This window comes from Flavobacterium sp. UBA5153 (genome assembly GCA_002413745.1).
Classification (GTDB): Bacteria; Bacteroidota; Bacteroidia; order Flavobacteriales; family Flavobacteriaceae; genus Flavobacterium.
On record DHXP01000002.1, the window covers coordinates 2,900 to 49,655 of the forward strand.

Below are 46,756 nucleotides of genomic sequence, written 5' to 3' on the forward strand. Positions count from 1 at the left end.
GAACTAAATGAAATATACAGCGGCATTATACTATAACGATTGGACTAAAATATACTAACCAATGGTATTAAATAGAGCAATTATAGAAAAATAAGTCAATTTGATAAAACAGTAAACCTATTTTTTATAATAACAGTTCAAATTAAAGCCATCCCAATTTTAATCGGGATGGCTTTTTGTTGTAAATTATTCGTTTTTTTAATACTTAAGGAATTCATTACCAAAGCTGGTGTACTTCCGGCTTTATGTATTGCTCATAAATTGCATTCATTGCCACAATTTTTTCGGGGGTCAATTTCGGTAAATCATACACCGATAAATTAGACTGTACGTGACTCACTTTTGATGCGCCCGGAATAATACAACTGATAGCATCAAAACTTAAAATCCATTGTAAAGCAATCGGAGCCAAATTAGTCACGCCAGGGAATAAGGCTTTCAAGGCTTCCACCGCTTTCAAACCTAATTCATAATTAATGCCTGAGAAGGTTTCGCCTTTGTCAAAAGCCGCCCCATTTCGATTGAAATTTCTGTGGTCTTGGGTGTCAAAAGTTGTTTCAGCATTAAATTTTCCTGTTAGAAGTCCACTGGCTAATGGTACTCTTGCTATGATACCAATATCACGCTTTTGTGCTTCCTTGAAAAACAGTTCTGACGGTCGTTGACGGAAAAGGTTAAAGATGATTTGAACCGTTGTTACATTTGGATATTCAATGGCTTTTAATGCTTCCTCCACTTTTTCTACACTGACTCCCAGATTTAAAATCTTTCCTTGTTCCTTTAAACGATCAAACATTTCAAAAATTTCCGGGCGGTAAAATACCTGGTTCGGAGGACAATGCAATTGAATTAGATCCAGTGTTTCCAGTCCGGTTCTTTTCAGGCTATCCTCTACAAATTTTTGTAGCACCTTGGGTTGATAGCCTTCATTAACATGAGGATTTATTTGTCGTCCACATTTTGTAGCCACATAGATTCGTTCTGAACGGGATCGAACTACTCTGCCTACAGCAGTTTCGCTCAATCCATTTTCGTAAACATCGGCTGTGTCAATAAAATTCACACCATTATCAATGGCGGTATTGATCAGTTCGTCTGCGGTTTTGTCATTGAAGGGAGAACCCCATTTTCCTCCCACTTGCCAAGTGCCAAGCGATATTTCGGAGATTTTAAAATCTGTTTTACCTAGTTTTCGATAGTTCATTTTTTTAGTATTTATTCTTAACGGTTATCTAATTATTGTTTTGTACCTCACAAGTATGGCTGTTATTTTGCCTTTTTTGGGGTCTGTTTTTTCAATAAAATTTTAGCTATGGCTTCTTCGGCAAGAGGTTCCATTACTTGGTATCCTGCTTTATTAGGGTGTACGCCATCCTCTGAGTAGGTAGCTTTCAATCCTTTTTGTGCATCCACCATGGCCGAATAATAATCAAGGTACATAATCCCATTGGCATCGGCATACTTCTTTATCATTTCATTCAAAGTTACAATATTTTCAGCGGGATGAAGTCCATGTTTCCAAGGAAAATCAAAAGCGGGAAGCACCGAACATAGAATCACTTTGATGTGGTTCGCCTTTGCCAGTTCGACCATCGAAAAAATATTGCCTGTTATCATCTCTAGCGTAGAAGGACCAGTATTTTCGGCAATGTCATTGACACCGGCTAATAGTAGCACAACAGATGGTTTTAAAGCAATCACGTCGGCTCTGAAACGAATCAGCATTTGTGGAGTGGTTTGTCCGCTAATGCCCCGATTGACATACGGTTTTCCGGAAAAAAATTCAGGGCAAAGGACAGACCAGAATTCAGTTATGGAATCTCCCATAAACACAATCCTGCTTTGTCCAGATGCCGGTAGACCGAGAGCGGCATTTTCATTTTGGTATTTATTTAAATTTGGCCAGTCCTGAGCCTGTAATTGTTCTCCCATAAAGATTGATAAAAAAATGATACAATAAATTAATTTTAGGTTTTTCATTAGTAATTTGATTAGATAGTTATAAAGCAACAATTGAGTTCTATTGAATTAGAATAAAACGATAAGGTACTCCTTATTTCAAAACTAAAAAAGATTTTCTTTATTTAGAGTCAACGTGATATAAAAAAGAAGACTACTCTGATAAAGTTAAGCATTTAATCAAACAAATCCGAAGACAAATAACGATCGCCTCGGTCACAAATAATGGCAACCACAACTCCAGAATCCAATTGATTGGCTACTTTTAGCGCAACGGCAACGGCACCTCCACTACTCATTCCGGCAAAAATTCCTTCTTCGAGTGCCAACCGTTTGGTCATATCTCGCGCTTCCTGTTCGCTTACTTCCATAATGGTATCCACCTTTGAAGCATCAAATATCTTGGGCAAATATTCCTGTGGCCATTTCCTGATTCCTGGTATCTGGGAACCATCACTTGGCTGTGTGCCAATAATTTGGATGGCTGCATTTTTCTCTTTCAAATAGGTGGAAGTTCCTATGATAGTTCCCGTGGTTCCCATCGCTGACACAAAGTGGGTTACGGTTCCTTGGGTGTCATTCCATATTTCCGGACCTGTAGTTTTGTAATGCGCTTTCCAGTTGTCGGCATTGGCAAATTGATTCAACATGATGTAACCTCCTTCGGCAATCTTCTTATCGGCATAATCCCTCGAACCAATAATTCCTTCGTTAGCTGGTGTTAAAATAACTGTCGCGCCGTAAGCACGCATGGTTTGAACCCGTTCTTTGGTGGAGTCTTCCGGAAGCACCAGTTCAATTTTTATGTTGAATAATTGGGCAATCATGGCCAAAGCTATTCCGGTGTTGCCACTGGTGGCTTCGATGAGTTTGTCTCCCTTTTTGATGTCTCCTCTTTCTAATGCGGACACTACCATATTGTAGGCCGGACGGTCTTTTACGCTTCCCCCGGGATTGTTTCCCTCAAGCTTCAATAAAAGTTTCACATTCTTATTTTTAACCAAATTTGTAGTTTCCACCAAAGGGGTATTCCCAATTAGGTCTACTATTTTTTGTGGCTTCATCTATTTTAGCTCTTTTATTTTTACTTCTGTGGCTGTGGTATTGGTTACTATGGATTTTGCAGGAATCGATTTTGTAATCCATGTATTTCCACCAATAATACTGTTTTTTCCAATGATGGTTTCTCCTCCCAAAATGGTTGCATTGGCATAAATACAAACATTTTTCTCTACGGTAGGGTGTCTTTTTTTGTTTTTCATGTATTTACTGACACTCAATGCACCCAAAGTAACTCCTTGGTACAATTTCACGTGTTTTTCAATGACCGTTGTTTCTCCAATTACAATCCCGGTAGCATGGTCAATAAAGAATGGAGAAGCAATGGTTGCGCCTGCGTGAATATCGGTTCCGGTAATTTGATGTGCATATTCACTCATTAATCTAGAAAAAAGTAACATGTCTAAAAGGTACAATTCATGGCTCAATCTATAAATGGCAATGGCATAAAATCCAGGATAAGCCAAATATACTTCTTCTATACTGTTAGAAGCTGGATCGTTTTCCAAGATGTAAGTGGCATCCATATTTAAATTTTCTAGGACTGAAGGCAGTTTTTCAAGAAACTGGTCCCAAACAGAATCGTGGGAGTCTGTCGGTTTTTTGCATGCGATTACAGAAATTTCCTTGAATAGTTTTTCAAGTTCGCCAATGCTTTGGCTTAAAGGCGCATTGGTATCAAATAAAGTGTAAAACAGTTTTTCGGTAAACGCTTCTACTTTTGTCTTGATTCCGTAATTAATGGAAAAATGGCTCTTTAACGCTGCAATATTTTGGAGGATTAGATCTTTTGTCACGATTGTGGAATTGAATTATTAATAGAAAGTGGTAAAAGTAAGGTGTTTTTAGAAATTGCCGTAACAATTAGGTAAATAAATTTGCATAATGATTAGGACGAAAAACCACAAAAGGCGAAGATGAATTGTCATTTATGTAAATGTGATTTTATAAATATGTAAATTAGCCTGTAAATTAATTTATACGAAGATCAATTCAATTTTTATTAGTTATATCACGAAAAAGGAATGTCTTGTTTTTAGCTTTTTAAAGAATCTAATAAAAATATAAAAGATGAACAATAGAGTAAAACTAAAAAATAAACTCTCTCGTTTTTGGAAACTTCTTGGGCCAGGACTTGTAACAGGAGCTAGTGATGATGACCCTTCAGGTATTGCAACCTACTCACAGGCAGGAGCTGTTTATGGGCTTTCAACGCTGTGGACTGCACTAATTGCATTTCCTTTAATGGCTGCAATTCAGCAAATGTGTGCCCGAATTGGTTTGGTTACTTCCCAAGGCTTAACGGGAGCGCTTAGAAATAATTATCCAAAACCTGTTTTGTACTTAATGTTACTGTTTAGTTTTCCTGCTATTGTAATGAATATTGGCGCTGATATTGCAGGAATGGGTGCAGTGGGAAACCTATTGTTTCCAACAATTGATGCTACTTACTTTAGTGTTTTGTTTACAATAATACTCTTGGGGTTAATTATATATTTACCCTATCAAAAAATTGCTTCTACGTTAAAATACCTTTGTATAGTTATGTTGGTTTATTTTATAGTGCCGTTTCTTTATAAACAAGATTTTACACAAATTCTTAAGGCTACCTTTATTCCTAGTATTAAATTCGACAAGGATTTTATGGGTATTCTTGTTGGTATTCTTGGAACCACAATATCACCTTACCTCTTTTTTTGGCAAGCATCTGTAGAAGTGGAGGAAATGAATAAAGGCAAAAAACACTTGATAGTGAATAAAAGGATAATTCATGAAATGAAGGAAGATGTCGATTTTGGAATGTCATTTTCGGGTTTTGTAATGTATTTTATCATTCTTACTACGGGAACAGTACTATTTAATGGAGGTATTCATCAGATTGACACAGTAGAACAAGCCGCTATGGCATTAAAACCATTGGCAGGAAATTTGGCCTATCTTCTTTTTGCTATTGGAATAATTGGTACAGGTCTTATTGCAATTCCTGTTTTAAGTGGTTCACTTTCGTATATTATTACCGAAACTTTTGGTTGGGAGCAAGGGCTTAACAAAAAATTCCATGAAGCAAAAGCATTTTATAGTGTTATTGGTGTTTCATTAATACTGGGCTTGTCATTGAATTATATTGGTATTTCACCAATCAAGGCATTGATTTATACCGCCATTCTTTATGGATTGACCGCGCCGGTTTTAATTGCCATTATTCTTCATATTTCCAACAACAAAAAAGTTATGGGAAAATTCACAAATGGCAGGACATCAAACATTCTGGGCTTTGCAGCATTAATTATTATGACGGTTGCTGCTGTAGCTTTAATTTACCTGCAACTAACAACTGATTAACTTGAAATAGAAATATGTTTAACAAGTAAAAAAGAGGTTTGTTGAAAACCTCTTTTTTACTATTACTTATGTTGAATTTTATTAGAAATTCTAGTATTTTACGATCGTGTGCGTTTCGGTATGATTATCGAACGTTATGGTTATGAACATTGTACTGTATGAAATTAACTTTTATACAATGTATGTCCTTCGGTGCTACCGTCACTAAAATGGATAATTATATAGTATGTACTACCACTGAATAGATTACCAACATAGAAACCCGATGAATAATTATTGAAATATGATGTAGATTGAAGAACACCACTAATACTATATAATTCGGCTGTTGTTGGAGGACTATTTGGTTTAATATTTATATCAGCTAATGATATACCAGTAGCAGTTCCAGCAGGATTTGGATAAACTATAAAATATTCTGCCGGTGGTGTTGGAGGTACAACTGGCGTTGTTGTTCCATCATTCCAAGTATAAGTTCTCCATTGTCCCCAAGCACAAGAATTTCTTACCCTACATCTAAATTGTAGTGGATTGTCAGTAGGATTTGCTCCTGTGATATAAATATTTCCTTGTATTCCTGTATGTGTTGCACTATTATACTGTCCGTTTTCCAAGAAATAAAAATTTCCATAAATTTTCTCCCATTGCCAATCTGAATCTAAAGGAGTATAACTACCTAAAGGAGCAGACAAAGAGAAAGCTAAATAATTGTTGTTTGCAGTAACGTTTAAAGAGCAAGGAGCACTTTCTGTAACACAAGTATAGCCGTCTATTGAAGCCATTGGTGTACCAACAGTTATTGAAAAACTTGTCTTATCAACCCATTGTCCGCAAGGATTTGTTATTCTAGCATTAACATAAAATAGGCCTTGCGACTGTGCAGTAACTGTAACTTGTGAGTTAGTACCGCCGCTTACTGTCGCTATTCCCGAATTTGAACTACTCCAAGTCACTGTGTTTCCTGCTCCAGCATCTATTGTAAATATTGATGTGCTTTGTAGGGTACAAAAGGAACTTGTTCCTCCAGATATTACTGCCGTACTTGTAAAGGGTGTAAAATCTATAGTGCATTTTAGTTGTGTTTGTGCAACACTGTTGTAAATAGGAGTTACATAAACAGATGCTGGTAAAGTATTTCCATTTGCAGATGTTAAAGTTATAGAATTCGTCGAAGTGTTAATTGTTGCGGGAGCAGGACTGCCACCGTAGAGCCAACCATTATTAACACCAAGATTCCAAACATAAGAAACGGAGCAAGCTGTTGAACTCGAAGCATTAACTGTAAATATTTGTGTAGGTGTGGTGCCACAAGCTATTTGCATTGATGCAGGCGAAATACTAAACGTTGGGATTGGTCTTACAATACTGACATATCTAGCTGTTCCCTGAAAAAAAGCATTACTGCAATCGCTTTTTGCTATGTATTGGAGAACTGAACCTCCTCCTGTACTTGCATCGGGAGTTAAGGTAACACTACCACTTGCTGATATCCAATTACTTCCTGTTGATAGTATGCCGTTTAATCTCCAACCAGCAGGAATTATGTAATCGTAGTTGTTAATGGAACCAAAATAGGTAATAGGATTTGTTGAAATATCCCTATACTGATCACCAGTAATACTAAACGGTATTGAAGTTGTTTCACACATTGGGGCAACAATTTGACTCACCGTATTACCTTCTTTATAACCTCCAAATAAGGATTTCACCTTGGTAAATGGAAAAGAGTATGAACCATTTGAATAAGTTACAGTAAAAACTTGTGTGCCACTAGTATCAGAAAATTTTCCTTTAAACGTCACGCTTGTTCCGCTACCAGATGGAAATTGAGTAACAGTAGCACCCGCAGAAGCATTAAGTGTACTATAATTACCAGGTAATGTCAATGTAAAAACATATTCTTGATTTGGGCAAAATTCACCAGTTTGAACAGGTGCAATGGTTTGAGCACTTGCAACTGTTGTTGCAATTAATATATACAGGCATAATAATTTTTTCATAATTTTTATAATTTTAACGTTTTTCTAAATGTATTTGAAATCCGACTGCTACCTGAAATCCTTTTTCTTGATTTGATGGGTAATAAGGATTTTTTATTTTCTCGATAGAAGTTTTATAGCCAAGCAATACCTCTATACCTACTGATGAATTAAAAAATATTTCAGGACCTACTAGAAAAGTGAACTTATTCAAAGAACCTCTTTCTTTAGGAGGTATATTCATACTCGAAACCCCTAATTGATAGTTTACTTCTGTTAGTATATTAAATGGCTTGTCTTTACTTAAAAAATAATATCTAGCAAATGGTCCTAGAGAAAATTTATAAGTATCTTGTGAACCTCCACTCCAGTTTGGGTCATTTGAAATTGTTTTACTTTTAATACGAGTATAAGTAGGCGTAACTCCTAAAACAAGTTTATCGATAACAAAATAACCCACTTTTGCAGATATCTCAATATCTTGGTTAGACCAGTTAACATTTGCTTCGAGTCCTGTAGGTTGATATATAAAAGTTTGCTCCTGTCTATAAGAATCAAACGAACCTGTTCCTCCAACCATCCAGTTGCCTTTAGTGATTTGAGCGTTTGAAGAAAGTGAAAATAACAATGTAGCGATAAAAAGTAATTTAATTGAGTTCATAATATTTAAGGTTTAAATTGTTTTTAAAAAGAGTGGTTTTTTTTCATATTTTTGTGGTGTTAAGTTAAACTTTTGTGAGAGATTGTTTTTCTTTACGATGAGAAGCTGTTCGCCTTGCGAATGGCTTTCTTTTTTTGTGTGGGGTTATTTCATAATTTTTATTTTTTTAGAATTAAATGACAATACTGTTTTCTAATTAAGTTTATTTATCAAAATTATAACTAATGAATCATAGTATATTACGGTTTTTTAGTCTTTTTTTTACGGTTTTTTATTTTTATTGATTTAAACAAACTTCCAACAATTAATAGTTTAAAAGACAAAGCAATAAATATAAAAATAGTCTAATAAAAACATTCAACAATCAAAAGAATCTTACATTTAACAAAATTGGCAGTTTTACTGTAAACTTTGTTAAAATTTAGGTTGTGTTTAAAATGAAAAATTGATATAAAAGGAATTTCATCATAATAATCAAGAATCCTTTTCAATAGTAAATGATGTTGTTTTAAAGTTCATTACTTTTGAAATCTCATACCAAGTGTTGAATATAAATCAAAATAAATTAAGGAAGAAGATGTTAGTTAAAGGAGATAAAGTTTCAGTTCTGGATGAAGCCATAAATGGAGTGGTGTTTGCGGTCAAAGACAAGGAAGTCGCCATTGAAACCGAAGATGGTTTTATGATGACATTTTCTGTCAATGAGTTGCTTAAAGTTAACGATTCCAGCAACTTGATGGATTCTATCAAAAGAATTAATGTAGGAGAGATTGCTAAAGAAAAAGAAATTCCAAAACCAAGAAGTTTCGTCAAAGAACGCAAAGACAAGTATGAGATTTCAGCACCGGAATTTGATTTGCATATCGAAAAACTGGTTCCCAATAAAAGGGGAATGTCTAATTATGACATTCTGACTTTACAATCTGAAACAGCAAAACGACACATAGAATTTGCCATAAGAAATCGAATTCCGAAAATCGTTTTTATTCACGGAGTTGGCGAAGGAATACTAAAATCGGAACTGGATTTTTTATTGGGTCGTTATGATAATATAGCTTTTCAAGACGCCAATTATCAAAAATATGGTCTTGGTGCAACAGAAGTTTTTATTAAACAAAACAGTAAATAAGATAGAATTAGTTGGTCAATAATTCGCCATATATATAATTATCGCCAAGCGAGAAGTCACTATTTCCTTTCTTCAAAGTTGCTTTTTTGATAACGATGGTGTGTTTAAAACCTGTTCCATTTGTTGTCGTGGTCACCTCAACGATACCACTTACGCCTGATATTCCAGCTACGGCATCCCACTCTTCACTTATTGCAGGAGATGTCGGAATTGTTGCATTACAAAAATAATCGGCTGTAAGAAGACCAGCATATAAGCTATAAGTAAGTTTATTTGTAGTGGCACTGATTACCCCTGTTCTTGGTGAATTCAAAGGTGTTGCGGCACTAACAATCAAAGTGGGGTCAATATCCAATGTTAAAGCTTCGCTACTGGTATGATTATAGATTAAATTCGGAGAGTTGACACTGCATCTTTCTACTGTTTTATCAAAACCAAAAGGCAAGGGAGTTGAAGGTGTTACATAATCCCCAAAAGGAAAAGTTTCATAAACTTGGGTTCCGTTATTTTTTGCAAAAGTGATATTCTTGAAACTAATATTATGATTGTAACCAGTAATTTTTGTACTATTATCAGTAGCATTTGTTGTTTTTACAGCGGTGGTAATTATTTGAATTATTCCTGCTGTAGCAGTCCATTGGTCAGTGACGATTGGCGTTGCAGGCGGTATTGTTTCACAAATATTATTGGCAGACACGGTTCCGTTATAAAACCGGTAAACCACACGATTGGTGCTGTTAATATCTATTTCTGTGGGGGCGTCAACTAAAGTCGGTTCGTTTAGAAACGAACTTTTAGGAATTTCAAGGAGTAATGCTTCTTCAGGCTTTAGTTTATAGATGATATTATTTTCACTGCAACTTTGTGTTGCGACATTTTCAAAATTAATAGTTTCCAAAACTAAATTACCGTCATTACAACCGTTTAATAACATCACAAAAAACAATAGACTCGCAACTCTTTTCATCGTATAAAATATTTTGGTCAAAAATAGTGAAAAAATTGGCAATTGATAGTAGAGAAATCACAATTGATATTTCATAACTTTGCGATAATGAAAAAAGTATATCTTGATAACGCCTCAACAACGCAACTCCGTCCTGAAGTCATTCAGGAAATGACCAAAGTTTTATCTGGGGACTATGGAAATCCGTCGTCAACTCACAGTATTGGTCGGAATGCCAAAAGTGTTCTGGAACTTTCCAGAAAGTCAATCGCCAAATATTTGAATAGTTCGGCACAGGAAATTACTTTTACTTCTTGTGGCACCGAAGCTAATAATTGGATACTTCGCTCGTCGGTTAAAGATTTAAAGGTGAAACGAATTATTACCAGTAAAATAGAACACCACGCCGTTTTATATGTGGTTCAAGCCTTGCAAAAAGAGTTTGAAATTCAAGTGGATTATGTGGCTATAAAGCCAAATGGTGAAATTGATATTACTGATTTAGTGGAGTTGCTTTCGCAAGAAACGAAAACCTTGGTAAGTTTGATGCACGTGAACAACGAAATAGGAACTGTTTTGGATGTGGATAAAGTAGGGCGGATTTGTGAGCAACACAACGCACTTTTTCACTCGGATATGGTGCAATCCGTAGGGAAAACTGAAATTGATTTGAAAGCGTTGCCTATTGATTTTATGGTGGCAAGCGCACATAAATTTCACGGACCCAAAGGGGTTGGTTTTGCTTTTGTTCGAAAAAATTCGGGATTACAACCGCTGTTTTATGGAGGTGAACAGGAAAAAGGCTTGCGTCCGGGAACCGAAGCGGTACATCAAATTGCAGGAATGGCAAAGGCATTGGAATTTTCTTATGCTAATTTGGAAACCGAAAGACAGCATATTTCCGAATTGAAAACCTATTTGGTTGAGCAGCTTGAAATTGAATTTCCAGCGTTTGAAATCAACGGTATCCAAGATGGTTTTTACACTATTTTGAATGTATTAATGCCTTTCTCGGAAGATAAAACGGCGATGATTTTATTTCATCTAGATATGAAGGGAATCGCAATTTCACGCGGAAGTGCCTGTCAGTCAGGGAGTATAAGGCCATCACACGTTTTGGCAGAAATGCTTTCGAACGACGATTTAAAAAAGCCCAGTTTGCGTATTTCTTTCAGTCATTATAACACGAAACAAGATATTGATTTGTTGATTGAAGGTTTAAAAAGTATATGAATCCTATTTTAAAATCTACCTTTTTTGGTTGAAATAGTTAACTTTAAGACACCTTGTTTTGCTTATATATCAATCACTTTTGTCTGATTGGCATTTTTTTTAGCATGTTTTCCCATTATTAATTGTGACTTGAAAAAACACAAGGTTGATTCTGCCCCTTGATTAATATTAACGTGTTTATCTTCAAGGCCGTCATAAGAAGCTCCGTTTTCTGGATTATACATAATTTGTTTAAGGTGATTATTTCCTAGAAACCAGATGAAAGCCAGTTCAAGTTGATCTTTATATTTAATATTCCCGGTTACTTCATAAAACAAATCCAAAGTAATAATTGTAGTGGCCACTTCAATAGGTTGTTCTCCATAGAATACTCTTTCATTTTCCTTTTTAAACCATCCTTTATTTGAAATTACTTTTAGCTGCCCTTTCATAAAATAATGTGACAAAAGAAAATCAAAGGTAATTATGGCAATTTTCTTATATTTATGGTTTCCCGTGGCCAAATAACTATACAGCATTGCTTCGGGCAACACATTATTGGCATATGTCATATAGTCTTCATACCAGCACCAATTTTTTTCTGAATTGATGTGATAATGATTCAATAGATTATCGGCAAGTTGCTCTATATATTTCTTTATTGTTTCCTTTGGATTTATCGAATAGTAACCGTAAAGGCCTTTTATGGTATAGGCAATGGCTCGTGGAGAAGTGATTTCGTAAATATTTTCTAGTGCCTTATCCCAGCATTTTTCTGCTCGCCGTACCAAATCTAAAGGAAGTGTATGCTTATGAGCAATCACATAACCCAAAGCCCATAATGCTCTTCCGTTGGCATCATCAAGATTGACTTCTGAATTTTGTGGTGTTAATTGACATTCATAATTTTTGTAATTATCAAAACGGCCATTGTCTCGCTGGATATCTTCTATAAAACTTAAATAGGTATTTGCCAGTTTCAAAGCAGTGTCATCCTGACAATAATTATGATACATTACCATATTTATTAATGCTCTTGCATTGTCATCTAACGTATAGCCTGATACTGGATCAGGCTGGCTAAAGTTTGAAAATTGAAGTATTCCCACTCCCGTGGTAAGTTCCTTAATATGGTTTAATTTGATTGGTGGTAAATTGAAGCTCAAATCTTCTTCCCTGTTAGTTAATTTACCGAAAAGGAGTCCATATTGAATGGCAATATTTTCCCATGTTGTTGCATGGGATAAGGAATAAGCATTTTTTCCCATCGCAATTCGTTCCTCTTTGCTTTCGATAAGTTTTAATATCGCTTTTTGAAACTCTTCGGGTTTATCAAACCCGTTTAACAATATTCCGTTCCCTTCTTTGAGGGCTTCAACAGCGTGGGGTATTGGGGTAGAAATGACGGCACAGCCGCAACTCATGGCGTAAGCAAAGGTGCCGCTTACAGCTTGATTGGGGTCTTTGGAAGTAAACAGATAAATGTCTGATAGGGTTAAATATTTAAGTAACTGCTTTAATTCAAGATATTCATTGATAAAAACAACATTCTTCTCTAAATGAAGTTTCTGTACAATATCCATGAGCATATTGCAGTATTTTTCTCCTTCTCTTTTTATAATTTCGGGATGTGTTTTTCCAATCACCAAGTAAATAACTTCAGGATGTTTAGCAATGATTTCAGGTAAAGAATATAATACTGTTTCAATGTTTTTATTTTCGCTAATTAACCCAAATGTGGACATCACTATTTTATCGGAATAGTGATATTTGGTTTTTAATATTTCCTTTTGCTCCCAAAGCACGATATGAGTGCCGTGTGGTATCACATTTATTTTCGACTTTTGACAATTATATTGGTTTGTTAAAATCTCTTGTGAATTATTTGTGAGGACTACGATTCTATTTGATAAATCAATAATTGCCTGAACCACTTTTTTTCTTTTTTCATCTGGATTTGGTAATACCGTGTGAAAAACCGTTATAATTGGTTTGTTTAGCGCCAATAAGAATGCGAGAAGATAATCACCATACTCTCCACCATAAAGTCCAAATTCATGTTGGATGCAAACCAGTCCAATATCATTTCGTTCATTTATTTTCTCTGCAACCAGGCGATATTCATCTATGGAAGCGGTAGATAAAATATATTTCACTTCATTTCCGTATTCAAAATGGTTCATTTCATTTTGCAAAGCACAGACTTCAATGGGAAGTGTATGCCCAAAAACCTTTTTCACAGAATTTACAATATCGTTAGAAAAAGTTGCTATTCCGCACTCTCGGGGTGGATAAGAACTTACAATTAGCATTTTTATTCCTTTCTCAAATTTCATGTTAACTTTTTTAAGGTTGTTTTCTTAATTCATGAAGCAATTCGTTTATGTCCATTTTTGCAACGGCTATATGTTTATCTGCTGCACCGTAGTATATGTAAAGATCATTTCCGAATAAAGCAGAACCGGTTGGGAAGACAATATTATCGACAGTACCTTCCTTTTCCCAATCTTTAATGGGAGAAAAGAGTGGATAGGGCAATCTGGAAATCTCCATTTCGGGTTTTTCCAAATGCAATAAAGCGGCCTTGGCATGGTACATTCTTCCTGTCGTAGTCTCATGTACGCCATGATAAATTAACAGCCATCCATCAGGCGTTTCAATTGGTGGTACTCCGGCTCCAATATAATTCATTTCATAAGGATCTTTTGGATCCAGAACAATATGATCGGTCAAGTTCATAAGATAATCTTCCCAAAAGGATGGTGTTAAATCTTTCCAATTGTCAAATTTCACAATTTGAATTCCTGGCCAGATTCTGTGCAAAAGGACAAACTGCCCGTTTATTTTCCTTGGGAACAATACCACGTCTTTATCGCGGAGTAAACGGGTCTCATCACCCACCAATCCTATTTGCGAAAAAAGATTATAATATTGATGGTATTTGGGGTTTAGTTTAGCTGCATCACAACAATTCACATGACTTTCATACTCTTGATAGTTTACTTTGGGCGTAATTATTCCGTGTTTTTCAAAATGGATCAAATCTTTTGAAGTGGCGAGTGCTCCCATGGCATTGATGCCGTCATAAGCGGTGTAAGTTATATAATAAAGATCTTCAATTTTTACGATTCTGGCGTCTTCAACTCCCTGTTTTTCGTAATCAAAATCACGCTTCATTATAGGGTAATCAAGTCTTTCTATTATTTTAAGCGGACCATCTGTTTTTGCGTATCCAATAGTAGAGAAATTCCCATCTTCTACAGCCCTATATAAAATATGTACAGTATTCCCTTCCTGGTAAATGCCGGGGTTTAATACCCCATTCTTTTCAAAATCCCTTTCGGTGGGACTTAGAATAATACCAAGTTTTTCTACTGTAATCATAATTTAATGATTTAATACTGTTTTTCAAATAGTCTACTTTTTAATTTCATTCAACTTGGCAGCTTTCGCTTTTGCTTTTTCTTGTTTTTTAAAATAACCCCGAAATAAGAAATTGTGCTTTAATGCTTCCATATTTTCATTCAAACGGAAACTGGCTTCGTTGATATTGGTCATCGTAGAATCTATTTTTTGAACTAATTGTGGGTCGTTGGAAAGGTGGTTTATAACGCCTTTACCGTCCTTGACATTCAGAATGGTGGCATTAAGATTAGTAATGACTTTGTCTATTTCGGTGCTCGATTTGTTTAAATTAGTTACCATTTTTTTTATTTTATTGGCTACAGCCGAGTCTTTTATTACACCAACGACATTGTCTTTATTGTCCAATGAAGTAATGAGTTTATTTAATTTCGTTACCGTTTCCGAAGTTCCTTTGCTGGTTAATTTCAGATAACGCATAGTTTCTTTCATGTCTTTCGACATAATGGTGTCATTTATCAGTGAACCCAAAGTTCCTTTTCCTTGGATAATTGTATCAGTAATTTTGAGTAAATTAGCGGTAAGAGCAGCGGCATTTTTATTGGTTATGCTAAGTGTATTTAAAAGATCGTCGGTGCGAATGCGATTTTGGGAACGAATCTCGTCGCCTGGTTCAACAGAAGGCTCGTTGCCTTTACCCGGAAGAATGCTTATAATCATGTTGCCTACCAATCCGTCAGAACTTATGGTGGCAATTGCATCTTTTTTTATATGGGGAAAAATAGTTTTATCAATAATCATGTCGACACGTATGGTGGTATCGTTGATCATTTCAATTCCTCGAACAGTTCCCACACTTATTCCCGAATAACGCACATTGTTGCCTAGTTGTAAGCCACTTACATTATTGAAAACGGCTTCCAAATGATTTGTTTTTCCAAACATTTTTTGCTTGTCGCCAATGAAATAAACGGCAAGTATAAAAACCAATAATCCGATGATTACAAAAAAGCCTAGGCGAATTTTTTGTGATGCTGTTTTTTCCTTTTTTTTTTATTTTTTTTATTTAAAGAAGGCTTGAACTTTTGAATCTTTAGAGGAAATTAATTCTTCAAAAGTTCCTTCGGCATAATTGATGCCATCGACTAATAAAATCATTCTATTCGAAATTGCTCTTGCACAATCCACATCATGGGTAATAATGATGGAGGAGGTGTTGTATTTTTTTTGGATAGATTGCATTAACAACAAAATTTCTTTTGCAGTTATTGGATCGAGTCCAGTTGTAGGTTCGTCATAAAGAATAATCTTCGGCTGAAGAATCAAGGTTCTGGCAAGAGCAATTCTTCGTTTCATTCCACCCGAAAGTTCTTCGGGCATTAAATTTATGGTATGTGCCAAACCTACATTTTCGAGAGCTTCCATAACTAGTGGCGTAGTATCTTTTATTTTTCCAAACTTTTTTGTGTGGCGTCTTAAAGGAAATTCCAGATTTTCCCGAACGGTCATCGAATCATAGAGTGCGCTTCCTTGAAATAGAAATCCAACTTCGGTTCGGAGTTCGTCTAGTTCCTCGTGTTCGAGTTCGCTAATGTCTTTGCCCATTATTATTATGGTGCCACTGTCATGTTCCTCCAGTCCAATCAAACATTTTATCATAACCGATTTTCCCGAGCCTGATTTTCCCATAATAACCAAGTTTTCGCCTTCATTCAAATACATGTTAAATCCATTTAAAACATGATTATCACCATAACTTTTTCTCAAGTCCTTGATTTCTATGATAGGGCTATTATTGTTTATGGGTGTATTCATAATTTTATAAATCATAAAAAATATCAGTTACAAAAACGGCAAGAAAGTCAATTATAAAAAGCAACATTGAGGTGAAAACTACTGCGGAATTTGCGGCGAGCCCTACACCAGCTGTTCCTTTTTTACAGTTATATCCTTTAAAACAACCCACTAATCCTATGGCAAATCCAAAAAAGAAAGTTTTAATTGTTGCGGGAATTAAATCTCCAAATTCCAAAGCGTCAAAAACCTGATTAAAATAAAATAGAAAAGATGCGTTTCCTTTAATATTTTCAACCAGAAAAGAACCAAAAATGGCGATAGCATCACCAAAAAAAACTAAAATAGGAAGCATAAAAGTTGTGGCCAAAATTCGTGTGACCACCAAATATTTAAAAGGATTTGTCCCTGACACTTCCATGGCATCAATTTGTTCCGTCACTTTCATGGAACCTAATTCGGCACCAATCCCGGAACCGATTCGTCCCGCACAAATTAAAGCGGTAATAATAGGTCCTATTTCTCTAATAATAGAAATACTCACCATAGAAGGTATCCAGGAAACAGCACCAAATTCCTGAAGAGTAGGTCTTGTTTGTAAGGTAAAAACCAAACCGATGATGAATCCTGTAACGGCAACAAGCAACAAGGAACGATTGCCTATATTGAAACATTGTCTCAGAAATTCTTTAAATTCGGATGGACGTTTAAAGACCTCCTTAAAAAAACGACCGGCAAATTGGGAAAGCTCTCCAATTTCAAGTAAGAAGGCCTTAAATAATTCGATTATTTTAAAAATAGTATCCATTGACAAAAATGAATTAGTTTTAGCAGCAAATGGTTGCTCAAATATACGAATAATCTGTTGATTTTTAGAGGTTTTACATATTCTTAATTAAAAGTATATCTGCCCCTAAAATTCGAATAACAATTTAAGACTAATTAAATAGAAATGAAAACACTAAATTAGTAAGATTATGTCAAAACAATAAAAATTTTCGGAAAACACTTCACATAAAAGTAGTTTTGGAAACGAAAAAAAGAAAGATACTAGCGAAAAAAAACAGGTGTTGTTGTTGTTGTCTAAGCAAATTTGATTATGGGATTCTCCATCAAATATTTCGAATTGGATGCTGTTCCTATGGCTTCCAAAAAAATGAATGTTATTTTTTTGTCATTCATGTTTTTTTGTTTTTAGATACATTAAGCAATAACGGTAAAGTTGCATTTATGACTTGATTCTGATTATCTTCAAAATTCATATAAACGCAATCTGTTTTTAACTGAAATTAATTCGTTTTGTAAAATATCTATTTTTTTCAATAAGTTCAAAACAACATCTATTCCCTCCAGATTAATATCCAATTCATGGTGCATTCGAACCATTTTTTCGATTTCACGGATAGCATCAGGACGAATATATGGCATATCTTCAATTATTTTGATTTCTATCAAACCCATTTCGCTTAAATGGCCAAAGAATGACATTTCTACTTTATAATGGGTACATAATGTAGCTATAGGGATGAGGTTTTCTATCTTCATGGTGTTCTTAGCTTGGCAAGTTCCGCAAATAATTCTTTTTCTTTTTCGGTAAGGTTTGTGGGTATTTTGATTTGGTATGTAATGTATAAATCACCAAAATGGTCTTCTTTTTTATAAACAGGAAAGCCTTTTCCTTTCAGTTTCACTTTTGTGCCGTTTTGGGTTCCTGGCATTACTTTTAGTTTTACCTTGCCGTCGAAAGTGTCAACGGTAACATCGCCGCCCAATATGGCACTATATAAATCTAAATCTACAGTTGTATATAGATTATGTTTGTCCAATTTAAATTTGGTGTGGTTTTCAATGGTGAAGGTGAGGTATAAATCCCCTTTTGGACCACCATTTGAACCTTCACCGCCAAGTCCACTAATTTTTATTTGCTGACCATTTTCAACACCAGCTGGAATAGTTAGCCGAATATTTTTTCCGTTAATGGTCAAGGTTCGTTTGTGGGTTGTGTAAACATCTTTTAGGTCAAGATGCAATTCGGCATTAAAATCTTCTCCCTTAAATTGTGTACTACGGCGGCCACCTCCTCTTGCTGAACGGTCGCCAAACATGGATTCAAAAAAATCAGAATAATCACCACCGCCACCGGAAAAACCGCCTTGTTGAGAACCTCTATGGTGTTGTTGTTGCTGTTTTGATTTTTCAAACTCCTCGGCATGTTTCCAGTTTTCACCATACTGATCGTATTTTTTTCGATTCTCGGGATGGCTTAAAACCTCATTGGCTTCATTAATTTCTTTGAATTTTCGTTCGGCTTCCTTGTCGTTGGGATTTAGGTCGGGATGGTGCGTTCTCGCCAGTTTTCGATACGCTTTTTTTATCTCGGCTTCCGTTGCGTTTTTATCGATTCCCAATATTTTGTAATAGTCTATAAATGCCATCTATTTTTTTTATTAATCGGCGGAATAACACTTTACTAAATGTTATTTATAAAGCACTTTCTGCCGATAGTTCTATTGTATGCTATTTTTTTAACACTTTATCCAATATGGTTTCTTTAGTAATTTTTTTTGTGCAGAAAAACCAATCTTTGCATTCTAATCCTTCATCTTTTCCTTCCATTCTGTCTTTTGCACTACCGCAAGAGCCTGCTGGAGAAATTATCACATCATCGCCAGGTCTCCAATCAGCAGGTGTAGCAATATTAAATTCATCGGCAGTTTTTAATGCTAAAACAACACGATATAGCTCGTCAAAATTACGTCCAAGACTCAAAGGATAATATATTATGGTGCGAATAATTCCTTTCGGGTCTATTACAAATACAGCACGAACAGCTTTTGTGCTACTTTCTCCAGGCATAATCATTCCGTATTTTTTGGCAACATTCATTGTGATATCTTCAATTAAAGGGAATTTAACTTCTATGTTTTTCATTCCTCTATATTCTATTTTTTGTTGAATTGTCCTCAACCAAGCGATGTGACTGTATAAACCATCAACTGACAAGCCAACAAGTTTGCAGCCAGCTTCTAAAAACTTGTCTTCCATACTTGCAAAAGTCATAAATTCAGTGGTGCAAACTGGGGTAAAATCTGCTGGATGGCTAAATAAAATCACCCAACTGCCTTTGTAATCAGCGGGAAAATTTATTTCTCCCTGGGTTGTTACAGCTTTGAATTCGGATGCTGCATCTCCAATTCTTGGCATTGATACTTGTACTTGTTCTGTAGTTTCCATTGTTTCCATTTTTAAAATAATATTAATTGTGATAAATGTATTTTTTCGACTTGAAATCAATATCCATTATCTACACAACCCTAGTGTAAAAACTAGAATATTTGACTATCAAATTTAATCATTTTTTCCTTGCCAAAATAGGAATAATATGTTTTATTATAGGAAGTTACAAAAATATAAAAAGCCCCAATTTGGAGCTTTTTTTATATAATTTTTCAAAAAAAGTTACTTTTTTAAACCAGCAATGGTACAGACTTTTTAACTTTAGAGTCCTGTTTCTTTTTTAGGTCAATGAGAAATGCCTTATAATCAATGAATTCAGTATCTTTCTGGTTTATCTGTAAAACGAAATTTATTTTCCCTAACAAATGTTCCAGATAATTCGCTTGGTTTATTTCTTTATAAACACGATGCTCGTCAAAACCAAATTTTTTGATGTAGTACATTGCTTGCCTCAATTCATTGCGTTTATGGAACACGACTTGTGGTTTGTCGTTTACCACAATGCCCGTCACGGTTTGTCGGGTGTTGGGGGTCATCAGTTTTGTTTTGCTTTTATTGATATGAAGATTCAGATTTTCGATGGTGTCAGTTACTTTATCGAGCAGTCCATTTTCGTCAAAGTTGCCGGAAAAACTCAAGTCGTCCGCATAACGGGTATATCTGATTTTTTCTTTTTTGCAAAAATCAGAAATGATAGCATCGGCTTCATTGAAAATCAAATTGGAAAGGTACGGACTTGTTGGCGCTCCTTGTGGCAAAGCGTTGTCTCGTGTGCAGAGTTTAGCAAGAAGATTTGACACCATTTTTGAATAATCCAATTCCAGAAAAACTTTTTCGACAGTCTCAATTTTTATGGATAGGAAGAAGTTTTCCAAATCTAGCGTGAAAACTTTAGGTTGGTTTTTATGAAATTTCAGGTTTTCTATGAGGCTTGTTTTAGGTTTATAGGCTTTGGCAAAAGGACTTACCGGCACATTTTCAAGGATATTTTTGAGAATCCAGATTTGTATTTCCTTCAAACTGGGGAGTGGCTCGGATATGGGTCTTTTCTTGCCATTTTTTTTGGTAATTTCAAAATCTCTGTAGTAATAGGAGGTGTGAAGAGCTGCTTTTTTGAGGTATTCTTTTTTGTAACCCACAAGTTCCGACAAATGGGAAGGATTATAAATAACCGGAACATTGTGCGAAAACAACACTCCCGCATAGGCCAAACAATGTTGGATATTTCTATTCGATAGACCCTTTTTTGTGGCTTCGGTGGTAAAATCGTCTTTGTATTTTGTGAAATCCATGGCTTTTAAAATCATTAATGGAGTGGGAAACAAAATTCCCACTCCAGTTAAGAACACGGGTTTAAAAGGTTCGGAGCTCTGCGGAGATCCTTTTAAACCCAGTTGCTTGAAAAAGCATTCAATTACAGAGTAGTGACTCACGACTCCTCATCAGCCGGAGCTGACGAAATCATCGGAAAAAACTAGAAGGTCAATTCGTTTTGGCTCGGAACAAATATTGTTTTCCTGTCCAATTTTGGAATTTTACTCTTCAAATCTTCTTTGATCCATTCTTCTTTTTTTATTTTTTTACTCGGTTCCATTCTAAAGGTTTAAACTTAATTTGTAATATCTAATATAGTTGCTGACAGTGTTTTAAATAGAAAAAATAAAGTATAAATTTACAAAAATAATATTTATGAATTGTTATTAAAACATAATATATTTATCCTAATTTTACTTAAAACGCATTCCTAATATAATTTCCTGAATCGTTTATGAGGTAAATAAGTGATAATAATTTCGATTATTCGTGTAATCCAATAAGAAACCCAGTTGATGAATTTCGACGACAAACCATCCGTTAATTTTAGTGATTCCGGAGTTATTCTTTCGCATTGGGACATAATTTGGTTAAGATGCAAATGGAATTCATTAGAAAATTCAGAAGAATCGATTGCCACGTTCATTTCGATACTCGCAAACGAACTCAAATTATTCAAATTGAAAGAACCTATCGTAGTCCAATTGTTGTCTATCACGGCAGCTTTTCCGTGCAAAATGGAATTTTCCCATTCGTAAAGTTCTATGTTATAACCCAGAAGTTTGGAATAAAAATGGCAACTGGCTCGTCTTGCCATAGGAAGATCTGATATTCCGGATAAAATCAATTTAATTTTTACATTGTTCCGGGATGCTTTTTTCAAGGTGTTAATCAATTTTCTGCCGGGAAGAAAATAACTTCCCACTATTATAATTTCTTTTTTGGCACTGCCAATTGATTTTATGTAGGCCTTATAAATTTCAGTTTTCCTTTTCAACCAATCATTTTGAAGAACGCTAACGGTGGTTTCCCCACTAGTATAAATAACGGATGCTATTTTTTTTCTGTTCACGCGTCTTTTTCTAAAATAAATATCCAGACATAGTTTGCTAAGTGATGCTGCGATTTTTGCGTCATTTATTTGAACCGCATAGTCAAGCCAAGGCTCTTTGGTTGCGGTTCCACGGTATTTGTTGGCAATATTGATTCCGCCAATTAGTGCGATTTTTGAATCTACAACGACTACTTTATGATGTAATCTTCTGCCAAGATAAAAGGAACTTGCCGAGAATAAAGGAGCAAAAAACCGAATATTGATCCCATATTGTTTCAGTTCATTTATTTTTTCCAAAGGGAAAGAAAAAGAGCCAAAACCGTCAATCAGAATGTATATTTTGACGTTACGGGAAGCGGCTTCTTTTAATGCCTCAATGATTTTTTTTCCTGTTGTGTCGTTTTCGAAAATATAGATTTGAATATGGATTTCAAATTTGGAATCCAAAATAATCCTTTCCAAACGGGAGAAATAGTCTTCGCCGCTATGAATAAGCACCAAATTTTCGGCAGTGGAAAAGCTATTGATATTACTCAACATTTATTCTTTTTTCTTTAGCCTCTTTTATCAAAATAAATTCCAAAAGATTCTCTATGTCCAAAGTACCCAGGAACTGTTTGTTTTCCATCACTAGCATCAAAGATGATTTATTTTTGTATACCAACTCAAAAATGTCTTCTAAAAGCGCATCGGCTTGGAGGAAAATTAAGTTCCTGTTCATAATGGTATAAATGAATTGATTTTCATCTTTTTTTGAAAGTGCTTTTATAATTTCGTCACGGTTAAGCGTTCCAATTGGCTCGCTGTTTTCGGTCACCAAAAAATTCTTGTATTGACTGTCAAGGAGCATTTTGACGGCGGTTTCCAGCGTTTCATTGGATTCGATAGTTTGGTATTGTCTCATTAAAATGTCCCTGACTTTATAGCCTTTGAGCATATATTTTGACTCTGTATAATCTGCTTCAATCTGTGCACCCATAAAGACAAACAGACCAATAAATATCAAAAACGGATTGGTAAAAAAACCTAAAAAAACAAAACCTATTGCCAATATCTGGCCAATTCGTGCCGCAATTTTTGTTGCAACATTTCTTTTCAGTCTGTAAGATAATATTGCCCGTAATACTCTTCCTCCATCCATGGGGAAAGCTGGAATTAAATTGAATATCGACAACCAAATGTTTACTAAAAAGAAGTTAAGAAAGAAATTACTGCCGTTAATTCCGTTTGATAATTGGGCAATCATTTCCTCGGAGTTATTGGGTAGACGAATAAATAATCCGGTTATCAATGCCAAAGTAATGTTTACCAATGGACCCGCAAGGGCAACTATTAGTTCTTCCGAAGGTTTTTCGGGTAATTTTTCCAAACGAGCCAATCCGCCGATGGGCAAAAGGGTTATGTCCTTGGTTTTTATATTATAATTTTTTGCAGCTAAAGCATGCCCCAACTCGTGTAGAAAAACGGTCACAAAAATGCATAAAATAAATAGCACAGACCATATTATTTGTGCCGTATTTTGACCTGATTTGTAGTTGATGTAAACAATGAATACAATAAGTAAGGAGAATGTCCAGTGAATAAATAAACCTATACCTGCAATTTTTCCGAGTTTAAATGCTCCTTTCATTTTTCTGATTTTTTAATATGATTATCCTTAATCTTTCCTAAAAAAATATGGACTTGCTAACTTAGTCAGCATATAAATTTAAGAATAAAATTTTGATTTTTAGGCATATCTGTTTTTTTACTTTCTTTCCAAAATCCTTTTCCTTACGGCAAAATAAATACTGATAAAAAATGCCGTAAAAAATACAATTGCCGTTGCGGTGTCAACCAAATTTTCAGGCAGGTTTATTCCGGTTATCTTTAGAATCAGGAAATGGATATATGAATTGCTGTCATCTGTATAGCCTAGAAGTTGACGTACTTTCCAATGCCAATCCGTGAAAGGGCAATAACCAATGCCGTACCAAATTCCTAATATAAACCAGGAAAAAGCGGTAAGTGACAATGTAATCAAATTGGCAAATCGCCATCGCGGAATAATCCAGCCAAAAATATTGAACAAAATAAGAACGGTATGAAACAGAATAAAAAAATAATCGATAATTTGAAGAATAAGTTTACTCATAACATTTTGTAAAAACAATTATCATGAATGCTGTTTTTTATTTTTTAGGCGGATTACCAATTTTTCTATTTCGACAGCCCAAAATATAATACTCGATGTAGCAATGGCTATTGCCAATTCAGTAATGGTGAGTGGTTTTGTTTTGAAAACAATATTCAAGAAAGGTATGTATATAATCATCATTTGAAGTACAACAGTAAGGACTATAGCACCTAAAAGAGGCTTATTTGAAAACACGCCAATTTTAAAAAGAGATTCTCGATTGGAACGAACTGCCATTATATGTCCCAACTGACTAAAGCAAAGTACTGTAAAAGTCATTGTTTGCCAATGTGTATCTCCGTTGTTTATTGCCAAAAACTGAATGCTAAGTGTTGAAAAACCCATTAATAAACCTAACCATAAAATATCTATTGCCATACCTCCTGAAAAAATATTCTGCTTCGGATTTCTTGGCGGACGCTCCATTATGCCTCCTTCGGCAGGTTCTGAAGCAAGTGCTAATCCAGGCAAACCATCGGTTACAAGATTTATCCAAAGAATGTGTATGGCGAGCAAAGGAATTGGCAATCCGAAAAACGGAGCCAGAAAAATAACCCAAATTTCCCCTGAATTTCCAGTCATGATGTACTTGATGAATTTCAAAATATTGTCATAAATCTTCCGTCCGTGTTTGATTGCAACCACGATGGTGGCAAAATTATCATCAAGTAAAATCATATGCGATGCTTCTTTAGAAACTTCGGTGCCGTTGATTCCCATCGCTATCCCAATATCCGCATTTTTAAGTGCAGGAGCATCATTCACTCCATCTCCCGTCATCGCCACAAATTGACCTCTGGCTTGCAATGCAGTGACGATTTTTAATTTTTGTTCAGGATTTACACGGGCATATACACGAACTTTTTCGACAACGGCTTCAAATTCTTTTGTGGATAATGCGTTAAGTTGGGAATCGCTCAATACAAGATCTTCTTCGGAAGTGATGATTCCCAGTTGTACCGCAATGGCTTTTGCGGTAAGTTTGTGATCACCGGTAATCATTACTGGAATAATTCCGGCTTGTTTACATTCGGCAACCGCCTGTTTTGCTTCGTCTCTTGGCGGATCAATCATTCCTGTAAAACCTATTAATGTCAATGAGGATTCAATTTCATCCACATTAAGAAATTCAGGTAAACTGGATATTTCTTTTATGGCATATCCAATCACTCGATACCCTTTTTCGGCCATTTCATTTGATTTCGATTCAAATTCAGGAATTCGCAGTTTTTGGTTTTCGACCAATTTATCATATAATACATCGACCGCGCCTTTGACAATAACAATTATCCCGCCTGCCTGTCCGGTAGGCAGGTTTTTAGTTTGGTGTAAAGTAGTCATACATTTTCTTGATGAATCAAAGGGAAGTTCTGAAATTCTTGGATATTTTTGTTCCAATTCTATTTTATCGATATTTTTTTTGGATGCATATTGCACCAAAGCCGTTTCGGTGGAATCACCCAACCATTTTTCATTTTTATTTTTCGAAACATCATTGTTCAAAGCCATCGCTTGAATCAAGCCAATATCTTGAAAAAAGTCAGCATTAAATTTTATATTGGGAGTTTCATAAATTTCCTGAACAGTCATTTTATTCTGGGTAAGCGTTCCTGTTTTATCCGAGCAGATATAGGTAACTGATCCAAGTGTTTCAACGGCAGCAAGTTTTCGAATAAGGGCATTGCTTTTTACCAATCGCTTGGCGCCAAATGCCAACGCAATGGTAACCACTGCCGGTAATGCTTCAGGAATGGCGGCAACGGCCAGTGAAATGGAGATTAATAAAATGGCTAAAATGGGCTCGCCACGCAACCAACCAATCATAAAAATAATGATACATATGATAATGATTACAACGGATAGGTGTTTGCCAAAAGCGGTTAACCTTTTTTGTAACGGTGTTGTCGTTCCGTCAGTCTGAATCATTTTGGCGATAAGCCCCAGTTCAGTGTTCATTCCGGTTGCTATCACATAAGCAACTCCTCGGCCATTTGTGATAAATGTTCCCTTGAATCCCATATTAGTTCGGTCGCCAATTGAATAATCTCCTTCCGGAAGTTTATCAATATTCTTTTCAACGTTGTGGGATTCGCCCGTAAGTGCCGATTCATCCACTTTAATTTGGTGGGTTTCAATAAACCTGACATCGGCAGGAATGCTATTTCCTGTTTCTAGAAGCACTACATCTCCAGGAACCAAATCGGACACAAGAATTTCAACAGTTTTTCCTTCACGTAAAACTCTTGCGTGACTGTTTACCATTTTTTTTAATGCGTCTATTGCTTTTTCCGCTTTATACTCTTGCGAAAATCCGACGATGGCATTAATTATTATTATGGCGAGAATAATTATGGTGTCTGTTAAATCGCCAATAATTCCCGAAATAACTGCCGCTGCGATAAGGATAAGAATCATAAAATCAGTTAGCTGATGAAGCAAAATATGCAGAACAGTCCTCTTTTTTTTGTCCTCAATCTGGTTTTTTCCGTATTCAGACAAGCGTTGCAAAGCGGTTAGATTATCAATTCCGGACGGAGTCGTTTCTAACAATTGCGCTATTTCTGAAAGAGGAAGTAAATGCCAGTTCATCTTTATGTTATTTTAATTTTAAAATTCACCTTCAAGATGAGATAATTTTGCTGGATAATTTCTAACACTTTTTAGTGTAATGACTCTATTTCATTTTCTCCAAAATATAGTTTACCAAGTTTTTCAAGGTGGTAGTTTTTCCATAATCCTGTTCGGGAATTGAAATTCCCAATTTTTCGTCCAGCGAAACCAAAAATTGTAAGGAATCGAACGAATCAATATTGAGGGTTTCCCGAATGTTTTCGTCGGGTTTTAATTCCGAAGGTTCCGTATCTGGAGCAATTTGTTTCAATAACTGGAATATGATTTTTTTGATTTCTACCTCGTTCATAATAATTCAGGATTTTGTAAATGTTTGTTTAAAGTAGCCAAAAAACCGCTACCGATAAGCCCATCCGTGGCACGGTGGTCTCCGGCCAATGTTGCATTAAGAACTGTTCGAATGCCCAACATTCCGTTTTCGGCAAAAGGTTGTTGGGAACTGCTTCCGAAACCAATTATGGCGACCTACGGCGGATAGATTATGCCAAAAACCGTATCGGCACCACCTTCTCCCATATTTGTTATCGTAATGGTGGAATCGCTTAATTCCGAACTTCGTAATTTCATTGCTCTTGCCCTCGGAATTATATCGTTCAACATTTCCATAATTGCATCGATACTTTTTGTATCCGCGTTGTGAATAGCAGGAACTATGATGCCCCCACCGCGAAGCGAAACCACAAAACCGATATTGATTTCCTTTTTTAATTGTATGCCGTTTTCCCAAATTGCATTCAACTCCGGGAATGCAATAAGTGATTGTGCAACAGCTTTTACAAGTACTGCAGCAGGCAAAATGCGTTTTTGAATTGGACGTTGATTATTTATTTCTTGCAACCACGTCAATGTCCTTGTTATGTCGATCTTTTTTTCCAAATAATAATGCGGAATCTCCCTATTTGATTTGCTCATTGCTGCCGCCACAGCCGAACGAATTGCCTCAATTTGAGGAGTTGATTTTTCTTTTTTTGTTTCAATGGATTCTTTTGGGGTTTCACCAATTTTATTCCGTTGAGCAATTGCATTTTCCACGTCTTCTTTAGTAATGGCTCCATCTTCTCCGGTTCCGTGAATTTGTGAAATGTCAATATTGTTGTCGGTCGCGATTCTTTTTGCCAAAGGGGATGCTTTGATATGTCTTTCTACGAGTTTTTCTCCTGTTGCTATTTTGATGGTTTTTTCTTCTGTTGGTTGAATTTTAATTGCTGTTTTTTCAGGAGTTGTTTCTTTTCTTGTTTCCAATGTGCTTTCGGTCGGATTAATCAACGCCATAGCGGTTCCCACGGGAACTTTGGTACCTTCCTTGATCAATAGTTCACTAATGACGCCTTCATCAAAAACTTCTATTTCAATTAATCCTTTTTGTGTTTCCACCTCGGCAATAATATCCCCACGCTTTACCACATCTCCGGGTTTTTTTCTCCATTCTATGAGTGTTCCGGCTTCCATATCGGCACCAAGGCTGGGCATTTGAAATTCAATCATGTCGAATCATTTTTTTAACTGCATTTACAATATCGTTTTTCTGTGGAATTGCGGCGTCTTCGAGATGTGACGGATAGGGAATAGGCACCTCAATACCGCATAATCTTTGCACGGGAGCGTCTAAATCATAAAATGCCTTTTCCATAATTCGAGAGGATACTTCTGAAGAAATACTTACTGAACGCCAGGCTTCTTCCACTATGATTGCCCTATGGGTTTTGGCAACCGAAGCAAGGAAAGTTTCCTCGTCCAAGGGGCGCAGCACACGTAAATCAATCACTTCGGCATTTATTCCAATTGTCGCTAATTCGGCAGCAGCCTCCAAACTTTTATAAACACCCGCGCCGTAAGTAATGATGGAAATGGCTTCCCCTTCTTTCAAGACTTTTGCTTTGGAAATATCCACCGCACCAGCATCAATCGGAATTTCTCTTTCTAAATTGAGCATTGCCGTGTATTCAAAAATAATAACTGGATCCGGACTTTTAAGTGCAGAGAGCAGCATTCCTCTAGCATCTTCGTGTGTGCCCACCGACAAAACTATCAATCCCGGAATATGGGCATAAAACGGTTCCCAGCTGTGCGAATGCTGCGCAGCCAACTGGCGACCGATACCACAACCCATTCGTATCACAATCGGCACATTCAATTGTCCTCCAGACATATGTAATAATGTGGCAGCGTTGTTCGCGATTTGGTCCATGGCGAGCAAACTGAAATTGACGGTCATCACTTCAACTATCAGCTTCATTCCGGCCATAGCCGCTCCTATTCCTGCCCCCACAAAACCCGATTCGGAGAGTGGTACATCCATAATTCGTTCTTCGCCAAATTCCTGCAATAATCCTTTACTTACCGCAAATGCACCACCATAACGTCCAACATCTTCTCCCATAAGAAAAACACGTTCGTCATTTTGTAATGCTTCACGAAGTCCTTGTTTCAAAGCCTCACGATAAGTGATGGTTGTTTTTCCGTTACTACTTTCCATTGTTTGGGTTTATTACTGATGTTTGTTATTCCAACGTTTGAGTGCCGGTAAAATATTCACGGCTTTTTGAATCAAATAATTGGGATGATTCATCTTTTCCATTTTGCTTTTCATTTCATCCAAATTGATTTGTGGATTTTTAAAATGGATATTTCATGATTTTATTTATTAAGGGTTATATCTTAGACATTTTTGTCGATATGAAATCCGTATAGTCCCTACGGGACAATTTGTGAATTTGTGATTAACTCACTACCAATATGTAACCTCTACGAGGTATGCTCCGTTAGGAGCTAAATGTTGGTAGTAAATAATTATGTCCATAGCATATAAATGTCCCGTAGGGACTATATCTATTGTGATATTTTAACATTAAATTATTTTATCAGGAAACAATTATATTCCCTCTTTCAAATTTTATTTTCACTATAAACAAATCTTGTTAATTGGTCTAAAGGTTCCCAACTACCGGCTTCTGCAAAGTCCACCGCTTTTTGAATTTTCTTTTCTATTTTGCTTTCAAATTCAGCTATTTCTGTTTCTTTTATTAATTTCTCACGCAATAAAAACTCTTGAAATTGCGGAATTGGGTCGTGCTTTTTCCATTCTTCCACTTCTTTTTTGTCACGGTATAATTCGGCATCAAACATCGAATGTGCCCGAAAACGATAGGTATTGCAAACCAATAAATAGGGTTTTCCGCTACTTCTTACTTTTTGTACGGCTGTATTGGAGGCATCCATCACTTTTATTAAATCCATTCCGTCCACCGCTGAAGATTCTACTCCATAGGCAGCCCCCTTTTTTTCAAGTTCCTGCATTGCATGCGTATATCGAATGGCGGTTCCCATGGCGTACAGGTTGTTTTCACAAACAAACAAAACGGGAACTTTCCAAAGTGCCGCCAGATTCATGGCTTCGTGAAACTCGCCTTCGGCAGCGGCACCTTCGCCAAAAAAACAACAAGTGATATTTGATTTTTTTTGTTTTTTGGATGCCAATGCCATTCCCACCGCCACTGGAAGATGAGAGGCAACAATGGCGTTTCCTCCATAAAACTTTTTTGATGCGTCAAACAAATGCATCGACCCGCCACGACCTTTGGAACATCCTTCCTGTTTGCCGTACATTTCGGCCATAATAACATCGGCATCAATTCCTCTCGCCAATGCGTGTCCGTGTTCCCGATACGTACATAAAATAGTATCGTCGTCGGTCAAGGCTTGCATCACACCAACGGCAACTGCTTCTTCGCCAATGTATAAATGCAGGAAACCCCTGATTTTGGCTTTGGTATATTGCTCGGCTGCTTTCTCCTCAAATCTTCGAATGAGAAGCATTTGATACAAAAGTAAAAGCTCTTTTTTAGCGTCTATAATTGTCATTTTTTTGGAGGTTGTTACTTATTTTATCAGTTTTGTTCCAATGTCGAAATGTCGCCTTCGGGCAATCCAAGTTCTCGGGCTTTTAATAGGCGTCTCAAAATTTTTCCGCTGCGAGTTTTTGGAATGGTCTCGACAAATTCTATTTCCTTGGGAGCAACAGCAGGTCCCATTTCTTTTCGGGCAAAACCCATAATATCCATTCTGGTTTCCTCATTCGGGAGATTTCCGGTTTTCAACACTACAAAAGCTTTCACCAATTCACCAATTGTAGGTTCCGGTTTTCCGATTACTGCTGCTTCCGCAACCATTGGATGTCGTATCAGCGTGCTTTCGACTTCAAACGGACCAACCATATGTCCCGAAGTTTTGATGATGTCATCGGCACGACCGATGAACCAGAAATAACCGTCGGCATCTTTTTTGGCCAAATCCCCGCTGAGGTACCATTCGCCAATAAAACATTTATTGTATCGTTCTTCTTCGTGTAGATAGCCTCTAAATTGTGAAGGAAATCCTTTTTTTAAAACCAGATGACCTTGAACGTTAGGTTCAGAAAGTATTTTAATTTGGTTGTCGTTGACTTCGGCAATCGCTGCTTCCACGCCGGGCAATGGTTTCCCCATAGATCCTGGTTTTACATTCATCGAAGGATAATTGGCAACCATAATGCCTCCTGTTTCTGTTTGCCACCAATTATCAAGAATTGGAAAACCAAAAGTTTCCTCTCCCCAAATCACGGCCTCAGCATAAAGCGGTTCGCCTACACTCAGAATGATTCGAAGATTTTCGAGATGATATGCTGATCTGGGTTTGATGTCCATTCGCATCAATCTTCTAATGGCAGTGGGAGCGGTGTACCAGACATTTACTTTGTGTTCTTCGAGAATGGAATACCATCTTGCGGCATCAAATTCTTCCTCGTCGATTATGCTGGTAACTCCATTCACCAAAGGCGCAATAATTCCATAAGAAGTACCGGTAACCCAACCCGGGTCGGCGGTACACCAGAAAATATCTCCTTCATGAAAATCGAGCACATATTTGCCTGTTATATAATGGGTAAGCACGGCGTTGTGTACGTGCAAAGCTCCTTTTGGCATTCCGGTGGTTCCGCTGGTGAAATGAAGCAATGCCAAATCTTCCGGATTCGTTTCCGGAATGATGAATTCGGCATTTGCCTGTTCCATAAGCTTGGAATAGGACAGTATTTTATTTGAAATATGTTCGTCTGCATCGGTGAGAATTACGTAACGAATCGAAGGAAGTTGTTCCAATAATTGCTTCACTTTCTTTTCGAAAAGTAGGGAAGTGGTGAGTAATATGCTTGCATCTCCTTTTTTTAATCTTTGAAGTATTGGCTCAGGGCCAAAAACAGAAAACAACGGACAAAATACAGCTGTGCATTTCAACGTTCCCAAGGCAGCGATATACAATTCGGGAATTCTTCCTGCCAAAGCAAAAACTCGTTCGCCTTTTTGTATTCCCAAGCTTTGCAAAACATTCGCAAATTTTGAGGTTTGTTGCTGCAAATCGGAATAAGTAAAATCACGAAAACTTCGGTCTTTGTGAATAAATCGAAGTGCCACCACATTTTTTAGATTACCTTGTGCGTGACGATCAACGGCTTCGTGAGCAATATTCAAGCCTTTTCCATTGGGCAATCCACTTAATTCCTTGGCAACATTTTCCCAAGAAAAAGAGGCTCGAACTTTTTCGTAATCAAAAAGATTATGCTCTATTTTGTCTTTGATGGAAATCATTTTTTCTGTTTTTTACACTAATGTCTTTTCCAAAATTATTTCTGGTTCAATGAGAATAGTAGTTTTAACGGCATTGGAAATTAAACAAGCCCTTTTGCTCATCTCAAGAATATGCATGGCCCTATCTACTTTTTGCGTATCAGGAATAGAAACTTTGGGCTTTAGGATGACTTCGGTTATCGTGTGTTTGCCCTCAATAATGGCAACGTTGCAGACTGCATTGCTTTCATAACTGATAAATTCCAGTTTCGAATTTTCGGCAATGGATAGAAAAGTTGTCATCAAACAACTATTTATAGACGCTACAAACAAGTGTTCGGGTGTCCAAATTCCTTCCATTCCTTTCGGAAAATCGGGAGGCGTCGCCACTTCGATTTTCTGTGGTAAAATTGGGGAACTCAAAATTCCTTTCCTGTTTTCAGACCACTTCAGATTAACTTCGTAAGTATACATTTTATAATATTTTAAGTAAATTAATTTATGTAATTATTGAGCTACAAAACCACCATCTACGGGCATTGCAACTCCGGTTACGAAAGAGGCTTCATCTGAACATAACCAAATTACCGCGTTTGCAATTTCCTCAGGTTGACCAAAACGACCCACGGGTTCCAAGCCTGTAAACTGCTCAATTGCCTCTTTTTTGTTTCCTGTAAGTCGATCAATCATTGATGTTTGAATCACTCCGGGACAAACGGCATTTACCCTGATTCCGAGTTGGGCACATTCCAAAGCCGCAGTTTTTGTCAGTCCAATGATTCCGTGTTTTGACGCGACATAAGCAGGCAACCCTTGAAATCCCACCAGCCCGGCAACAGAAGCGGTATTAATTATGACTCCTTTACCTTGTTTGAGCATTTCGGGGATTTCATATTTCATGCAAAGCCAAACTCCTTTCAGGTTGACACCAATGGTTTTATCCCAATTTTCTTCGGTGCAATCTTGGACAGGAGCTGATGTTCCTTCTATTCCGGCATTGTTAAATGCATAATCCAAACGCCCATAAGTGGCAATGGTTTTTTCTGCCAAAGCCTTTATATCAGTGGCTTTCGAAACATCGCATTTGACAAAAATTGACTCGCCACCCAAATTTTCGATTAAATCCATTGTTTCCTGATTTTCTTTCCAGTCAGCAATGACAATTTTAGCCCCTTTTTTTGCGAAAGCTAGGGCAGTGGCTCTACCAATTCCGGATGAACCGCCTGTTACAAGGGCTACTTTGTTTTTAAATTCATTTTCCATAATTGTGTTGTTTTAAATAAGTGTTGTTTTCTTGAAACCTCAAAGGTTTTTTCCAAACCTTTGAGGTTTATTGCTTTATATAATTGGAATTTTTCTTTTAATTTTATTTTCTGCTTCCAAAATATTTTCTATTCCTTTTATCATAGCGTCCGCATTAAACGAAATACTGTCGATACCTTCTTCGACCAAGAACTGGGCAAATTCCGGAATATCACTTGGAGCTTGACCACACAATCCTACTTTTATGTTATTGCGTTTGGCAGCCAAGATGGTTTCCTTGATTAAATATTTGACTGCCGGATTTTGTTCGCTAAATAAATAACTTACCAAGGCGGAATCACGATCCAAACCAAGTGTGAGTTGTGTTAAATCATTGGAACCAATGGAAAATCCATCAAATAGATGGGCAAATTCGTCTGCCAATAATACGTTGCTGGGAATTTCTACCATCACGTAGATTTCCAATTCGTTTTCGCCTTGAATTAATCCATTTTTAACCATTTCTGCAATTACTTTTTTCCCTTCTTCGACCGTTCTGCAAAAAGGAATCATCAGTTTCACATTGCGCAACCCCATTTCGTTTCGCACTTTTTTCATTGCTTCGCATTCCAATGCGAAACCTTTTCGATAAAAATCGCTGTAATAGCGGGAGGCTCCACGAAAACCAATCATTGGGTTTTCCTCGTCGGGTTCAAAATATTTTCCGCCGATTAGATTCGCATATTCATTGCTTTTAAAATCGCTCATTCGCACAATAACATCTTTTGGATAAAAAGCCGCCGCTACCGTGGATACGGCTTCGGCAAGTTTATCTACGAAATAATCTGTGCCATTTTCATAGCCTTTTGTCAATTCTTTTATTGCCGAAATAGCTGCTTCATCGGTCACTTTTTCGGGTTCACACAAAGCCAAAGGATGTATTTTTATCGTATTTGAAATAGCGAACTCCATTCGCATTAATCCCACGCCTTTATTGGGATAATAACTTAACTCGAAAGCTTTTTCGGGATCGGCAAGAATGAACATTGGGGCCGTTTCCGGCATAGTGAGTTTACTGAAATCCTGTTCTTTTATTTCCCATTTCAATAGTCCTTCATATATGTTTCCTTCTTTGCCTTCGGCACAGGATACGGTAATTTCTTGTCCATTTTTTATGGCAGAGGTTGCATCGCCACATCCCACAACGGCGACAGTTCCGAGTTCGCGGGCTACAATCGCGGCATGGCTTGTTCTGCCTCCTTTGTTCGTAATTATGGCAGAAGCTCTTTTCATTATTGGATCCCAATCGGGATTGGTCATATCAGTAACAATAATTTCTCCATTTTGCAATTGATCTCCTTCTTGGGCGCTATTTAAGACACGGGCTTTTCCGGAAGCTATCTTATCGCCAAGTGCTATTCCTTTGGTTATAATTTTGCCTTTATCTTTGAGTTTATAGATTTCCCTGACTTGTTTGTTTTCTTTTCCATGAACGGTTTCCGGACGTGCCTGAACGATGTAAAGTTGGTTGTTGAGTCCATCTTTTGCCCATTCGATATCCATAAATTTATCGTAGTGTTTTTCAATTTTATAGCACCATTGTGCCAGTTGGACAACCTCTTTTGGAGTTAATGAAAATTTATTTTGTTCCGCCAAAGGAGTTTCAATATTTACAATTGTTTTTTCTGCCGAGGCACCTTTTGCATTTTCGGAATAAATCATCGTATATTCTTTTTTGCCACATCGGGTTTTTAAAATGGGGTTTAATTTTTCATTAAAAAGCGTGGGCTTAAATACCATCCATTCGTCAGGAGTAACGGTACCTTGCACAATGTTTTCACCTAGTCCCCATATGCTGTTAATGATGATGGTGTTTTCGAATCCGGAATCGGGATCAATAGTAAATGCCACACCGGATGAAGCTTTATCACTTCGCACCATTTGTTGAATACCAACAGAAATCGCGATGTCCATTTTGACAAATCCCATATCATGGCGGTACTTGATGGCACGATCCGTAAATAGGGACACATAACAGAGGTGTATGGCATCAAGTAATTGTGCTTCTCCACTAATATTTAAAAACGATTGCATTTGTCCAGCAAAACTAGCTGTTGGCAAATCTTCGGAAGTGGCGCTGCTTCGAACGGCAACACCAAGATTATCGGTTCCGCAGCCTTTGGAAAGTTCTTGGTAAGCATTCCGAATTTCTTTGCTGATTTCTTCGGGAATGGACGCTGACAAAATGAGATTTCTTGCTTTTTCGCCAATGGAGGAAAGATTGGAATACTCTTTTGTATCCAATGAAAACAACAAATCTTCCAAAGGTTTTTCGAGATTATTTACTTTACGGAACAGGCGATATCCTTCTGCGGTAACGGCAAAACCATTGGGAATACTGATACCTTTTGGATTCAACTGACTGTACATTTCGCCAAGTGAGGCATTTTTGCCGCCCACTTTACCAATATCGGTAATGCTGATTTGGTTGAAAAATAGAATGTGTTTTGAATTTACCATATCTTATTTTTTTAATATTTTTAAAGCCAATTATTTGGTAATCAGTAATGTAAAAAAAAACTTCGAAGTGTGGTATGTTCCGGTTTAACAGACAATCTGAAGGGTATTATTGTTTTTTAGTTTATCAGATGCCAAAAAGATTGAAATTCACACCAACGCTTTAACATTGCAAATACTATTTGTCGGCTAAAAGAAGGGGTAATAATGGGAATTCCCATTTATCTAAACCGATATTGTAAATTTAATGAAATATTGCTTTTGTATGTATTAAAAAACGTTGTTTTTTTGAATTTTTCACATCTTAATTCCCTAGCGTGTGCTTAAAACAAGTTGAAAATCAGTGGGTTTTGTCAAGTGACGAGCTCTTGCTGGGTTTTACAGCCGTATGAAGTCTTACTTATTACCTGCCGTATTTATTTTTCAGTTCTATTTTCAATTACTGTTCTGTTAATATTTTTTAATCTGTACACAAGAGACACTTTTTATTTTCAGTTCTTTACCAACTTTTTTCAGCATTCCTGTTTTACTATTTCGCTTAAACACAAACACATTTCCGCTTATAGAATTTGTTACAATTAAGAATTTTCCTGTTTCGTCAATTGCAAATGTTCTTGAATGATTTCCTAAAGTTGATTGATAACCGATTGATTTCAATGTCCCGTTATTTTCTATTGAAAATATTGCAATATTGTTTTCTTCTCCACGATTTGACGCATACAAAAATCGTCCGTCGGGCGAAATATGAATGTCGGCACTTTGAAAATTTTCCTTAACCTTTTCGGGATGTGTATTTATTCTTTGAATACCATCCAATTTTCCGTTTTCATATTTATAGGCATCAATTGTTCCTGAAAGTTCTTCAATACAATATGCAAATTTTCCGTTTGGATGAAATGTAAAATGCCTTGGTCCGCTTCCTGGTGTTGTTTTTGTAAATGGATTTTCTGCAATTTGTAAAGGTTCGTTTTTTGAGCTATCAAATTGAAAGCATCTAATTTTGTCTGCCCCTAAATCGGGTAAAAAAATATAATCAAAATTTGGCGAAAAAACTGTCGAATGAATGTGCGAGAGATTTGGTCTTTCTTCATTTATACCTCCTTCGGTAAATTGAAAGTTTTGTGCAATCGGATTTATTTTTCCATCGTCAGAAAGTGGATAAACAGACACACTTCCTCCTGTGTAATTACCATTAACCAACCATTTCCCGTTTTTATGAACGGTTAAATAAACTGGATTTTCTCCGCCGCTTTTTTGACTGTTTATGAAGGTCAAAGTTTTGTTTTGGGGATTAAATTCAAAACTACTAACACTTCCCGCATTTGGCGTTTTACTTTCGGTACAAGCATAAAGATATTTTCCGTTTGGCGACAAAGTCAAATAAGATGGATTTAAAAAGTTTTTTACGGTTGTTACTTTTGTCAAATTTCCACTTATTGTGTCTAATTGATAAACGTAAATCCCTTCGGTTGATTTATCTTGATTAAAAGAGCCGAAAAAAACGTAACTATTTTGCGAATACAAGTTTATGCAGGCAAAAAAGCTAATGATAAGTATTGATGTTTTTCTTTTCAATTTTTTATTTTGTTATTTGTTTCTACTGTTTCCCGTAATAGGCCCGGTAACATTTTTGGTATAAAATGGGACGGATTTTAGGTGTTAATTTTCTTTCAATTTAGCAAATGTTTCTACAGGTACAAAAGCTGGTAAAACCGTCACCGCCCGCCATTTTCATGTCTTTTTTATGCCAACAATTCCATTACCTTTTGCCAAACTTCCTCACTTACGGGGATTCCCTCTTTCAAATTCTTGGCCCTGGTTTGTAAAGTTCGTTCACCCGGATAGTAAGTTTTATCTCCGGGATGCATGGGTTCCACATTATGGGTATAATCAATAATTTCGTTGAGGAGTTTTTCCCATAAATTTCTATCATTAAATATCTCGGGGTAAATACAGAGATACACTTGAGAAACCCCTGTTTCATATCCCTTCAGGCTTATTTTATAAGTAGAATCTCCCGCTGATAATAAGGTAGCCAACATATCCAAAATCATTGAAAGAGCGGAACCTTTCCAGTACCCAATGGGTAATCCGCGCTCATTGGACAGGATTTTTTCAGGATCGTTGGATAGTTCGTTGTTGTCATCCCAACCGCCAGGATATGGCAGTTTTTCACCTCTCAGTTTATAATCGTTTATCTTTCCAAATGCAAATTGGGAAATCGCCATATCCAGCACGATATGACCGCCCTCTCTTGGTATGGATACAATAAATGGGTTATTCCCTATTCGGCTATCTTTACCTCCCCAAGGCGGCATATTGGGTTGTGTATTTGTAAAAAGGATGGAAATGCAACCGGCATCTGCCGCCTGCCATCCATAAGCTCCACCTCTCATCCAATGATTGGTGTTGCGCAATGCCACCATTCCCATTCCGTGAAGTTTTGCCAATTCTATTGCTCGATTTGTACATTTTGTCGCATTGATGATGCCTGGGCCAAGATTGCCATCCCATCTTTCTATGCTGCCAAAAGTTTCCACTTTTTCGGCTTCAGCATCCACTTTCACTAAACCATTTTCCACATAGTTGATAAAAAGGGGGACGCGGTTGATTCCATGGGAATTCACGCCGGCTAATGAGTTTTCTGTATATACTTTGGCCATGGATTTGGCTTTTTCTTCAGTAAATTTATATTTTATGAACAGTTTGTAGAGTACATCCTGCATTTGTTCGGACGGAATTCGCATGGTTTTTTTAGTTATTTTTTTTCTTGGTTACACACAATGTCCCCTTGGCTCGGGTTTGGGACTAAATTAAGATTTATTTTTCGGATAAACACCAATTAAATCAAATACAAGACTAACTTTAAATTAAGCCTAAAACCCAAATCCGGTGAAACCGCCTTAAATTTACAACTTACTTGTCCACGAAGCCGACCCACTTTGCAGCAAGATGCTACTAGCTGCTGTGTGATGTTTATTAAAAAGATTATTTTCCTCCTGGATTCGAACCGTTAAATAATCTCCATTTCCATTCATTATGCTTTTTGACCATAACTCCAGTAAAACGATATGGAGTTTTAATTTTTTTACCCGTTCCATTTGATATGATAATGGCTCCATCAACAAAGACCCAAGCGGTATTATCATTATAATCAATGTCAATTCTTTTCATCTCTAAAGAAACACTCTCATTCGGAAAAATTGAATTTAAGTGTCCTTTAATTTGATCCTTCCCTTTCCATATTTCTGCGCTGTCAGAACCAATAAACATTATGTTTTCAGAATCGTCAAACAAAGACATCATTTGATCCGTATTTGCATTTTGAGCAGCATTGTTAAAAAGTTTCAATGTCTCAGAAATTTCGTTTTTAACCTTGTCGGACGAATTTTGTGCTGATGCCGAACTAAGTATTATAGAAAATGGAATCAAAAATGCTAACTGAAGTAAAATGTTTTTTTTCATAATTACGTTTTAGAGTTATTTTTAATAGCCGCTTACGTTCCCCAGGCTTTGCCGCTGTTGCGGATTAAGGAAGCCGAAACTTTCTGTTTAGCAACTGATCTCGGCAGCTACAAAACAAACTTTAAATTAAGCCTAAAACCCCAATCTTGCCAAACGGCTGTTGAACTGACACCCTACGGGTGAACCTGTTACCGACCAAAAATACGTATATTTATTTGTAAATTAATACTTATAGATATGAATGATTAAAAAAACGAATTAGGGAAAGTCACCTTGAATCCTGTAGCTTGCGAGTTGCTTCTGGAATTATCAAATGTCATTCTGCATCATTACAACAATACGTATTACTTGACATTGCCATTCCGTCGTTTCCATTAGTTGAAAAATGAAGAAGTAATTGTTGATGTGAACATTATGGAATATTTACTAATAAATTGGTGTGGACAAGATTTAATATGACTATTTTATTGAGATAATTTTTATTGTCAGCTAAAAATAAAATACAAAATCTGTATTAATAAACGCTATTTATGTGTAAATTAGCCATGGCTATTGCCACAATTATTAACTAAAGATTTACTACCATGAAAAATCTAGGCCTATTATGTTTGCTGTTGGCTTGTATTGGACTCGTCGAAAGCTGTAAAAAAAATTCCAACCAAAAAGACGTTAAAGCTTCCCAAGTCCAAGCTGAAAAGCCGATAAGCGTACAGTGCTATAAAGCGCTCTATGAACAAGACACCATTGATTTAGAAATAAACACTTTAAAAAATGGAAAAATAACCGGCAATATGGTGATGAAAGTTTTTACTATGCCGAAAAAGGTTGGGAAAATTGCTGGAGAATTCCGTGGAGACACCTTATTTGCTGCCTACACGTTTATTCAGGGAACGAATGATAAAGTAACTTACAAAAATCCAATGGCATTTCTAAAGAGAGGGAACGAACTCATTTTAGGCAATGGGAAAATAGAAACCACTATGGGTGCCTCTTATTTTGTTAAAGGCACGCCTATAGATTTTGATCGTGTGAAATACAAATTTACAAATGTTGACTGCGTCGATAAATGATGAACAAATAGAGGGAAAAAGTTATTCGCCTTTTTAGCCACTGCTCGGGTTTATATGATAATTAAATATAACACACCCCTAGCTTCACGTTCTAAAAACGGGACAAGTTCCCTCAAGAGGGGAATTAGAGTGGATTTCGACAGTATGTATTAATTCCGAGAGCTTGAGGAATTGTGATCCGACATTTACTTTAGTGATACTTATGTCAGATTTATTGGGTTGGCGATTAAATCGACGGAATAGGGGAAAGCAAAATCTTGTATCGGGGAAGGTTCCAACCATTTGGATTCGTCTTCGGGTTTTGGGACTACCGGCATTCTTTTGTTGTGATTGTGGATTACCGCCAAAAGGGGACTGGCTTCGGTGGTGAGAATGGTATAGGTGTTTTTTAGTTCTCCCGTGTTTTATCTACCCAATGGGAATACAATCCTGCAAAAGCAAACAATTCTTCGTTTGGCAGCCCTATTTCGTATTTCTGTTTTTGTTTCCTTTTGGATCCAGCCATTGCCATTCGAAATAGCCGTTGGCGATTATGAGGCATCTTTTGTTGACCTAGTTTTTGAAGGAAGGTTTTTCGTTAACGGTTTCTATCTTGGCATTCAGGGTGTATTTTTGTATTTCTTCGTCTTTAGACCAAGCCGGGATTAGCCCCCAATTGTAGTGCGTGATAATATTTGGTTTTTAGTCGATGATAACCGGTGTTTCCGGAAAGTCAAAGCCATTGACATTAGATTCCGGCATGAAAAGTTAAATATCGTCAATTGTGGCCTTGAATCGGGCCTGTACTTCTGTGGCTGATTTACATAACTTCTAATTTTAGATATTACTAAATTATTCCTGTCGCATTTCTTCAAAAAAAGGCGTTCTTTTTTCTTCCACGCATTTAACTGCATATAAATACATTGATGCACTCCAAGTTTGCCAATTTTGACCTTTGGGCTCCCCGTTTTGTGCTTTTATCCATTCATTAAAACCAAATTCCATATTTTCGGCATTTATATATTTGACGGATTTATCATTATTTTTAGCTGCAGATTCAGTTGAAAGATTCGTTTTTTTTATGCATTCAGTTAATGCTATTAATTTCTGTTCTGCTAATGTAAATCTTTTTGCCGCCACTAATGCTGCAATATAAAAACCGCATATAAATGGCCAGATACCACCGTTATGGTACTCGCCTGGGTTATTAAATTCGGAATATCTATCGTGCCAATCGGGATCGTCTGGATTGGTGAAAGGGAAAAAATTAGGAGGTAAATCGACTGCCAATAATCCTTTATTTTTCATTGCTTCACATTCGGCTTCTATCCAAGAAACCATTTCATTGGCTCTTGTGGGTGAAGTTATTCCCGATAAAATAACAAGGCAATTTCCCAACAAATCAAAACGCTCACTGCTGTAAACTTTATATGACCAAAAGGCATAATAAGGTTTATGTTTCAATACCAAACCTTCGTGTACATGATGGTGAATTGTACCACCCATAATGGTAAAACGACTCATTTCTTGGTGTAATTTTTTGGCTCTTTCAGATTGATTTAAAATTTTCAAAAAACTATAAACCAAAGTATTAACAAACAATCCGTAACCAAGTACCCATTGTTCATCGCGCCAGTCGCTGGTGGGCTGCTGGGCAACTAAATACTTGTCGGATGGACTTTGATATTCCATCCAAACTAATGCTTTTTGAACGGCATCTTTCAAAAAATTGGGTTCGTTAATTACTTGTCTATAAATACCCACTCCCAATAAAAATAAAGGAGTTGTATCGCTTGCTCCTCTGTCATCAGAATCGTGAACCAAAGATGGAATATGTCCTCTTTCTGTTTGATTTTTTGCCAAAGTTTCCAAAACCTTCCGAATGCTTTTTAATAATTCTTCATTTCCAGAAACGGCAATTCCGAGAATCGAAATCAATAAATCTCGGGTATAAGGTTCCGGATAACCCCAACCTGCAGTTCGCGGAAGTCCTTGAAATGGACCGTGCATATTGTGTAAAAGCACTTCAAGAGCGGCTTTTTTTGCTACATTTATTGCTGAAGTATGTTGAGAATTAATCATTTCAATTTATTTTATACCTAATTTATTATTCATTATTTCTATAAATCTTTTGGCTACAATTCTATAATCAAAATTTTCGACTACTCGTTTTCTGCCTGCTTTTCCCATTTTTTGTCTTAATTCTGTATCATTCATCAGAGTTAATAATCCAGTGGCAATATCTTGAACATTCGCACGATAATCGACGGTTCGAGGCTCTTTAAATTTAACTTTATAATTGTTTTCAAATCCTGATTCATCGCCAAGCGTAACTTCGTTAACCACAATTTTTTTTGCAACATTGGCTAAAAATGCGGTTTCGCCATCAACCAAGGTGTCCAACATTCCCATTGCTTTAATGCCAATAACTGGTTTTTCGCAAGCACCCGCTTCTACTTGTGGCATTCCAAATCCTTCTAATCGAGATGGAGCAGCATAAATATCACAAGCAGCAATGAGGTAAGGCATAAAATTTCTAGAAATGGTGTTTGTTTCATAGGTAATGTTTTTTTCGATACCCAAATCGGATGCCATTTGTAGGTCAATAGAGTTTTGAGATGTTGTTCGTTGTTGAGGCCAAACTTTGCAAACATATTTCCAATCCGGGGCTTTATCATTAATAATTGCCAAGGCTTGCATGACTTCTTGAGCGCCTTTGGATGCAGCATCTCCACCAACGGTTAAAATCATTAATTGGTCAGGAGAAATACCCAAAAATTCACGAACAGCCAGTATTTTAGGATTGTTTTTATCGTAAGGTTTGAAAGAATCGGTATCGCAACCCACAGGTAACACTTCAATTTTATCTTTATTGATTCCGTCTCTTACATACATTTCTTTTACCCAATGTGAAGTGACTAATATTAAAGGAAGCGCATTTAAGACTTCCTGATAATTGGCAATATAGCCATCTGCAACCAACCACGGAACTGGCTGAATACCATGCCGCTGTGGATGTAAAATTAACTGTGGCGTTTGCCCCCAGTAGCCAATACCGACCACTACATCGGGTTTAAACCAGCGGTAATACCACTCTTTTTCTTGTGCTGATCCAAAATGAGCTGCTTTGGCATCAACGCCTAATTCGAGCAAGCCTTTGTATAAAAGATCACCTTGAGTTGACAATCCTCCCGGTGATGGTGGATAATCGTAAAGTACCAATACTTTCATAAATTTAATTTTAGTATTATTTATTCAAAAATTTAATTGCGTCATTTGGGTTATTGAAAACCCAAAATGCTTCCGCTTTTGGCGTTGTTTTTGCTTCCCAACTGTTTTTCTCGAAGCCATAAGTTTCGGTTATTAGATTATATTTTTTAATCCAAATCTCTTTTTTGAGCGTTTCAAAATAAGGCGTGTTTTCAATTGCTTTTGGAAAATATTTTTTATTTCCATCTTCGTAGGCGAAAGCCCAAAGTTTATTTGTGGCAATTTTACCTTTGTTCCATAGCATAATTACAGCTTTACCTATTTCCTCGTGTCTTAAGTGTTTTGTATATTCTCCAAAAGGACTATGAGTTATTATTAAATCAAAATGCTTTTTAGGTAATAAATCCAATATTTTTTGCTCAACTTCTAAAGTATTCAAAGGTTTTTGTTCAGGTTCATCATCAAGATTGCCCATTATTCCTTGTGCATTTAGAATTTTTAAAACCTTATAAAATTTAGATGAACGGTTTTCGTCATTTTTTCGGCAAAGACTATTAATGAAAAAGTTCCATTGGGGATTATTCAGTATAATTCCACCTGCCCAAAGGATTTCGTCATCAGGATGTGCGACTATTATGGCTACTGTTCTATATGCTTTACTTTTCATTTTCAAAATTGTTTTTGACAACCTGAATAATTATAGTGCGTAATGCGAATCAAGGGTTAAAATAGTATGTTAATAAAGGCAGATGCGATTTTGCCAAACAGATGTACTAATAGTCTTTTCCTGAAATCAAATTGATTACAAAATCTTTAAAGGCACCAGACCGTTGAATATAACTCTAAATGTACTGATTTTCAGGTTTTAAAACAATTTTTTTTTAAATATTATTAAATCTAGTTTAGGTTTATAGGTAAGGGATTTTATGCCAAAAAAGTGAAGGAAAACACTCGAAAACCGACCAAAAAACTCTGCAAAAAAAGAGGACTAAATCCTCTTATAATTCTCTCTCAAAACTTTACGAGAACTCCATAGTGGGATGGGCAGGCAATCGGTGAGCCTGTCCTGAGTTTATCGAAGGGTTCAACACAGGTTTCATTGTTGGCTTTGCAAGCCCAACGAAACCTTAGCTGTTATAGGCAGGCTAGTTAGCATTAAATCTTCGGGCTAATTTGATTTCTGTAAACTCTTCGCTTTCAAAAATATTTAGAACTTTAAATGATTCGACAATCATTTTGTCATAACGTAAAACGTCAATCATTGTTTCTTTAGCAACGTTATAAAATGCGATTTCAAAATAATCATCAGGATTTTTGGTAACTGATCTTTGAGGTGGCTCTTTGCAAATTGATTCTTTTCCTTTGATGAAAGCATTTTTTCGATAAAATGTCCAATTAACCATTTCACATAAGCTTTTATGTTTCGTTGATTTATATAAAATAGCAGTTATTGTATCTTGTTTGTAATACAAGCTATCAACATTGTTGAAATTCCAAGATTTATCAGAAGGCAACATAAATTTGCCATTATGCTTTTCAACTCGATTACTGTTAAATAATTTCTTTACAGTAGATTCGGTGATTGCATTTTGCGCATACAAAGAAATTGGAAGTATAAAAATGAAATTAAGTAGTTTGTATTTTCTCATTTAAATTTCTTATTACACATTTATTTTTGGTGACTACTTTCGTAGTTTGCCTATAACGTCCCGGTACTACAGCGGGTTTGGGACTAAATTAAGCCCTATATTCGGATTTGCCAAAACAAACCAAATACAAAACCAACTTTCCATTAAGCCTATTGCCCAAATCCGTTGTAGTAGCTGTGTGTGCCTTGCATGCACTTCCAATTCCTCAAAAGTAGGAATTTTATCTAGAGGGTGCAAGTCCCTTATCGGCAAGTTGTTGATTTTATATTGAGCCGATTAGCACGTGGCAAGGTTGTTATCTGCAAAGATAGAACTGAAGGAAGCCAAACGGCAAAAGTCTGTACCGAGGAACACAAAGCGCATAAGAGGCTAGCTAAATTGGGTAAGTATGCACAGCAATACAAAGCCTAGAGACAACAGATTTAGTTAGTAGATGCGTCGGGAATAGACGGAAAGAGGAAGTGCTTACCGAGGGAGGTCTCTTGGATTACGGGTTAATCCTAAAGAGAAGTCAGCAGAAGTCATAGTACTTGTGGCAACGAGTTACCAATAGAAACGGTATAGGACTCACAAACAAGGAAGGACCCAACGCAAGTGGTTCTCAATTTTCATCGGAATAACGCAAGTTATAGCCCTGGAAAAGCGGAACAGGAAGAATTTAATGTAAAATAACAAGCATGATTGCACAAGTAACACATCCTTATAATCTCCAAAAGGCGCTACGTCAAGTAGAAGTCAATAAAGGCAGTGCGGGCGTTGATGGATTAAAAACCACTCAACTGGCGGAATATTTCCGTGAACACAAGTCTGTATTACTGGAAGATATTAAGAATGACCGTTACCTACCGCAACCCATTCTTGGTGTACAGATTCCAAAGGGAGGAGGTAAAACAAGACTTTTAGGAATCCCAACAGTAGTAGACAGACTACTTCAACAAGCCGTATCGCAAGCCATTATGCTACGATTTGAGAAAGACTTTAGCGAAAATAGCTTCGGATTTCGACCCAACAAAAACGCCCGCCAAGCGGTAGGCAAAGCGTTGCAAAACATTCACGAAGGCTACAATTATATTGTAGATATTGACCTAAAGACCTTTTTCGATGAAGTTGACCATTGCTTGCTGATGAACCTGATTTACCAAAAGGTAAAATGCCCCACGACTTTGC

At 36.5% G+C, this 46,756-nt stretch carries 42 protein-coding genes and 1 pseudogene; 5 read left to right on the forward strand and 38 right to left on the reverse strand.

Features of this window, described 5'->3' with window-relative positions:
- Positions 1-217: 217 nt before the first annotated feature.
- From B2145_RS00180 to epsC, 4 genes are all read right to left on the reverse strand, one after another.
- Positions 218-1,204, reverse strand: a complete 987-nt coding sequence (locus B2145_RS00180; RefSeq protein WP_291096926.1) for an aldo/keto reductase — start codon at positions 1,202-1,204, stop codon at positions 218-220.
- A 62-nt stretch (positions 1,205-1,266) separates the two neighbouring features.
- On the reverse strand, positions 1,267-1,980 hold the full coding sequence (locus tag B2145_RS00185; protein ID WP_291096928.1) for an SGNH/GDSL hydrolase family protein: 714 nt from the start codon (positions 1,978-1,980) through the stop codon (positions 1,267-1,269).
- Positions 1,981-2,135: 155 nt separating this feature from the next.
- Positions 2,136-3,023: a cysteine synthase CysM gene (gene cysM, locus B2145_RS00190; RefSeq protein WP_291096930.1), complete on the reverse strand. Its 888-nt coding sequence runs from the start codon at positions 3,021-3,023 to the stop codon at positions 2,136-2,138.
- Positions 3,024-3,815, reverse strand: a complete 792-nt coding sequence (epsC, locus tag B2145_RS00195) for a serine O-acetyltransferase EpsC (protein ID WP_291096931.1) — start codon at positions 3,813-3,815, stop codon at positions 3,024-3,026. It lies immediately after the preceding gene.
- A 274-nt stretch (positions 3,816-4,089) separates the two neighbouring features.
- On the opposite strand from epsC, the gene B2145_RS00200 reads away from it, so the two are divergent.
- Entirely contained in the window at positions 4,090-5,361 is a 1,272-nt protein-coding gene (locus B2145_RS00200; protein WP_291096933.1) for an NRAMP family divalent metal transporter, read from the forward strand.
- A 164-nt stretch (positions 5,362-5,525) separates the two neighbouring features.
- Here B2145_RS00200 and B2145_RS00205 read toward each other — a convergent pair whose 3' ends face one another.
- Positions 5,526-7,361, reverse strand: a complete 1,836-nt coding sequence (locus B2145_RS00205; protein WP_291096935.1) for a T9SS type A sorting domain-containing protein — start codon at positions 7,359-7,361, stop codon at positions 5,526-5,528.
- 13 nt (positions 7,362-7,374) lie between these two features.
- On the reverse strand, positions 7,375-8,001 hold the full coding sequence (locus tag B2145_RS00210; protein WP_291096937.1) for an outer membrane beta-barrel protein: 627 nt from the start codon (positions 7,999-8,001) through the stop codon (positions 7,375-7,377).
- A gap of 577 nt (positions 8,002-8,578) precedes the next feature.
- On the opposite strand from B2145_RS00210, the gene B2145_RS00215 reads away from it, so the two are divergent.
- Positions 8,579-9,130 carry a Smr/MutS family protein gene (locus tag B2145_RS00215; RefSeq protein WP_291096939.1) on the forward strand — a complete coding sequence of 184 codons (552 nt, stop codon included), beginning with the start codon at positions 8,579-8,581 and terminating at the stop codon, positions 9,128-9,130.
- A gap of 7 nt (positions 9,131-9,137) precedes the next feature.
- Here the strand turns inward: B2145_RS00215 and B2145_RS00220 are convergent, their stop codons facing one another.
- On the reverse strand, positions 9,138-10,097 hold the full coding sequence (locus tag B2145_RS00220) for a hypothetical protein (RefSeq protein ID WP_291096941.1): 960 nt from the start codon (positions 10,095-10,097) through the stop codon (positions 9,138-9,140).
- Between the two features lie 87 nt (positions 10,098-10,184).
- On the opposite strand from B2145_RS00220, the gene B2145_RS00225 reads away from it, so the two are divergent.
- Positions 10,185-11,309, forward strand: coding sequence for a cysteine desulfurase family protein (locus B2145_RS00225; RefSeq protein ID WP_291096943.1), 1,125 nt, complete (start codon positions 10,185-10,187; stop codon positions 11,307-11,309).
- 62 nt (positions 11,310-11,371) lie between these two features.
- Here B2145_RS00225 and B2145_RS00230 read toward each other — a convergent pair whose 3' ends face one another.
- From B2145_RS00230 to B2145_RS00345, 24 genes and pseudogenes are all read right to left on the reverse strand, one after another.
- Positions 11,372-13,624: a glycosyltransferase gene (locus B2145_RS00230; RefSeq protein ID WP_291096945.1), complete on the reverse strand. Its 2,253-nt coding sequence runs from the start codon at positions 13,622-13,624 to the stop codon at positions 11,372-11,374.
- A 10-nt stretch (positions 13,625-13,634) separates the two neighbouring features.
- On the reverse strand, positions 13,635-14,672 hold the full coding sequence (locus B2145_RS00235; RefSeq protein ID WP_291096947.1) for a pesticidal protein Cry7Aa: 1,038 nt from the start codon (positions 14,670-14,672) through the stop codon (positions 13,635-13,637).
- A 33-nt stretch (positions 14,673-14,705) separates the two neighbouring features.
- On the reverse strand, positions 14,706-15,596 hold the full coding sequence (locus tag B2145_RS00240) for an MlaD family protein (protein ID WP_291096948.1): 891 nt from the start codon (positions 15,594-15,596) through the stop codon (positions 14,706-14,708).
- A gap of 117 nt (positions 15,597-15,713) precedes the next feature.
- On the reverse strand, positions 15,714-16,466 hold the full coding sequence (locus B2145_RS00245; RefSeq protein ID WP_291096950.1) for an ABC transporter ATP-binding protein: 753 nt from the start codon (positions 16,464-16,466) through the stop codon (positions 15,714-15,716).
- A 4-nt stretch (positions 16,467-16,470) separates the two neighbouring features.
- Positions 16,471-17,253 (reverse strand): MlaE family ABC transporter permease, encoded by a 783-nt coding sequence (locus B2145_RS00250; protein WP_291096952.1) that lies wholly within the window; start codon positions 17,251-17,253, stop codon positions 16,471-16,473.
- A gap of 443 nt (positions 17,254-17,696) precedes the next feature.
- The gene (locus B2145_RS00255; protein ID WP_291096954.1) at positions 17,697-17,990 is read right to left on the reverse strand and encodes a chaperone modulator CbpM; all 294 of its coding nucleotides are present in this window, start codon (positions 17,988-17,990) and stop codon (positions 17,697-17,699) included.
- Entirely contained in the window at positions 17,987-18,880 is an 894-nt protein-coding gene (locus tag B2145_RS00260; protein WP_291096956.1) for a J domain-containing protein, read from the reverse strand. Before B2145_RS00260 ends, B2145_RS00255 begins: the two co-directional genes overlap by 4 nt.
- Positions 18,881-18,962: 82 nt before the next feature.
- Entirely contained in the window at positions 18,963-19,679 is a 717-nt protein-coding gene (locus tag B2145_RS00265; RefSeq protein ID WP_291096958.1) for a peroxiredoxin, read from the reverse strand.
- 233 nt (positions 19,680-19,912) lie between these two features.
- On the reverse strand, positions 19,913-20,974 hold the full coding sequence (locus tag B2145_RS00270; RefSeq protein ID WP_291096960.1) for a reverse transcriptase domain-containing protein: 1,062 nt from the start codon (positions 20,972-20,974) through the stop codon (positions 19,913-19,915).
- 452 nt (positions 20,975-21,426) lie between these two features.
- Positions 21,427-22,590 (reverse strand): phospholipase D-like domain-containing protein, encoded by a 1,164-nt coding sequence (locus B2145_RS00275; RefSeq protein WP_291096962.1) that lies wholly within the window; start codon positions 22,588-22,590, stop codon positions 21,427-21,429.
- Positions 22,580-23,680, reverse strand: a complete 1,101-nt coding sequence (locus tag B2145_RS00280; protein ID WP_291096964.1) for a site-2 protease family protein — start codon at positions 23,678-23,680, stop codon at positions 22,580-22,582. The genes B2145_RS00275 and B2145_RS00280 overlap by 11 nt, the downstream gene beginning before the upstream one ends.
- A 117-nt stretch (positions 23,681-23,797) precedes the next feature.
- The gene (locus B2145_RS00285; protein ID WP_291096966.1) at positions 23,798-24,184 is read right to left on the reverse strand and encodes a DUF2784 domain-containing protein; all 387 of its coding nucleotides are present in this window, start codon (positions 24,182-24,184) and stop codon (positions 23,798-23,800) included.
- 21 nt (positions 24,185-24,205) lie between these two features.
- On the reverse strand, positions 24,206-26,815 hold the full coding sequence (locus B2145_RS00290; protein ID WP_291096968.1) for a calcium-translocating P-type ATPase, PMCA-type: 2,610 nt from the start codon (positions 26,813-26,815) through the stop codon (positions 24,206-24,208).
- Positions 26,816-26,900: 85 nt separating this feature from the next.
- Positions 26,901-27,146: an acyl carrier protein gene (locus B2145_RS00295; protein ID WP_291096970.1), complete on the reverse strand. Its 246-nt coding sequence runs from the start codon at positions 27,144-27,146 to the stop codon at positions 26,901-26,903.
- Positions 27,143-28,342: pseudogene (locus B2145_RS00300) on the reverse strand (dihydrolipoamide acetyltransferase family protein). Before B2145_RS00300 ends, B2145_RS00295 begins: the two are co-directional and overlap by 4 nt.
- Positions 28,335-29,333, reverse strand: coding sequence for an alpha-ketoacid dehydrogenase subunit beta (locus tag B2145_RS00305; protein ID WP_291096972.1), 999 nt, complete (start codon positions 29,331-29,333; stop codon positions 28,335-28,337). Before B2145_RS00305 ends, B2145_RS00300 begins: the two are co-directional and overlap by 8 nt.
- Positions 29,334-29,743: 410 nt before the next feature.
- A complete protein-coding gene (pdhA, locus tag B2145_RS00310) occupies positions 29,744-30,718 on the reverse strand; it encodes a pyruvate dehydrogenase (acetyl-transferring) E1 component subunit alpha (RefSeq protein WP_291096974.1) in 975 nt (324 codons plus the stop codon).
- A 26-nt stretch (positions 30,719-30,744) separates the two neighbouring features.
- Positions 30,745-32,478 carry an acetate--CoA ligase gene (acsA, locus tag B2145_RS00315; RefSeq protein WP_291096976.1) on the reverse strand — a complete coding sequence of 578 codons (1,734 nt, stop codon included), beginning with the start codon at positions 32,476-32,478 and terminating at the stop codon, positions 30,745-30,747.
- 12 nt (positions 32,479-32,490) lie between these two features.
- Positions 32,491-32,931 carry an OsmC family protein gene (locus tag B2145_RS00320; RefSeq protein ID WP_291096978.1) on the reverse strand — a complete coding sequence of 147 codons (441 nt, stop codon included), beginning with the start codon at positions 32,929-32,931 and terminating at the stop codon, positions 32,491-32,493.
- Between the two features lie 33 nt (positions 32,932-32,964).
- Complete coding sequence (locus tag B2145_RS00325) at positions 32,965-33,720, reverse strand: SDR family oxidoreductase (protein ID WP_291096980.1); 756 nt, start codon at positions 33,718-33,720, stop codon at positions 32,965-32,967.
- 75 nt (positions 33,721-33,795) lie between these two features.
- Positions 33,796-36,219, reverse strand: coding sequence for a phosphoenolpyruvate synthase (gene ppsA, locus B2145_RS00330; protein ID WP_291096982.1), 2,424 nt, complete (start codon positions 36,217-36,219; stop codon positions 33,796-33,798).
- A 447-nt stretch (positions 36,220-36,666) separates the two neighbouring features.
- Positions 36,667-37,791, reverse strand: a complete 1,125-nt coding sequence (locus B2145_RS00335) for a lactonase family protein (RefSeq protein ID WP_291096984.1) — start codon at positions 37,789-37,791, stop codon at positions 36,667-36,669.
- Positions 37,792-37,958: 167 nt separating this feature from the next.
- Entirely contained in the window at positions 37,959-38,963 is a 1,005-nt protein-coding gene (yiaK, locus tag B2145_RS00340; RefSeq protein ID WP_291096986.1) for a 3-dehydro-L-gulonate 2-dehydrogenase, read from the reverse strand.
- A gap of 241 nt (positions 38,964-39,204) precedes the next feature.
- Complete coding sequence (locus B2145_RS00345; protein ID WP_291096987.1) at positions 39,205-39,681, reverse strand: nuclear transport factor 2 family protein; 477 nt, start codon at positions 39,679-39,681, stop codon at positions 39,205-39,207.
- A 584-nt stretch (positions 39,682-40,265) separates the two neighbouring features.
- Here B2145_RS00345 and B2145_RS00350 point away from each other — a divergent pair.
- Positions 40,266-40,751, forward strand: coding sequence for a hypothetical protein (locus tag B2145_RS00350; RefSeq protein WP_291096989.1), 486 nt, complete (start codon positions 40,266-40,268; stop codon positions 40,749-40,751).
- A gap of 200 nt (positions 40,752-40,951) precedes the next feature.
- Here B2145_RS00350 and B2145_RS17650 read toward each other — a convergent pair whose 3' ends face one another.
- From B2145_RS17650 to B2145_RS00375, 7 genes are all read right to left on the reverse strand, one after another.
- Complete coding sequence (locus tag B2145_RS17650) at positions 40,952-41,098, reverse strand: hypothetical protein (protein WP_291121615.1); 147 nt, start codon at positions 41,096-41,098, stop codon at positions 40,952-40,954.
- Positions 41,099-41,139: 41 nt separating this feature from the next.
- The gene (locus B2145_RS00355) at positions 41,140-41,292 is read right to left on the reverse strand and encodes a hypothetical protein (RefSeq protein ID WP_291096991.1); all 153 of its coding nucleotides are present in this window, start codon (positions 41,290-41,292) and stop codon (positions 41,140-41,142) included.
- 11 nt (positions 41,293-41,303) lie between these two features.
- Entirely contained in the window at positions 41,304-41,423 is a 120-nt protein-coding gene (locus B2145_RS17655) for an SOS response-associated peptidase family protein (RefSeq protein WP_414654987.1), read from the reverse strand.
- Between the two features lie 159 nt (positions 41,424-41,582).
- Positions 41,583-42,812: an amylo-alpha-1,6-glucosidase gene (locus B2145_RS00360; RefSeq protein WP_291096993.1), complete on the reverse strand. Its 1,230-nt coding sequence runs from the start codon at positions 42,810-42,812 to the stop codon at positions 41,583-41,585.
- 6 nt (positions 42,813-42,818) lie between these two features.
- Positions 42,819-43,961 (reverse strand): glycosyltransferase family 4 protein, encoded by a 1,143-nt coding sequence (locus tag B2145_RS00365; protein WP_291096994.1) that lies wholly within the window; start codon positions 43,959-43,961, stop codon positions 42,819-42,821.
- 16 nt (positions 43,962-43,977) lie between these two features.
- Positions 43,978-44,607 carry a PIG-L family deacetylase gene (locus B2145_RS00370; RefSeq protein ID WP_291096996.1) on the reverse strand — a complete coding sequence of 210 codons (630 nt, stop codon included), beginning with the start codon at positions 44,605-44,607 and terminating at the stop codon, positions 43,978-43,980.
- A 478-nt stretch (positions 44,608-45,085) separates the two neighbouring features.
- Positions 45,086-45,589: a hypothetical protein gene (locus B2145_RS00375; RefSeq protein ID WP_291096998.1), complete on the reverse strand. Its 504-nt coding sequence runs from the start codon at positions 45,587-45,589 to the stop codon at positions 45,086-45,088.
- Between the two features lie 677 nt (positions 45,590-46,266).
- On the opposite strand from B2145_RS00375, the gene B2145_RS00380 reads away from it, so the two are divergent.
- Positions 46,267-46,756: reverse transcriptase domain-containing protein (locus B2145_RS00380; protein WP_291097000.1), on the forward strand; the 490-nt coding region annotated here is incomplete at its 3' end.

Excerpts from the sequence above, each read along its gene's own strand:
- B2145_RS00180 (WP_291096926.1), bottom strand. The coding sequence starts at position 1,204 with ATGAACTATCGAAAACTAGGTAAAACAGATTTTAAAATCTCCGAAATA.
- B2145_RS00185 (WP_291096928.1), bottom strand. The coding sequence starts at position 1,980 with ATGAAAAACCTAAAATTAATTTATTGTATCATTTTTTTATCAATCTTT.
- cysM (WP_291096930.1), bottom strand. The coding sequence starts at position 3,023 with ATGAAGCCACAAAAAATAGTAGACCTAATTGGGAATACCCCTTTGGTG.
- B2145_RS00200 (WP_291096933.1), top strand. The coding sequence starts at position 4,090 with ATGAACAATAGAGTAAAACTAAAAAATAAACTCTCTCGTTTTTGGAAA.
- B2145_RS00205 (WP_291096935.1), bottom strand. The coding sequence starts at position 7,361 with ATGAAAAAATTATTATGCCTGTATATATTAATTGCAACAACAGTTGCA.
- B2145_RS00210 (WP_291096937.1), bottom strand. The coding sequence starts at position 8,001 with ATGAACTCAATTAAATTACTTTTTATCGCTACATTGTTATTTTCACTT.
- B2145_RS00215 (WP_291096939.1), top strand. The coding sequence starts at position 8,579 with ATGTTAGTTAAAGGAGATAAAGTTTCAGTTCTGGATGAAGCCATAAAT.
- B2145_RS00220 (WP_291096941.1), bottom strand. The coding sequence starts at position 10,097 with ATGAAAAGAGTTGCGAGTCTATTGTTTTTTGTGATGTTATTAAACGGT.
- B2145_RS00225 (WP_291096943.1), top strand. The coding sequence starts at position 10,185 with ATGAAAAAAGTATATCTTGATAACGCCTCAACAACGCAACTCCGTCCT.
- B2145_RS00230 (WP_291096945.1), bottom strand. The coding sequence starts at position 13,624 with ATGAAATTTGAGAAAGGAATAAAAATGCTAATTGTAAGTTCTTATCCA.
- B2145_RS00235 (WP_291096947.1), bottom strand. The coding sequence starts at position 14,672 with ATGATTACAGTAGAAAAACTTGGTATTATTCTAAGTCCCACCGAAAGG.
- B2145_RS00240 (WP_291096948.1), bottom strand. The coding sequence starts at position 15,596 with ATGTTTGGAAAAACAAATCATTTGGAAGCCGTTTTCAATAATGTAAGT.
- B2145_RS00245 (WP_291096950.1), bottom strand. The coding sequence starts at position 16,466 with ATGAATACACCCATAAACAATAATAGCCCTATCATAGAAATCAAGGAC.
- B2145_RS00250 (WP_291096952.1), bottom strand. The coding sequence starts at position 17,253 with ATGGATACTATTTTTAAAATAATCGAATTATTTAAGGCCTTCTTACTT.
- B2145_RS00255 (WP_291096954.1), bottom strand. The coding sequence starts at position 17,990 with ATGAAGATAGAAAACCTCATCCCTATAGCTACATTATGTACCCATTAT.
- B2145_RS00260 (WP_291096956.1), bottom strand. The coding sequence starts at position 18,880 with ATGGCATTTATAGACTATTACAAAATATTGGGAATCGATAAAAACGCA.
- B2145_RS00265 (WP_291096958.1), bottom strand. The coding sequence starts at position 19,679 with ATGGAAACTACAGAACAAGTACAAGTATCAATGCCAAGAATTGGAGAT.
- B2145_RS00270 (WP_291096960.1), bottom strand. The coding sequence starts at position 20,974 with ATGGATTTCACAAAATACAAAGACGATTTTACCACCGAAGCCACAAAA.
- B2145_RS00275 (WP_291096962.1), bottom strand. The coding sequence starts at position 22,590 with ATGTTGAGTAATATCAATAGCTTTTCCACTGCCGAAAATTTGGTGCTT.
- B2145_RS00280 (WP_291096964.1), bottom strand. The coding sequence starts at position 23,680 with ATGAAAGGAGCATTTAAACTCGGAAAAATTGCAGGTATAGGTTTATTT.
- B2145_RS00285 (WP_291096966.1), bottom strand. The coding sequence starts at position 24,184 with ATGAGTAAACTTATTCTTCAAATTATCGATTATTTTTTTATTCTGTTT.
- B2145_RS00290 (WP_291096968.1), bottom strand. The coding sequence starts at position 26,815 with ATGAACTGGCATTTACTTCCTCTTTCAGAAATAGCGCAATTGTTAGAA.
- B2145_RS00295 (WP_291096970.1), bottom strand. The coding sequence starts at position 27,146 with ATGAACGAGGTAGAAATCAAAAAAATCATATTCCAGTTATTGAAACAA.
- B2145_RS00305 (WP_291096972.1), bottom strand. The coding sequence starts at position 29,333 with ATGGAAAGTAGTAACGGAAAAACAACCATCACTTATCGTGAGGCTTTG.
- pdhA (WP_291096974.1), bottom strand. The coding sequence starts at position 30,718 with ATGACAATTATAGACGCTAAAAAAGAGCTTTTACTTTTGTATCAAATG.
- acsA (WP_291096976.1), bottom strand. The coding sequence starts at position 32,478 with ATGATTTCCATCAAAGACAAAATAGAGCATAATCTTTTTGATTACGAA.
- B2145_RS00320 (WP_291096978.1), bottom strand. The coding sequence starts at position 32,931 with ATGTATACTTACGAAGTTAATCTGAAGTGGTCTGAAAACAGGAAAGGA.
- B2145_RS00325 (WP_291096980.1), bottom strand. The coding sequence starts at position 33,720 with ATGGAAAATGAATTTAAAAACAAAGTAGCCCTTGTAACAGGCGGTTCA.
- ppsA (WP_291096982.1), bottom strand. The coding sequence starts at position 36,219 with ATGGTAAATTCAAAACACATTCTATTTTTCAACCAAATCAGCATTACC.
- yiaK (WP_291096986.1), bottom strand. The coding sequence starts at position 38,963 with ATGCGAATTCCGTCCGAACAAATGCAGGATGTACTCTACAAACTGTTC.
- B2145_RS00345 (WP_291096987.1), bottom strand. The coding sequence starts at position 39,681 with ATGAAAAAAAACATTTTACTTCAGTTAGCATTTTTGATTCCATTTTCT.
- B2145_RS00350 (WP_291096989.1), top strand. The coding sequence starts at position 40,266 with ATGAAAAATCTAGGCCTATTATGTTTGCTGTTGGCTTGTATTGGACTC.
- B2145_RS00355 (WP_291096991.1), bottom strand. The coding sequence starts at position 41,292 with ATGCCTCATAATCGCCAACGGCTATTTCGAATGGCAATGGCTGGATCC.
- B2145_RS00360 (WP_291096993.1), bottom strand. The coding sequence starts at position 42,812 with ATGATTAATTCTCAACATACTTCAGCAATAAATGTAGCAAAAAAAGCC.
- B2145_RS00365 (WP_291096994.1), bottom strand. The coding sequence starts at position 43,961 with ATGAAAGTATTGGTACTTTACGATTATCCACCATCACCGGGAGGATTG.
- B2145_RS00370 (WP_291096996.1), bottom strand. The coding sequence starts at position 44,607 with ATGAAAAGTAAAGCATATAGAACAGTAGCCATAATAGTCGCACATCCT.
- B2145_RS00375 (WP_291096998.1), bottom strand. The coding sequence starts at position 45,589 with ATGAGAAAATACAAACTACTTAATTTCATTTTTATACTTCCAATTTCT.